Genomic DNA, 57,671 nt, shown 5'->3' on the forward strand with positions numbered 1-57,671 from the left:
ACGATCTCGCTCGTTCAGTAGGGAGGACCGGGGTGTGTTGGGACAACGCCGCGGCTGAATCTTTTTGGGCCACATTGAAAGTCGAGTTCTATGACCGGTACTTGTGGCCGACCAAAGCGGCCGCTAAGCTCGCCGTCGGTAACTGGATCGAACGGGTCTACAACCGCCGCCGACGCCATTCCGCGATCGGCATGATCACCCCGGTGGAATGCGAAAACCGGATCAATCAGACGGCACAAGCCGCCTGATCCCGTGTCCATCGAAAGGGGTCAAGCCCAGGCCCGGGGGTTCGTGCAGTCAGTTTGCTTGACTTTTGCTGACGACATCCACCGAGGAACCGGCCAGACCATCTGCTGCTACGGCGAATAGGAACCGATCGAGAGCTGCTAGCTAAACATAGGACATCACTGGTGCCGACTGCGCGCCCAAGCCTCCGAGCTACCTGGTAAACGACTCAACTCAAAGACCGCAACTCGTGTCGCAAGTGGCCAAGTCCCCCCTCGGACACAGTTTTCTTAGCTACATACAGCAAATACGCTCTACAGTTCGTTTTATGCATTTGCCGCATGGTTAACGCTGGCGACGAATGTCCTCGAATCCGTGTCGCAGATGGCCGAGTCGCCTTCTGGACACCCCCTCGGACACGTCCGGCGACACGGCTGAATCCAGCGGTCGCTGCGACCCGATTACCCCCGCAAGGTCATCATGGGCGCCTCGTTGACACTCGTGTCGACCTGGCCTTATAGCGAAACGTACCCTCACCGGTGATGACGCCCGCCGCGACGCACGGTCACAAAGCGAAACAATCCGCATACACGTACTATTAACTGTAAACAGTTTGTATGCGATTGGAGGTGTCGCCGGCCATGGAAGCACTAACCCCACGCACCGCACAGAAGGTCGGATTGTCGCGCGGCGCCTTCTACCGGGACGCACGCGAAGGCCGCCTCGACCGCATCGCACGAGGCATATATCTTCCCGCCGAGGCCCCAGCGATGGACTGGGATCTGATCGAAGCCTCAACGCGCCGACCTGACGCGACCATCTGCTTGACCTCCGCGCTGGCCCACTACGACCTCACCGACGAGATACCCGCCACCGTGGACGTCGCGATCCCGCGCGGCTCCCGCACACCGGCTGGCCGCGCTGCCATCACCTGGCATCACTTCGATGCGGCCACATTCGACATCGGACGCGACCAGATGACGATCCCCGGCTCGAATCAAACGATCGGGATCTACTCCCCCGAACGTTGCATCGCCGATGCCTTCCGCCTGCGTGGCTCGGTCGGCTACGAGCTCGCTCGTGATGCGCTGCGGCAGTGGCTGCGCGCAGGCGGCAAACCGGCACTACTCATGGACATCGCCGCGCGCCTGCCGCGCGCGAAAACCCCGGTCCTGCAAGCACTAGAGATGTTGACGTGAGCCGCGGCGACGAGGTGTTCCGCCACATCCAGGGCACCGCACGGTCCGCCGCAGCACAGAGCGGAGCCGGTGCACCGACACAGGAATACCTGATACGGCACGTACTCGAATCGTTTCTGGACCGCCTCACCCGAACACCTCACGCCAAGGACTTTGTACTCAAAGGCGGAATCTTGTTGGCCGCCTATGGAGTTCGGCGTCCCACCAAAGACGCCGACGCCAATGCGATCAGTGCCGATGTCGATGCCGAGCACCTCATACAGGTGGTTCGTGACATCGCCGCAGTCACCATAGATGACGGACTGCAGTTCGATCTCGCCACGATCGCCGTCCAGGAGATCCGTGAACAGTCAGAGTATCCCGGTCTGCGCGTACGAATCGCCGCAACCGTTGGGCCGTGGAAAGGGGTAGCGGCGTGGGACGTGTCCACTGGTGATCCGATCGTCCCGCCACCACGGCACGTGACCATCGATCGGATCCTCGGCGAACCGATCACCCTCCTGGGATATGCACCGGAAACGACGATCGCCGAAAAGGGCGTGACCATCCTCGAACGCGGAATCACCAGTACCCGCTGGCGTGATTACGTCGACATCGTGCAACTCGCTCGCGCCGGCATCGATTCGCACGAACTGCTCCGCTCAGCGCGGGCGGTCGCCGTCCATCGCGGAGTAAATCTGGGACCCGTCGCACCGCGACTAGCCGGTTACGGCGCTGCCGCACAAGCGAAATGGGCGGCATGGCGCCGCAAGGAACACCTCGAATCAGCTTGCGAACAAAACCTCGACGACCAAATCGCTCTCGTTGCCGCCCACCTCGATCCAGTCTTTCGCCACGGACCCGAGTGAACTACCGGCATCTACCGGCGCGGGACCGGGTCCGTACCTAGCGGAGGGATATCAATGACGATCACTGGCGGCCGTGAGCGATTTCCCGGCGAGTTGGATGAACTGCGAGCTGACAACGCGCGCCTACGGCACTTACTTGAATTGACCGAGGAACAGGCCCGCGCCGCACGCAGCGACCAGGCCACCCTAACTGGTGCCCCGACGCCACCTGTCTGCATGGAGTCCAGCCCCGCTGACAAGGTCAGGTTCTATTTCGACCTATTCCGTTGCCGCACCGATGTTTACGCCCAGCGATGGGAAAACCGCAAAGACGGCCGATCAGGCTGGATGCCGGCGATCGAAGGCTATTGGCGCAAAGGCATGAACCGTGCCGATGCCCCGTACCTGACATTGACCCCTGAGGTCGTGAGCTCACATCTCCGCGGTGATGTCCACATCGGTTTATATCCGCTGGGCGATGACGACACATGCTGGTGGGTAGCAGCAGACTTCGACAAAGAAGCGGCGATGCTCGACGCCCTCGCGTACACGAAAGCCGCTCGCTCCCATAATATTCCGGCAGCGCTGGAAGTATCCCAGTCCGGCCGCGGCGCCCACGTGTGGATCTTTTTCGCGCACGCGACATCAGCCTCCGTCGCGCGCGGGATCGCCACCAGCCTGCTCGCCGAAGCCTTCCGGCTGCGCGGCAGCATGCGCCTGAGCAGCTACGACCGCTTGTTTCCTTCCCAGGACGTGCACACCGGCCGCGGAGTCGGCAACCTGATCGCGGCACCACTCAACGGCAAACGCCGCCAGCACGGCACCACCGTCTTCCTTGATCCGGCAACCCTTGAACCGTACGAGGACCAGTGGGCATATCTGTCGAGCATCGCGCGACTGTCCGCCAAAGAGACTGCTTCCCTTGCCCGCCAGCTGCCCAGCCCCCAGATCGGGCACAACGTTCGGCGGCTGCAACTGCCCACCTCATCGAAAATCGTCCCCCGCCCCGCGGCGATCGTGCGAGCCGCGTTCGATTCACGAATCACCCTGACGTCCACCGACCTCGGCCCAGCCATGATTTCGGCTGTCAAACACGCCGCCTCCATCCGCAACCCCGAATTCGACGTACGGCAGCGAGCACGGCGAAGCACGTGGGATACCCCGCGCTATCTATATAGCTACGACGAAACCGCCGACGGCAACCTAACCCTGCCACGCGGCCTGCACCAACTGCTCAGCGACCTCGTCAGCTCAGCCGAGAGCACCCTCAAGATCGAGGACCACCGCGTCATCGGTGAGCACCACGAATTCACCTGCGCCACAACACTGCGCGAGACCCAGTCAGATGCTCTGAAGAAGCTCCTCAACCACGACACAGGCGTACTGATCGCACCCCCAGGAACCGGAAAGACGGTCATCGCCTGCGCGACAATCGAAGCACGTGCCACCTCAACGCTCGTTCTTGTCGACCGCAAAGCACTCGCTGACCAATGGCGAGACCGAATCCACCAACACCTCGACTTCAAATGCGGCCAGATCGGCGGCGGACGATCCAAGACCACCGGAGTTCTCGACATCGCACTACTGCCAACCCTGGCGCGTCGCAACAACATCTCCGAATTAGCGGCCGGATACGGCTTCATCATCGTCGACGAATGCCACCACGTCGCAGCAAGCGCCTTCTTCAAAGTCCTCGGCCAGATTCCCGCCCGATTCTGGCTGGGCCTGACCGCGACTCCGGAACGGCGAGATGGACTCGAAGACCTGATCTACCACCAACTCGGTTCACACCACGTACAGATTGAAAGACCCACCGCAGGCCAACTGCCCACCGACAGCGCCGAACTGTCAACACCGCACCCGGTACTGCACCTCCATCCGACACAATTCCGCTACCTCGGCGACGCTGACCCACGAGAACCAGGCGGGATGGCCGACATCTACCGGACGCTGGTCGCCGATGAGCAACGGCTCGACCAAGTCGTCGGCGACGTCCTGACCGCTGCCGATAAAGGCGCCAACATCCTCGTCCTCACCACATGGGTCGACCACCTCAACGCCATCGCTGAACGGCTCACCGCTGCAGGACGATCAGTCACCGTATTGAGCGGAGGCATGAAAGCCGCCGAACGGCGCGGCATCACCGAAATGCTTGCCACAAGGACACCGAATACGGAACCGCTCCTGATCGTCGGCACCAGTTCGTTCATAGGCGAAGGCTTCGACTGCCCAGCCCTCGACACGCTATTTCTGGCAGCACCGATCACGTTCAAGAATCGTCTCGTCCAGTACGTCGGCCGCGTGACACGGCCGTACCCCGGCAAGACCACCGCGACCGTGCACGATTACCACCACGAGCTCACCCCGGTCATCGCCTCATCACTGAAGAAACGAGCGCCCGGCTATATCACGATGGGATTCCCAAACCCGCGGACCCGCAGCTGACGGACGTTTGCAGAAGGGGAAAAGCGCCGCAGCGTTCCCCGACGGAGCCCGTTCTTCTGCGCTTGCCCGCGCCCGTTGCATCGCGTCGACGATTCTCGCAACTACCCTTAGCCACGTCATGACTACCACCAGGACTGTCTAGCGCGTGCCGTCGCCAACCGCAGGAAAACTGCTGGTCAACAACTCAAATCAAAGACCTCAACCCTTGTCGCAGGTGGCCAAGTCCCCCCTCGGACACAGTTTTTTTACATGTGCGGATGGAGAATCGGCTCCCAACTGCATCGGAGCGGATTTCCGTACTTGCTGATGCCCAGGGGCAGTCGCATTCACCGACACACGACTGCGGATTTTTGGTTATCCCGCCACGAACACCGTCCTCGCCGACATACTGACTGGCTGTTCCTCAATGTGTCTTCGCGGTGATCGCCACCGGTCGTGATACCCATCCCCGGCCTCGGCGCTGGTCGATCGAGTGCACCACACCGCCGATTGTCGAGGACAACTACCTGCCACCACGGCGAGCAGACTCGATGGGCAGTGTGGAGGTCAGTCGCCTTTCGGCCATGCCTCGCCTGGGGGCCAAGAGGCCGGGAGGCCGAAGAACTCTCCAGCAGACGGATCTGGAGGGGTGACTGCAAGCTCGCCGTTACGAAGGGTGATGGTATGGGCGGGGATTCCCAGCTCGTCGGGTAGCGCATGAATGGGACTCGGGTGCCGCCACAGCGTGACCTCGGCGCGCTGAAAGTAATACGGCATGAGTTGGTTAACGACTAGAACCCCCGACACATTGCGGTTCTGCCAATCGGGCGGCGTCCCGAAGTAGCCACCGGCTTGCCGAATCGCGCGGGCGGGCGGCTCCCCATCTGAATTCGGGTCAAATTCGAAAGCAAGCGGCCCGTACATCGCATTACTGGCGTGCCACCGGTCGCCATCCACGATGTACGTACCGATCGCGATAACGAATGGCGCTTCCAGATTGCCGTACTCATGATGTTTCGCAGCGAGGGCGGCTTGGATAGCGGGCGCATCATCGACGAAGCTCGCCTCCGACTGGCCGTAGATCCCGATCGCCCGGCTATCGGGTCTCAGGCCTCGGGCTTCGAGCTTCTTCGGGAATGCCTTGAGCCCAGCCTCCCAGCCATCCTCGCGCCAGACATACTTCGGCGCAGCGTCGGCCGTCCATGGTGCGTCAGGATCGAGCAGGCGCAACCACTGGCTCAGTTTGCCTCGAAGGCGCGCCGCCTTGGGTGGCCGCGGCCCGTCCACAAGATGGTCAAGCCAAAGAATGAAATTCGGGTCTTGGAGCCGATTCACCGTATCGAATAGAACCGCCCGACGACCTGCCGCAGCCTTAGCCGCCGCGGTCGAACCAGGAGCAACCGCCTCAACGTAGAGCCGCTCGTCGCCGCGGACAGCCAAGAAGTCGGGGTGACGGGTCGTACCCGGCACCTCCGGGTGAACCACTATTTCGTAGCCAGCGCGCAAAAGCGACTCGTGAAGATAGAGCTCCAAGTAGGCACTGCGGAACTGCTCGTCGTCTCCTGATCGCAAACGTTGGAGCAAGTCATTGCAGGTGATGTCATCGTTGATGCGGTCCATCCACTGCTGCATCATCAACCGCGGCTGGTCCCAATAGTCGCCCGCGATCCTGTTCATGAACGCAAAGGTGGACTCTTGGAAGCCAGCCACCGACGTGTCGTCGCGGTGAGCATCATCGAACAGCGGCTCGCGACTCTTGACCATGCACGTAGCGTGCCAGCAGCCGCCGACAAGTCTGCGCCCCCGGGGTCCGTCAGTATCAACTCACCAACGGCCTCGACCCACCAAGCGGCGATCTACGAGCTCTGTCGGTGGCGTCAGGCAAACTGATCGCGGACATCAGTGAGGTGAGTTTTCGCATGCCAGTTTCAGAAGACACCGGCGCAAGAGACTTGTCTTTGCCGCCGACCAACGAGCTGACGTGGGAGCAATTCGAGGACTTCACCGAGGCCGTGCTGAGCGCACACCGGTTCGCGAACAAGTCAGGGCGACGCATAGCACGCGTCTCGCGATGGGGGCGCCGCGGCGACAAGCAAGACGGAATCGACTTTGAGGGCGAATGGAGTGACGGGACCACCTCCTCCTGGCAGTGCAAGGCATACGAAAAGCTCCAACCGGCGGACGTTCGAAACGCAGTTCAGACATGTAGCTTTCACGCCGATACCCATCACCTCGTGTACTCCGGATTCGCCTCGCCAGCTGTGAGGCAGGAGATCCAGAAGCACGCCGACTGGACATTGATCGACCGACGCGACCTCAATCAGCTACTTGCAGACGTGCCTCTTCACCGTCGACGCGAGATCCTCGACTCAACATGGGACCGCGCCACACGTAAACGGCTCCTCCGCGTGCCGGGAGCCGATGCCTTTGAATCGGTGGACGCGCTCGGTGACACACGTATCTGTCTTCCTGTACTGAATGACGCCGGCGCCATGGTCAATCGGACGGCCGAATTGCAGGCTCTTCATACAGCGGTACGGGGAGACACACGGATCATCCTGATATCGGCACCCGGCGGGATGGGCAAGACTCGGCTCGCCGTCGAGGTGCTTCGTGACCTGCAGAACGAGAATCCAACCGTTCCCGTCCTGAGCCTCATCCCGGCGCACCCGCTAAGTGCCGATAGTCTCGACGAGCTGCCCCACTCCTCTGTGGTCCTTTTTGTGGATGATGGACATGAGCGACCCGAAGCCGTGCATCGGTTGCTTGAATACATGCTGAGGAATGAGCACACCAAACTCGTTGTCGCAGCGCGAAAGAACGGCGTCACCCCCCTTCTCGATACGTTCATGAAGGCCGGCTTCCCGATCAGCGGTGTCGCCACGATCGAGCTGTCACCACTCAGTCATCGCCACGCGTACGAATTGATCGATTCCCTCGCGGACGGGCTCGACATCCAGCTCGCGTACGGAACGAAAGTAAATATCGCACGTCTGGCAGAAGAAGCGCCCTACCTAGGGGTGCTGGCAATCGACGCAATCCGAAACGGCACTCTAACCGGCAGCCTCACACTTAGTACCGACCTTCGTTCGGCTGTGCGGTCGAGTTATCGCCAGTCCATCACCGCCACGGTCAACGAATTCGACCCGGCGCTTGTCGAACGCTTCCTCGCAACGTGTGCCGCTACCGGTGGCGTGATAGACCTGAATAACGCCGAAGCGCGCGCTGCCGTCAACGGGTTCTGCGGGTTATCTGACGACGAGTCGAATCGACTCTTGAGTGCGCTGATCCGAGCTGACGTCATGACGAAGACCGAATCGATTTTGAGGCTGGTCCCCGACCTACTCGCAGACATGATGCTGGAGACCGAGAGCGTCACTGAATCACTAGGTCAGAGAACCAATTTCGTCCCCGAGGTATGGCGATCCCTATACCCATTCTTCGGCGCACAACTACTCAGACGCCTTACTGATCTGGACTGGCGACTCCGCCGGCAAGACCTTCCAGGGGTTGTCGACGGCATCTGGCAGACACTTCGAGACGAAATTGATTCCACCGACGTGATCGGCCTACACGAAGCAGTGCAACGCCTTGCCGCCCTGAGCTACACCCAGCCACACGGGCTCATGCCCCTACTAGCGGAGGTTCGCAACCGCCTCGCCGACCTCGCCAATTTGGATGAAGTGCCGCCTCCTAAAAGGGGCCCGCTGACCGCGACCCATTTCGAGCGGGAGGAGAGAAGGACATGGCGCTTGCACGAACTGAGCGCCGCGGATGTGAAGATCGAGATGGCACCCCTGCTCGCTCAGTGCGCACGTACAGCACCCGAACTACTCGAGCAGGCGCTCGATGGGCTATGGGCACTTCACCGCGAACTCGCACCTATGCCGGCCATGCACCCCGACGCCGCAACAAAAGCCCTAGAAACCCTAGCCGAACTCGGCAGGCTCCCCGACGAGACTGTGCCACAACGAATCATAGACCGCGTCAGAATTTGGCTCTCGACCTACGCACCGACTCCGAAGGCATATCCACTGTTCGCATTGAAGCCGCTCCTCACCAAACAAGGCGAGATCGCCGGCCAAACGGCGCCACGCGTTGTCAGCTTCAATACCTATCTGATCAATGCCGATTGGGCGCGCCCGACGCGAGACGCAATCCGCGAGGTCCTCCTGGAAAGCGCGACAACTGAACACGTCGGACTAGCCGCTGAGGCCGTGCGGATACTCAAGTCCGCATTGAGACCGCCTCAAGCCCTATACGGTTTCAACCCGACCGCGGAAGACCTCGAAGCATGGGACTCAGATGACCTAGCGACAGTCACCACCTTGGCAACAATTGCGGCCAAAGCCACCTCGCCTGTGATCCGCCGTCTGGTTCGCGAATCCGTATCTTGGCAAGCGCAGCATGCACGTTGCCTTCAAATCCGTTGTTTAGCAATCGAAATAGCAACGATTCTCGACAACCATGGCGACGAACTCGCAGACGCATTGATGGGCTCACATCACTTCGGCCTACCGAATCGGTATGGGTACACTGCACCGAGCATCGCAGATCTTGAAAGCGGTCTCGACGTGGGCACGTCACGGCCTGATGACGAGGACATCGTCGATTACATGGACCGTGAGCGCGATGCTTTGCTGGCTCGCTGCTGGGACAGCCTGTGGCGGGTCGGAGACATCAGCGACGTCCTAGATCGCCTTGAGTGCACGGCATTTGAAGTATTGCTGGCGGACAGCAGTCAGTCTCTGCCGTTCCTCTTTCTGGGAAAGTACCTCGCAAACAACTACACATACCAGTGTTCCGCAGTCGTTAAGGACATCGCCGCGCGGCCTCCCGGGCCTCTCGACGATCTTCTCGTCTACGCTCTAGCTGGCTGGAACGCATTCGACACGAACGAGTTTGGTAGCTGGCTGGACGACAGTCCACACCAACGCAACGCGGTCCGATCAGCAATCGGTGACGCGATCAACACAAACTCCTGGACCGACCTTGGCGGCCCTCATCTCGCCGCGTATTCCAGAGGTGTGCTAGACGCTGTTCCGGCAGTGCGCGCGAAGTTTCACGCCGGCGCGCATCGCTTGCTCGCACGAGACCCGGTAAGCACTGCGGAGTCTCTCATCGCGACAGGTATTGATCAGTCAACGTCAACACGCCTGATCGAGTGCGCCTGCACATTTGGTAGAGCGGACTGGATACAGGAGCTGGACGAATCCGACGTGGCGGCGATCCTCGCTCTCGCAAGGCGTTCAGACATCAGCGCCTACGGCGTGCAGGGTGCCCTCGCACGCATCGCGCGAGGCTTCCCACGTGAAGTACTGACTTTCCTACTGTCCTGTTACCGCGAAGATCGCGCAGCCATAGTGGACCTGTGCGGCGACTATCCACAAGCGTTCAGCGGGCAGGCCGAAGCAGTGGTGAGCTGGGTATTCGATCAAATAGCCTGCGAGACAGATGGGATCGGCGATGTTCTAAAGACTGCGGTGGGCGAAACGCTATACAACGAAGTTGGGGAAGCGCTCGCTGTGGAGATCGAACATTGCGACATCGACGAGATCCGGGGCGTCCTTGAGGTATTCGAACCGCTTGACTACTGGCCTCTTTACGCTCCATTGCTGGCGGACAAGTTGATCACTCGGACAAGGGAAGTCGATTCCTCTCATGTCGCGGACGTTCTGGCGGCGACCCGCACTTCGTGTGAAATGCGGCTGATTAGTTGGGTGAACGGCCGTTCCGAAGAGCTCGAGCTTCTGTTCGACCTCGCGACGAAGCTTTCGAATGCAGAATTCTTGGACACCGAATTACGCGCCATCTACAGGTTCTCCGCTGACGAGTTTCGCCGAGAGATCGCAGAAATCGCGGCCCGCTATAACAACGACTACGACTAACAGGACAGATGCCTGAGACTATCGGGGCGTCGTCGTTGTGCGATACCAGTGCAGCATCCCGAACGCTAGGCGCCACGGCAGTCGGCCGCAGGCCGAGCATCTTTGCCGATCCTCCCCAGCTGCATTCTCAGCGCCAACAACGCCCGATTGAAGCGACGATGACGGGTTATTCCCTGACGACTCTCCAGGAAACGCTCACCTCCTTGTCGGCTCCGGTTGAAAAGTGAGCAGGTCGTTCCGGAGCAGGCTGCTCAGGATTCAACCGGAGCCGGCGCAGCTCCCGCGACGCTGGTGACCACTCAGCGGCCGCGCGCCGGTTGCGCCGCGGTCGATCCCGACGACGACGGCAGCGTGGACGGACGATCGATGATCGTCGACGACGAGCCACCGACCCGGTATCGCGCGCCGCGGTGCTCCTGCGGCAGCCGGTCGCCGTTGCCGAGCAGCTTGTGCCGCAACGACCCCGGCTGATAGTCCGCCTGGTAGGCACCCCGTTCGGTCAGCACCGGAACCACGTGCTCGATCACGTCGGCGAAGGAACCGGGGGTGATGGCGTAGGCGAGGTTGAAACCGTCGACGTCGGTCTCGGCGACCCACTCCTGCAAGGTGTCGGCCACCGTGGCGCCCGAGCCGACGATCCGTGGACCCATGCCGCCGATCTCGCCCCACTCGGCGATGTCGCGGACCGTCCACTCCCGGCCATCGGGGTCGGCCGACTGGAACGCCTTGACGGCGGACAGGATGGCATTCGAGTCGACGTTGCCGATCGGCTCGTCCAACCCGTACCGGGCCAGGTCCACACCCATCCACCCGGACATGAACACCAGCGCGCCTTCCGGGTCGCCGTAGGAGAGCAACTCGCGGTGTTTGGCGTGCGCTTCGTCGTCGGTGGCCGCGGTGATCACCGTCGACAGATTGAAGATCTTGGCCGAGTACGGATCCCGGCCGGCCAGTTCCAGCTCCCGGCGAATCGTCGAAACCGTCTCGGCCAGAATGGCTTTGGTCGGCGCCGCGGTGAAGATGGCCTCGGCGTTCTCGGCGGCGAACCGGACCCCGCGCGGGGATGAGCCGGCCTGGTAGATCACCGGGGTCCGCTGCGGCGACGGCTCGGCGAGGTGCACACCCGGCACGCTGAAATGCGTTCCGGAGTGCCCGATGTGGTGCACCTTGTCCGGGTCGGTGAAGACCCCGCGCTCGCGGTCGCGGACCACCGCGTCGTCCTCCCAGGAGCCCTCCCACAGCTTGTAGAGCACCTCGAGATATTCGTCGGCGTGGTCGTAACGGGCGTCGTGGGCCGGCTGGTCGGTCTGCCCCATGTTGCGTGCCGCCGCGGGCAGATACCCGGTGACCACATTCCAGCCGATGCGGCCCTTGGTCAGGTGATCGAGGGTCGATATCCGGCGAGCGAAGGGATACGGGTGCTCGAACCCGGTGCCGGTGGTGATGCCGAAGCCCAGATGCTCGGTGACCAACGCCATCGCCGATACCAACAGCAGCGGGTCGCCCACCGGGATCTGCGCGGCCTGCCGGATGGCGGCCTCGTCGCTGGCTCCGTAGACGTCGTAGGTACCGAGCACATCGGCGATGAACAGGCCGTCAAACCTGCCGCGCTCCAACAACTTCGCCAGTTCGGTCCAGTACTCCAGGTCCTTGTAGCGCCAGGACTGATCCTCTGGATGCCGCCACAGTCCGGGCGACTGATGAGCGACACAGTTCATGTCGAAAGCGTTGAAGCGAATTTGTCGGGTCACTACTCCACCGTGCCCACATCTCGCGCATCAGACACCGATTGCACTCAGCACGAACATTTTTCGCGGCGCCGGCCGGGGTGGCGAGCTGTGTCAACGCAAGCTGTACCCGCCGTCGGGATAGATCGTGGACCCCGTCGTCGCGCCGTTGAGGAACAGATGAACGACGGCGGCCGCGACCTCGTCCTCCCGCGCCAGTTTCCCGGTGGTCGAGGCCTCGACGAAATGGGCGAACGCCGCGTCCCGGACGGCCTGCGGCCGCTGATTCCACAAGTTGCCGTCCACGGTGCCGGGCGAGATCGCGTTCACCCGTACCGGCGCGAGTTCAACGGCCAGCCCGCGGGCCAGTCCCTCGATGGCGGCGTTGGCCGCGACGTAGGCGGGCGCCGCCCCGGCCGGCCGCACACTGGCCGCCCCGGCCATCAGGACGACGGACGCATCGGCGGTCAGCACCGGCAGCGCGGCCTTGACGACGCGGTACTGACCCCAGAACTTCGAGTCGAACGGCGACGCGGCGTCGGTCAGTGAGAGTTCGCGCATCGATCCGGTGACGTAGGTGGCCGCGGTGGTGAAGAGGGCATCGACGGCGTCGAACCGGGCGAACAGGGCGTCTATGGTGCGCTCGTCGGCGGTGTCGACGACCTGCCATGTCGCCGCCGGGCCCAGATCGGCGGCGGCCTTCTCGAGCACACCGGCACGGCGCCCGCCCAGCACCACCGCACCCCCGCCGGACACCACCAATCTGGCGACCGCGAGACCGATTCCGGTGCCGCCGCCGATGAGGACGACCGTCCGATCCGCGAATGCGTCGGCGGCAAGGAAACTCTTCATGGCTCCGACACAATCGTCCGCGCCCGGCGCCGTCAATCGATTGGATCAGTTTGACTCGCTTGGCATGGTTTCGCGATGTGACGGAACCTGTTGCCGCTCAGGGTTGTACGTCAGATGCCGTCGACGTAATCGCCCGTGCAGATGTTGTAGTGCCCCGCCGGGTTGAACGACTCTCCGTAACCGGGGAAGTACCACTTCGCCGCCTGGTACATCAGCTGGCCGTCGCAGTAGCCGAGGTTGTAGGCCACGATCGTCGCCGATTCCTTGACCGACTGCGAGACACTGACGACGCCCGGCGGCATGCCGTACGACGTGCCCGTCCCTGTAGCGCGTTCGCCGCCCCAGGACGACCACGTGATGCCCCAGATATCGCCCGTCGGGTCGCCGCCGTTGAAGACCCGGGCGGGCTGCACCGTGCCGTAGCCGCGCGCACTCGGGTTCCAGGCACGGCCGAGCGTCGGTTGTGGGTCGGCCCGGACAGCGGGCGTGCCGGCCGTCGAGCAAGCGGCCACGGCCATGGTGGTCGCGATGGCGGTCACAGCGATCACGGCCAGCCTCGTCATCGTCGTGGCCTGCCTCTGCTCAGTTGGGTGGGTCATGGTGGTGCCGTTCGGGATTCGCGGTTGTCGTGGTCACGCCCAAGGCTGCGGCCGATGCCTTGGTGATTTCTTGGTGCGCAAGCGCTACCTCCGATCCGCTGCTGTGTGACGAGAGTCTCCGACGTCGCCGTGACGTAGGCCTTGCGGTACCTGCGTACCAATTTAGGCTTGCCTTACCTAATTTAAGGGAGTGCTGAATGCGTGACGTCCGCGTGGCGGTGATCGGGGCAGGTCCGGCCGGAATCTATGCGTCCGACATCTTGGTCGACGAATACCCGCAGGCCAGGGTCGATCTGTTCGATCGCCTGCCGGCCCCGTACGGGCTGGTCCGGTACGGCGTGGCACCCGATCATCCCCGGATCAAGGAGATCATCAAGGCGCTGCGGCGAGTCCTCTCGCGCGACGAGATCCGCTTCATCGGCAACGTGCACTATGGCACCGATCTGAAACTGTCCGATCTGCGTCGCCACTACGACGCCGTTATCTTCGCCACCGGGGCACGCGCGGACCGCCCGCTGGACATCCCCGGCATCGAACTGCCCGGCAGCTACGGCGCCGCCGACTTCGTGTCCTGGTACGACGGCCACCCCGACGTGCCACGAACCTGGCCGCTGGAGGCCAAGAGCGTTGCGGTGCTCGGCGCGGGCAACGTGGCACTCGACATCGCCCGGATGCTGGCCAAGCCCGCCGATGAGCAGTTGAGCACCGAGATCGCCGGCAATGTGTACCAAGGTCTTTCCCTGAATCAAGCCACCGACGTGCATGTGTTCGCCCGGCGCGGTCCGGCCCAGATCAAGTTCTCGCCGATGGAATTCCGCGAGCTGTCGCACTCCCCCAGCGTCGACGTGATCGTGCACCCGGAGGGCTTCGAGATCGACGAGGCCAGCCAGCAGGCCATCAACACCAGCAAGTCCACCAAGCTCGTCGTCAACACCATGATGCGTTACCTCGACGTCGAGCCCACCGGCGCCCCGCACCGCATCCACATTCACCTGTGCCAATCCCCCGTCGCCGTGCTCGGCACCGACCGCGTCGAAGGACTGCGGACCGAACGCACCGAACTGATCGGCGACGGAACCGCCCGGGGCACCGGCGAATTCACCGATTGGCCGGTGCAGGCGGTCTACCGCGCCGTCGGCTATCTGCCGTCACACCTGGCCGATCTGCCGTTCGACCACCACGCCGGTGTGGTTCCCCACGACGCCGGGCGGGTCCTGGACCTCGACGGCGAACTGATCGAGGGCACCTACGTCACCGGCTGGATCAAGCGCGGGCCGATCGGTCTCATCGGGCACACCAAATCCGATGCGTCCGAGACGATTACCAGCCTGTTGGCCGACCTGCCGGGACTGCGCGCACCGGAGATCGGCGAGCCCGATGCCATCCTGGAACACCTGGCCGGCAGCGGCATCGACTACACCACGTGGGCGGAATGGGAACGCCTCGACGCCCACGAGATGGCCCTCGGCGCGCAGCAGGGCCGCGAGCGGGTCAAGGTCGTGCCCCGCGCCGACATGATCAGCGCCGGCCGGCGGTAGGCGGCCGGCTTCGGGCACTTCCTGCCGCGGGTATCGCTAGCCTCACGACATGCCAACTGTGGGGCGATACGCCAAGGGTGAGGCCAAGCGCGCGGAGATCAAGGCCGTCGCGCTCGCGGTGCTGGAACGCGACGGTGAGGCCGGTGCGTCGATGCGGGTGATCGCCAATGAGGCGAACATCAGCCTGGCGGGCCTGATGCACTACTTCCCCACCCGTGACGTTCTCCTGACCGAGTTGCATCGCGACGCCGATGCGAAATTCGAAGAGCGGTACCGCAATTCGGACGTCGACATCGACCCAGGTGAGGCCATGGCACAGGCGATGGTGGACAAGGCCGCCAAGCCCGGATCGGGAACGGTCTATCTGTCCCTGGCTGCGGCCGCCGCCGTCGACCCGTCCCATCCGGCCGCGGATTACCTGCGCCAACGATACGAGAGCATGCGCGCGACCATCAGCGACTACGTCCGCCGCCGGCAGGCTGCCGGCACGGTCCCCGCGCACGTCGACGCCGAGTTCGCCGCCACCGCGCTGATCGCGGCGGCGGACGGGATTCAGATCCAGTGGATGTCCGATCGATCGATCGACATGGGCGCGCACGTGCGCGCGGTGTGGGGCGCATTACTGTCCTGACCAAAACAGTGCAGTGTATGGTTTTTGGTATGAAGTGGAACCGGGTTGTCGTGGCGTCAGCCGTTGCCCTCTCCCTGGGCCTGTCCGCCTGCGGCGCAAAGCAGGACGCAAAGCAGGAGCGGACGGACACCAGTTCGTCCTGGAATCGCAACTTCTACTGGGGCACCGCGACCGCCGGCTACCAGGTGGAAGGCGACGCTCCCGACAGCAACTGGCGCCGCTACGTCGACCGCACGGCGGGCAAGCCCGTCCCGCCCGGCGCCGACGCCTTGAGCGCAGCTCCGGTGGAGCCCTACAAGCAGGCCGACGACTTCCGGCACCGCTACAAGGAGGACATCGCCAACGCGCATGCCATGGGCGTCAACACTTTTCGCTTCGGCGTCGAATGGGCGCGGGTGATGCCGCAGCCCGGCGTGTGGGACGAGAAGGAACTGGCCTACTACGACGACGTGGTCGCGACGCTGCTCGCCAACGGCATGACGCCGATGATCACGCTGATGCACTGGGTCTACCCCGGCTGGATCGCGGACCGCGGCGGCTTCCTCAACAACGTCGCCGCGTTCGACGACTTCGCCACGGCGATCACCAAACGCTACGCGGGGCAGGGCGTGCTGTGGGTGAGCATCAACGAGCCACTGGCCTTCGGCGCGATGGAACTGCGCACCGGCGCCATCAAACCTGACCAGTTCGGCACGTTCCTCGACCGCGTCGCCGACGCCCACCGCGCCGTCTACCGCGCCGCCCACGACGCCGACCCCAAGGCCAAGGTCACCACCAACGAGGCCTACATTCCGCCGGAAGTGTTGGCACAGTTCACCGGATTCGGCGTCACGGGCATCGAAGGCTCGTTCTTCGACCGCGTGCGGGACAGCCTCGACTACCTCGGCTTCGACTACTACACCGGGACGGCAGCGGACAACCCGGCGTCGGCACAGAGCATGGCGGCGCGGTGGAACATCAAATTGCAGCCCGAGGACATCTACTACGTGGCACGTCACTACGCCCAGCGGTATCCCGGCCTACCCATCTATGTCGTCGAGAACGGCATGGTCACCGACAATGCGAAACCGCGCACCGACGGCGTGACGCGATCGCAGTACCTCAGCGACACCGTGTTCTGGCTGCAGCGCGCCAAGGCCGACGGCATCCCGATCATCGGCTACAACTACTGGTCGCTGGTCGACAACTACGAGTGGGGCAGCTACCGTCCTCGCTTCGGCCTGTATTCGGTTGACGCACTCAATGATCCGACACTGCGGCGGGTACCCACCGACGCCGTCCAGACCTACACGCAGATCACCCGCGACGGCGGCACGCCGCCGGCCTACCGGCCCGTGATACCCGCGGCGAAGTGCTCGACGACCGTCGGCAAGGACAGCTGCGCCCCGCTCGACGTGAACGGCCCGACGGTCGCGCTGCGCTGAGTTCGGTCCCAACACGCGGGCCGAATTCCACGCAATGCACCCGAGATCGCCAGGTTTCCAGCAGGATCAGCAGTATGAAACTGACTGCCATGCTCGCGCTCGCCGGGTTCGCCTCGCTCACGATCGCCATCCCCAACGCGACCGCAGCGCCGTGTACCGCCAGCGGACTGGCCAGCACCGCGGGCTCGGTCCTGGCCCAGGCCGGTGCCTACCTCGACGCCCACCCGGGCGCCAACGAAGCCCTGACCAACGCGAGCTCGTCGGGCGACGCGGAAGGCGCCGTCCGGGCGTACTTCACCGCTCACCCCGGCGAGTTCTTCGACCTGAAGAACATCGCGCGGCCCCTGACGACGCTGCGCGGTCAGTGCGGTGGCATGTCGGTCTCACCGGCGCAGATGTCGGCTCTTTTCGACGCGCTGTCGTCGTGAGCCGCGGCGGCCCGGCACGTCAGCGCCAGTAGCCCTGATGCGCCTGTGCCGCTTCGTCTTCCAATAATGGCCCGATGACGGTGATCGGGCGGTAGCCGTGCAGCAGGATGTCGCGGCACGGTAGTGCGTAGCCCGCGTTCTTCGGGTCGTCGCCGGTGAACTGGAAGAGCCGGGTGTTGGACATGCCGTACACCACCCGCCCGATGCCGCTCCAGTAGGCACCGCCCGCACACATCGTGCACGGCTCGGTGCTGGCGTACAGCGTCGCCGACCGCATGCCGTCGTCGCCGAGGACGCGCCAGGCGCTGCGGACGGTGACCATCTCGGCGTGGTCGGTCGGATCACCGCCGCCGACGGACGACGTGTTGCCGTGCGCGGCCACCACGTTGCCGGCGGCATCGGCCACCAGGGCACCGTAGGGGGCGCCGCCCGCCTCGCGCGCTTGCTCGGCCAGCACGAACGTGCGCCGGAGGTGGGCCAGGTCTTGCTCGCCGGGATCGGGCTCGGCGTGGGCCGGGCCCACCGCGCCGACGCCCGCCACCGACGCGCCGAGGACCAGCCCGGCGCCGCGCAGCACGGTCCGCCTGTTCGGGTTCGGCATGGCTACTTGGTGCCGAAGATGCGGTCGCCGGCGTCGCCGAGGCCCGGCACGATGTAGCCGTGCTCGTCGAGTTCGCGGTCCAGCGCCGCGGCGTAGATCGGGACCTCGGGGTGGGCCGCTTGCATCGCCGCGACGCCTTCCGGACAGGTCAGCAGACAGACGAACTTGATGGAGCGCGGCCGATACTCCTTGAGCCGGTCGATCGCGGCCACGGCCGAGTTTCCGGTGGCGAGCATCGGATCGCACACCACGATGTCGCGCTCGTGCAACTCACTCGGCATCTTGAAGTAATACTCCACGGCGACGTGGGTTTTCGGGTCGCGATACAGACCGATATGGCCGATGCGCGCGCCGGGAACGACGCTGAGCATGCCGTCCAGAATGCCGCTGCCCGCCCGCAGGATGGAGGCGAAGACGAGCTTCTTGCCGTCGATGACCATGCCGGTGGTGGATTCCAGCGGCGTCTCGATCTCGATCTCGTGCATGGGGATGTCGCGCAGCACCTCGTAGGTCATCAGCGCGGAAATCTCGTTCAGCAGCGCGCGAAAGCCTTTGGTGGACACATCTTTCTGCCGCATCAGTGTCAGCTTGTGCTGAACCAGCGGATGGTCGACGAGATGCAGGTTACCCATGGCGCCCTCCTAGAAAACCGTGCCGTCACTGCTGATGGACAGCGGCGGGTTCCCGGCCCGCAACTGCTGCGCGAGGGTGCGCCCGGCTGCCCAGGTGCCGCCTTCGAGGACGCACGCCAGCGGCAGTGTCGCGGAGTCGAGGCCGAGCGCGGTGCGTACCAGCGGCGCAAGCTCGTCCAGCAGTGCGACGGTCAGTGCGCGCCACTCGACGACCAATTCGTCGGCCACCGACCAGGTTCGGTCCGCGGCCGCCGGATCCCGCAGGCGCAGTACCCCGGTATCGAGCAGCAGGCCGCCGTTGCGGTATTCGGGCAGGCCGGTGAGCGCATCCAGCCCGGTGACCGGCACGCCCGCCCACTCGAACGGCTCCAGCAGCGAGTAGGTCAGCCACTGCGACAGCTTGTGGAACGGCATCCACCCACGCGACAAGCCGATTCCCGGCACCGCCGGATGCGGCCAGCAGTCACCGAGCGGGATACCGCCGATGTCGTTGTCGGCCAGCCAGACCCCGGACAGGGTGTCCAGGAGCCGCACCAGGATGTCGTGCGCGTGGACTTCCGGGCCGGCCAGCACGTCGAACAGGCCGCCGGGACGCCCCTGCGGGCCGAAGACCTCGGGACGAACCTCGAGCGCAGCACCGAGCCGCCGCAGCAGCTGCACCCGGCCGCTGAGCCCGACCAGCGGATTGTCCGGCGCGGCCTGAAATGCCCGGCCGAGGGCGGCGTCGTCGATGGCGCGCAGTGCCGCGGCGTCGACCTGCCAGGGCTGAGCCGGGTCACTGGAGAACAGCCCGTCGGCGAAGGCATGCCAACTGGCCACCCCGAGTCCCTCGGACCGCGTGAAGCGTTGCCCGGTAATCGGTTCCGCATAGGCCCAGTTGGGACCGGCGCCGGCGTCGAGCAGCACGCTGACCACGGCCAGGTCGATCATCGCGCGGGCCCGGGCGGTGGGTTCCAACCCGGCCAGCTTGGCGCGCAGGTCGGCCGTGCGGTCGATGCCGCCGGCCTCGAAATGGCGCCAGCGGCTGTGATACGGGATCGCCAGATCGGGATAACGCGTGCGGGTGACGCCGCCGACGAGGTCGGCGGCCGGCGTCAGCGCGACATCGTCGACGACGAACCAGCGCGATTCCCCCGCGCGTGCCTGCTGCAGCAGGAACTCGGCGCGTTCGCGGATGGCCGCGGTACTGCGCAGAATGCCGACCGCGACGGCGCTGTCGGTGCCAGTGCCGGTGCCGATCGTCATGACGTGAGTCCGCGGCCCTTGGCGATCTTGAGCTCGTCGGCGTCGGGCACCGGTCCTGGGGTGAAGTAACCGGCGGCCGTCTTGGCGTCGATCTCGACGCGGGCATCGGCCGGGATCAGGTCGTCGGGGATGTTCACGCGTTCGACGACCTCGATTCCCGAGCCGGTGATGGCGTCGTACTTCATGTTGCTCATCGAGACCAGCCGATGGATCGTGCGGATGCCCAGCCAGTGCAGCACGTCGGGCATGAGTTCCTGGAAACGCATATCCTGAACGCCGGCAACGCATTCCGTGCGGGCGAAGTACTGGTCGGCGGTGTCGCCGCCCACCTGACGCTTGCGCGCGTTGTACACCAGGAACTTGGTGACCTCACCCAGCGCGCGACCCTCCTTGCGGGAGTAGGCCACGAGCCCCACCCCACCGCGCTGCGCACCCTGGATGCACTCTTCGATCGCGTGCGTGAGATAGGGCCGGCACGTACAGATGTCGGAGCCGAACACATCCGATCCGTTGCACTCGTCGTGGACACGGGCGGTCAACTCCACGCTCGGGTCGGCGAGGTCGCGGGCCTGGCCGAAGATGTAGAGGGTCTGCCCGCCGATGGGCGGCAGGAAGACCTCGAGGTCGCCGCGTGTGACGAGTTCGGGATACATGCCGCCGGTCTCCTCGAACAGCACGCGGCGCAGTTCCGTTTCGCTGCAACCGAATCGGGCCGCGACCCCGGGCAGGAACCAGACCGGCTCGATGGCCGCCTTGGTCACCAGCGCGGCGCCGTTGTCCAGCAGCACCCGGCCGTCGGGGCGGAGCCGGCCCTTGCCGATCGCCTCGGCGACCTCCGGGAGGATCACGTGGGCCTTGGTGATGGCGATGGTCGGCCGGATGTCGTAGCCGCTCGCCAGTTCGGCGGTGAAGGCGTCCGCGACCATGGCACCCCAGGGGTCCAGACTCACGATCGCGCCGGGATCGGACCATTGGGGGTACGGGCCGATCACGTCGGTGGGTGCGGTGTTGGTCAGATCGGCGCGGTGCGCGGGCGACAGCGCCCCCGCCGCGACCGCCAATGCCCGGTAGACGCTGTAAGACCCGCTGTGGGTGCCGATCACGTTGCGGTGTGCGCGCGTGGTCGTGGTCCCGATCACCGGGCCGCGCTCGGCGGCGGTCGCGGCGCCCCAGTGGATCGGCAGGGCGTCGGCGGCGCCGCTGTGGGACGTCAACCTGATGTGACGGGCGGAACCCCGGGGCGGGACCGCAACGGGCGACCCTGACCCTGCGTCTGACTCGATGACCATCGACATCGCTCCTTCCCGGCAAGCTCCAGTCAACCCTGAAACGGCCGGGCGTGCAGCGGTACCGCCGGACCGCCTGGCCCGGCGGGCAGATCAGTAGACGTCGCGGACGTAACGCTTGTCGGCGATCAGCTCACGTTTGTAGTCGTGTGCTGCCGACTCGGACATGCCGCCGTGGGTCTTGATGATGTTGGTGAGCGTCACGTCGACGTCCTTGGCCATGCGCGCGGCGTCGCCGCACACGTAGAAGTGGGCGCCGTCCTCGAGCCAGCGCCACAGAATCTCGCCGTGCTCGCGCATCCGGTGCTGCACGTACACCCGGCGCGCCTGGTCCCGCGAGAACGCGGTGTCCAGCCGGGTCAGCAGACCGTCAGCGGCGAAGGCCTCCAATTCGTCTTGGTAGTAATAGTTTTCGGCCCGATGCTGGTCGCCGAAGAACAGCCAGTTGCGGCCGGTGTGCCCCAGTGCCCGGCGCTCGTGCAGGAAGCCGCGGAACGGCGCGATGCCGGTGCCGGGCCCAACCATGATCATCGGGGTCAGCGCATCCTCGGGAGGCCGGAAATGCGGCGCCGACTGCAGGAACACCGGCACCGTCTCCGCCCGGTCCGCGAGGTAGGTGGACGCGACGCCGTGCCGAATGCCGCCACGGGCACCCTCGTATCGGACCACCGACACCGTCAGTTGCACCTCGTCGGGGCTCACCAACGGGCTGGACGAGATCGAGTACGAGCGTGGCGCCAGGCGCACCAACGCATCTCGCCACTCCTCGGGTTCGGCGCGGACTCTGAACTCTTCGATGAGGTCCAGGCCGGTGCGGCCGTCCAGCCAGCGGTCACGCTCTTCCCGGGGCGCCCGCAGAATCTTGGCGCGGCTGCGTTCGGCCACGAAGTTGATCAGGGTCGGCGACACCTTGCAGATGTCGTACGACGTGGTCAGGGCCTCGCGCAGAGCGGTTTCGCCGCCGTCGATCTCGATGACCTCGTCGCCCGAGAGCCCGGCCGCCGCCAGCCATGCCGAGACGGTCTCCGGGCAGTTGGCCACCACGACGCCCAGCGCGTCGCCGACGCCGTAGCTGACGTCGTGCCCGGACAGGTCGAAGCCGATCTGGCGGACTTCCTTCGCGCCACCCTTGGTCAGCAGGGTGTTGCGGCACAACGGGACCGGCAGCGGGTTGTTGCGGGTGAACGGCTTGGCAGGTGCCGCAGGTTTGGCGGGTGCGGCGGGTTTTGCGGGCGCCGTCGGCGCCAACGGGGCCGCCGCGGCCAGCTCGACGACAGCGTCGGACCAGTGTGCAAGTGGCTCGTCGTCGTACGCCTCACAGTCGGCACGGTCGAGCAGCGCCGTGGCCCCGAGTTCGGCGAAACGGCTGTCCAGGGCTTTGGCGTAGCCACAGAAGTTCTCGTACGCCCGGTCACCGATTCCGAGTACCGAGTACCGCACCCCGGAAAGGTCCGGCGCGTCGGCGGCGCTCAGGCGAGCCCAGAAGTCCGCCCCGTTGTCGGGTGGCCCGCCGTCCCCGAAAGTGCTTGTCACGACCAGGACTTCGCTCGCGGCAGCGACGTCGTCCAGCGCGGTGTCGTCCAGCGCCTGCAGCCGGGACCCGGCGATCTTGGCGGCCAGTCCGGCGGCGAACTCCTCCGCGGTGCCGGTCTGCGACGCCCACAAGACCAACGGCCCCGGGGACTCCGGCTGCACAGCGCCGGCGACAACGGGACCCGAGACGCTGTGCGCACCGGCCAGCGCCCCGTCGACCCACAGTCGCACCACGGAGCTGACGGGCGCCGCTGCCGGCAGGACGGGGACCCCGGTGGTGTGCTCGATGCCACTGAAAAAGCCTGACAGGTAAATCTTTTCGGTGTCGTTGAGTGCGGGCGGACCGGCCAGACCGAGTGCGGCGGCCAGCGGATGGGTGCCGGCACCCGTGTGTGCGCCGAGTGGCGCGACGACAGGCTCGGTCACGACCGGCGCCAATCGCACCGCGCACACCTTGAATTCGGGCTGCAGCGAGTCGGGGTCCACCGCATCGTTGGTGACGGCGTTGATCGTGAGCCGGTCACCCTGCTGGTCGTTCCAGTGGAACGGCGCGAAGCAGTTCCCCGGCCGCACGCGGTCGGTCAGGACGGCCGGCAGGACCGCCGTGCCGCGACGCGACGAAACTTCGACGGATGCGCCGTCGACAATTCCGAGGTCGCTCGCGTCGGCGGGATGAATCTCGATGAACGGTTTCCCGGTGAGCTTGTTGAGCTTCTCGACCCTGCCGGTCTTGGTCATGGTGTGCCACTGGTGTTGCAGCCGACCGGTGTTCAGCACCAACGGGAATTCGTCGTCGGGCAGTTCCCTGGCGTCCAGGTGCGGGCGGGCGTGGAACACCGCCCGGCGCGAGGGCGTCGGAAACGCCAGTCGCGGCCGGTGCCCGTCCGCGCCGACGAACCGGTCCTGGCTCACGCCGTCGTTGAGATAGCGGATCGGGTTCCGGTCGCCGCTGTCCGGCGGGCACGGCCACTGCAGTGGGGTCTCGCGCAGCCGCTCGTAGGTGACGCCACTGAGGTCGTATCCCGTCCGCCGGTTGGTGAACTGGCGGATTTCGGCGAATACGTCCTCGCTGGACTTGTAGCCGAATTCGTCGCCGAAGCCCATGTGCCGGGCGACATTGCAGATCAGCTCCCAGTCGGGCCGCGCGTCACCGGCGGCGGGGATGCTCTGCTGCAGCAGGGTCAGGTTGCGTTCGGAGTTGATCATGACGCCGTCGGCTTCGGCCCACAGCGTCGCGGGCAGCACGATGTCGGCGTAGGCGTTGGTCGCGGTGTCCTGGTAGGTGTCTTGGGTGATGACCAGCTCGGCGGCCTGCAACCCGTCGATGACGGTCTGCCGATTGGCCACGGAGGCAACGGGATTGGTGCAGATGATCCAGACGGCCTTGATGTCACCGGTGCCCAGCTGCCGGAACATCTCGATCGTGCCGGGGCCGACGTCGGTGCGGATGGTGCCGGGCTCCAGCTCCCACTGCTCTTCGACGAAGGCCCGGTCGTCGGCCGACGTCACCGCACGCTGCCCGGGCAGACCCGGTCCCATGTAACCCATTTCGCGGCCGCCCATGGCGTTGGGCTGCCCCGTCAGGGACATCGGGCCGCTGCCGGTGCGGCAGATGGCGCCGGTGGCCAGGTGCAGGTTGCAGATGGCGTTGGTGTTCCAGGTGCCGTGCGTGCTCTGGTTCAGGCCCATGGTCCAGCACGACATCCACTCCCCTGCCTCGGCGATCATCTGGGCGGCGCGCCAGATGTCGGCTTCGGGGATTCCGGTGATCGCGGCGACCTGCGCCGGCGGATAGTCGGCGAGGAACGCGGGCATGGTCTCCCAGCCCTCGGTGTGCTCGGCGATGAATTCGTGGTCTATGGCACCGTTTTCGACCAGCAGGTGCAGCAGGCCGTTGAGCAGCGCCAGGTCGGTACCGGGTTTGATCTGCAGGAACAGATCGGCCTTGTCGGCGGTGGCGTTGCGGCGCGGGTCGACGACGATCAGCTTGGCGCCCTTGGCAATCCGGTCGGCCATGCGCAGGAACAGGATCGGGTGGCAGTCGGCCATGTTGGCGCCGATCACGAAAAACAGGTCGGCCGAATCGAAATCGGCGTACGACCCGGGTGGGCCGTCGGCGCCGAGCGACTGCTTGAAACCGGTACCTGCGCTCGCCATGCACAGCCGGGAGTTGGATTCGATGTGCACGGTGCGGATGAAGCCCTTGGCCAGTTTGTTCGCCAGGTACTGGGCCTCGAGGGTCATCTGGCCCGAAACGTACAGCGCCACAGCGTCGGGGCCGTGTTCGTCGATGATGGCGCGCAGCCGGCGGCCGGCTTCGGCGGTGGCGTCGTCGGTGGTGACGCTGACCATCTCGCCGTTGCGCCGCACCTGCGCGGTGGTGAGCCGGCCCTCGTCGGCATGCATCAGGTCGGCGTGCGTGGCGCCCTTGGTGCACAACCGCCCGAAGTTGGTGGGGTGCAGGCGGTCCCCGGACACGCGTGCGATGACGGGCAGCCCGGTGCCGGCGTCGGCCCGCGTCTCGACCGAAATGCCGCAACCGACACCGCAGTAGGAGCACGCGGTACGCGTGGTGTGTGCTCCCGGGGCGGTCATGACTCAGTTGTACGGGCCGCCGATGCCGCAACCGTTGCGCGACCATGTACTGCACATCAACCCGAGCTCACCTGGCCGTCCGGGCATGGTGCGCAACATGTTTCACGCCGGAATCACGATGGAAACCTGCCGGAAATCTGTGAGCTGCGTTACGCGCTGTCGGGCGACCAGCCCGGGCCACGGAACGTGTGTCCGAAGCGCTGCTTCCACGTCTTGGTCGCGCGCACATCTTGCCAGATCGCGGTGTATTCGTGGGTGGCAACCCGCAGCGGGTTGAACGTCTTGATGTTCTTGGTCAGACCGTAGACCACACGCTCGCCCTCAGGGCGGAAACTGCCGAACAGCCGGTCCCAGATGATCAGGATGCCACCGTAGTTGGTGTCCAGGTACTGGTCATTGGAACCGTGGTGCACGCGGTGATGCGACGGCGTGTTCATCACGAATTCGATGGGCCGCCACAGCTTTCCGACCCGCTCGGTGTGGATGAAGAACTGGTACAGCAGACTGACCGACTGCTGCAGCAGGATCATCCACGGCGCGAAGCCGAGAAATGCCAACGGCAACCAGAACGGCAGCGCCGTGAACGGCGTCCACGTCTGCCGCAGTGCGGTCGACAGGTTGTAGTGCTCGCTGGAGTGGTGCACGACGTGGCTGGCCCAGAACAGCCGGATCGTGTGGTGCGTCCGGTGATACCAGTAGTAGACGAAGTCGTCGGCGACGAACAGCGCGATCCAGGTCAGCGGATTGTCGGCGGGCAGATGTACCGGCGCCACCAGGTACGCCGCGCTCAGCGCCGCCAGGACCACCAGCTTCCAGCCGATGTTGATGATGACGTTGCCGATGCCCATCGTGAGACTCGTTCGGGAATCCCGGAATTCGTATCCGACCTCGTCGTCGTCCGGCAGGAAGCGGAAGGACAGCGCCTCGAGCACCAGACAGAGCACGAACACCGGCACGGCATGCAAGATCAGATCGAACATGGGCAATGACTCCTACTGCTGAGCGGAAAGGATTTCGACGACCCGGCCCAGCAGGTCGTCGGCCACGCGGTGAGCGGCGTCGGCGTCGCGCGCAACGAGGTGCCCGGCCAGCGTGATGTGGGCGTCGCGGTCGGCCAGTTCGGCGGACGTACCGAGGTCGGCGATCGAGCCGAAGCCGATGTCGGCGAACGCCGCGACCAGCGTGTTGAGCGCCAGCCGGTAGGCCAGGTTGCCGCTGCCGTCGACGATCGCGGTCCAGAACGTCAGGTCAGCGGCGATCGATTCGTCGGTGTGCTGCGCCGGGTAGGCCGCAGCGGCATCGGCGATGACCGCCAGCTGCTCGTCGGAGGCGTTCCTCGCGCACAGCCGGGCCGCGTCGGCTCCGACAGAGCGGCGCATCACCATGATGTCGCAGGCGATCTGCAGCGCCGGCACGGCGCCGGTGGCGGCGAGGGTGCTGAGAACGTCCAGGCCGGCCGTCTGCCGCCAGTCCTGGACCCTGGTCTTGCCGCCGTGACTGATCCGCACCAGCCGGGCCTGCTGTAGCCGTTTGAGTGCTTCCCGGATGGCGTGCCGGTTCACCGCGAAGGCCAGGGCCAGCTCGCGCTCGGACGGCAGTGCGTCGTCGACCGCGACGCGACCGGACAGGATCTCGTCGACGAGGTGCGCGAAGACCGAGTCACTGACCGCGGACCGCGTGACGGGTGCGATGTCCATGGGGTCAATGATCAGGGTCGCCGCGACTACTGGTCAACTGGTTGGACCAGTTATCTGGATCACAAACTTCCCTGCCCCGAACAACGAAATGCCCCGCGGGAAACTCCCGCGGGGCATTTCGGCCAACTGGCCAGAAGCCGGCTACGTTGCCGGAACGAAATCCCGGCCGACGTGCTCGCCCGTCGCCGCACGCAGGTGCGGCTGACGCAGGAACACGAACCAGGTGACGACACCACACACCACGTAGAAGGCGAGGAACACCCAGAATGCGGTGGTCGCGGAGTGCGCTGGCCCGGCGTAGGACGCCCGGAGCACGATGTTGACGAGCACGCCACCGAACGCGCCGACCGCACCGGCGAAGCCGATCAGTGCGCCGGACATGCTGCGCGACCACAGGGTCTTCTCCGCAGCACCCAACTCGTCCTTGCTCTGCGCCTTGGCTTCGAAGATCGACGGGATCATCTTGTAGGTCGACCCGTTGCCGAGGCCGGTCAGGATGAACAGCACCATGAAGGCCGTGATGTAGACAGCCATCTGCGCACCCGTCGCCGGACCCTTGGTGGCGTCGTCCCACATGCCGGCGCTGACCAGGACTGCGGTGATGGCCGTCATCGCCGTGAAGACGTACAGCGTGATCTTGCCGCCACCGATCTTGTCGGCGAGCTTGCCGCCGAACGGACGCGAGATCGAGCCCAGCAGCGGGCCCAGGAAGGCGATCCACGCGGTGTGGATGGAGGCGTCGAAGTTGGCCTTGGCCAGCTCCTTGGCGGCTTCCTTGGGCAGCTTGGCCACCGACGCGACGTGGTACTTCTCCAGCAGCGGCGCGACGTCCTGTGCGGTGAAGTTGATGTTCAGAATCTGGGTGAACGCGAAGCTGAACCCGATGAACGAACCGAACGTACCGATGTAGAGGAAGCACATCACCCACGAGTTGCGGAACTTCATGGCCTCGACCATCGCCGAGAGGTTCGACTTCTGGCCCTGGATGTTGTCCATGAACAACGCGGCACCGAGGGCCGCGGCGGCCAGCAAGACCAGATAGATGGCGCAGACCACCTCGGGACGACGGTTGCCGAGCGTGGCGATGGTGACCAGGCCGATGATCTGGATGACCGGCACACCGATGTTGCCGCCGCCGGCGTTCAGGCCCAGCGCCCAGCCCTTCAACCGCTGCGGGTAGAAGGCGTTGATGTTCGTCATCGACGACGCGAAGTTACCGCCACCGAAACCGGCGACCGCCGCGACGATCAGGAACGTCGTGTACGACGTACCCGGATGCATCATGAAGTACATGGTCAGCCCACACGGGATGGCCAGCATCAGGGCGCTGAAGATCGTGAAGTTACGGCCACCGAACCGGGCCGGTCCGATGGTGTAAGGGATGCGCATGAACGACCCGACCGCGATCGGGACGGCGCCGAGGACGAACTTGCCCAGGGCATCGATGCCGTAGACGGCCTGCGGCATGAACAGCACCATCACCGACCAGATGCTCCACACCGAGAAGCCGACATGCTCGGCGAAGATCGACCAGATCAAGTTCCGCTTGGCGATGTTCTTATTGCCCGCGTCCCACGCAGCAACATCCTCAGCATCCCAGTGCTCGATGTCGCGGTTTCGACTCAACAGACTCACAAAGCCTCCCAGGTAGGAAATTGGTTGGCTACATATGTACGGGCGCGCGATGCCGCGGCTGTTGCCCTTCGGTGTCAGCAAAGTCAATAGGCACTCACTTGGAGGGCCCTGTGGTTCGTGACCGCCATGATTCACAGCCGTCGTATCGACGCAACAAGCACGAAATAAGCGGGGCGCGAGAGTTCGGGCGGGCGCATGCGGCCGACGGCGGTGCCGATCAGGTGGTCGATGCCGGATGCGGGGCCGAGGAGTACGTGACTTCAGTCGTGGTGGCGATCCGCGGCGGTTGTTGAAGTCAGGGACGTCTGACGGCCAGAACTGGTACCTGGCTTCGCGCACAACACCTCACGTGCCTGGCGATTGAAGCCATGTACTTCTCCGGCCGGGTGGAGAAAAAGAGCACCGCCGCGACGGGGAGTCCGTCGCGGCGGTGGCATCAGTATGAAATTGAGAGCGCCGGGGGCTCAGGCCTTCTTGGCCTCGTCTTCGTCTGCCTTGGCTTCTTCGTCTGCCTCGGCTTCCTCGGCGCCCGCTTCCTCAGGCTCGTCGGTTTCCTCGGCAGCGTCAGCGGCCTCGGACTCCGCCGATTCCGTGTCGGTCGTGATGACGGTCGCCGCTTCGGTCTCGGGCTCGTCGGAATCAGAGCTTTCGGCCTCGGCCTCTTGGGGCTCGTCAGACGCCTCGTCTTCTGAAACCTTCTCGGCCACAACCGTTTCGGGCTCGTCGGCCGGGTAGTCCTCGACAGGCTCCGCGGCGGCTTCTTCCTCCGCCGCGGCTTCCTCGCCGGCCTCGGTGGCCAGCGCGTCGTCGACGTCGGGGGCGGACTCGGCCGCCGCACCGCCGCGCGAGCGTTCGCGCAGTGCGTCGACGATGAGCAGCAGCACCCCGATGACGCTGGCGCCGATACACACCCAGGCGATCAGCTCATTGCTCGTGACAATCGCGGTCACCAGCGCGGTCAGCCCGATGAGGGCAAGGACCAGGGCAATGATCAGCATTGGTCAGCCGTCAGCTGTTGCCCCGGTTGAACTGGCCGAAGCCAGCACCCTCGCCACCGGCCGCCGAATCCGCCGGAGCGGCAGAGCCGCGCTGGCCGAGCTCCTCGAGCTGGGACTCCAGGTAGGTCTTGAGACGGGTGCGGTACTCGCGCTCGAACGTGCGCAGCTGCTCGAGGCGGCCTTCCAGCACCGTGCGCTGCTGGTTGATGTTGCCCATGATCTCGGTGTGCTTGCGCTCGGCGTCGGCCTGCAGGGCGTCGGCCTTGTCCTGGGCCTGACGCAGCTGGGCCTCCGAACGGGTCTGCGCGTCCGCCAGCATGGCCTCGGCGCGCGCCTTGGCGTCGGCGACCGTGGTCTCGGCAGTGCGCTTGGCGTCGCTGACCAGGGCATCGGCCTGCGCCCGGGCGTCGGCGAGGGTCTTGTCGGCCTCGGCCTTGGCCGAACTGGTGAGACGGTCGGCGGTGTCCTGGGCCAGGCTCAGCACCTTGGCCGCGCGGACGTGGTGGTCCTCGCCGACCGGCGCGGCGACAGGAGCGGCCGCCGGCGCGGGCGCCGCGACGGGCTCGGGCTCCGGCGCAGGCGGGGTGAAGACCGGAGCCGCCACCGGCTGGCCGGTGCGGGCGGACTGGAGCTCGGCGTCGAGCTCGGCGACCCGCTGCCGCAGATCGCTGTTCTCTTCGATCAGCCGAGTCAGCTCGGTCTCGACGAGATCGAGGAATGCATCGACCTCATCCTCGTTATAACCGCGCTTGCCAATCGGCGGCTTGCTGAATGCGACGTTGTGGACGTCAGCCGGAGTTAGCGGCATCTTCTGCCCCCTTGCAGTCTGGACCGTCAATCGGTGTCAAAGTGTAGAGCGATCAAAGTGTAGAGCGATCGTGGAGTAACTGGCGTCCATCCTGTCACAGCAGACCCGTCGGTTGCAGGCGAGGTCCGGAATTAAGAACGAATTTCAATGTTTCATTGGAATTCGGCAACGCGGCCCGACGCGCGGCGCGAATTGACCAAAACGAAAGAAGCGCATTAATTACATAAATGTAATTAATGCGCTTCTGCAGGTCAGGGGAACGTCGCGCTCAGGCCCCCACCTGATCGAACGACAGCCGCATGCCGATGAACACCACCATGAGCAGCACCACGATGGACAGGTCGACCCGGACCGGCCCGATGGTCAGCGGAGGGATCAAGCGCCGCAACAGCTTCACCGGAGGATCGGTCACCGTCATGATCGCCTCGAGGATCACCACGGTCAGTCCCCTCGGCTGCCAGTCCCGGCTGAATCCGCGGATGAACTCCACCACCACGCGGGCGATCAACAGCAGCCAGAAGACGAACAGCGCAAAACCCAGAATGTCGAAGAACAGGGTCAATGCAACAGACCTCACTAGCGCGGGAAAAGCGCCGACTGCTGTCGGCGCTTGGGAGCGAGCCTACCTAACGCAGACCCCTCCGGCCGGGGGCCGAAGGGGTCTTGCGTGAAGCTGCGCAGGTGTTACTGGTAGCTGTAGAAGCCCGCCTCGGCGATGCGGCGACGCTCCTCGGCGCTGACGTCGACGTCGGCCGGCGACAGCAGGAACACCTTGGTGGCGACCTTGTCGAACGAGCCGCGCAGCGCGAAGGCCAGGCCGGCGGCGAAGTCGACGAGGCGCTTGGCGTCGGCGTTGTCCATCGACACCAGGTCCATGATCACCGGGGTGCCGTCACGGAAGCGCTCACCGATGGTGCGGGCCTCGCTGTAATCCTTGGGACGCAGGGTCGTGATCTTGGCGAGGGCGCTGCCGGCCTCGAACAGCTCGGCCATGCGGCGGGGCTCCATGGCGACGGCACCACGGGTGGCACCACGCAGGGTGTTGAAGCGCGGACGCTCGAACTCGCGCGGGCCGCGCGCCGGCATCTCGTCGTAGCCACCGCGGTAACCCATTGGGGCACTTTCGTATTCGCGGCCCATGCGGTCGTCGTAGCCGCGCGGCTCACCACGGCCGTAGTCGTCGTCCTCGAAACGCTCGTCGCGGGGGCGGCGCGGCGCCTGGTAGGCGCGCGATGGACGGTCTTCGTCGTCGTAGTACTCGTCGTCGTAGTCGTCCATCGGCGCCATACCGAAGTAGGCCTTGACCTTGTGCAGTGTGCTCATCGGATGCCCCTAGCTAAGAATGTGGTGTCTGGTGACTGTGATGTAAGTGTGACTGGAGTGACTACTCATGGTGACGTTAGAGGACGCGGTCCCATTAACGCGGTACCGACACGCACACACGTTGACCCGTGTCGCACCGCGATTTCCAGGTCGTTGGACATGCCCGCGGAGAGCCCCAGCCGGTGGGGGTATTGCGTTTGGACCCTGAGCAATTCAGCCTCCAGCCGCGCAAACTCCGCCTCGGCGTCGCTGGTCAGCGGCGGGATCGCCATCAGGCCCGCCAAACCCAGGCCCGGGGCCGCGTGCGCGGCCGCGCACAGATCGTCCACCAGATCGGGCCGGTCCACCGGGACGCCGCCGCGCGCCGGATCGCCGTCCAGACTGACCTGGATGTAGACCTGCAGGGGCTCGGACCTGCGGCCTTGGTCCAGCGCCTCGACCGCGCCGCGGGACAACGCCGCGATCAACGGCCCGGTATCGACCGAATGCGCCACCGCCGCCCAGCGCGCCACGGCCCGCGCCTTGTTGCGTTGAATTCGGCCGATCATGTGCCATCGAATTGCATTGTTCGACTCTATGTTCGATGACGCATCCAACAATTCGCCCGGCGCTGTGATCAATTTCTTGTCCGACAAGACGCCCGACACCTCATCGACTTTGCCTGAGGCTTCCTGCTCCCGGGATTCACCGAATGCCCGGCAGCCCAATCCGAACAGCGCAACAACATCACTCGCCGGAAAGAATTTGGTCACCGGAAGAAATTCGATGTCGGCCCGATCCCGGCCGGCGGCTGCCGCGGCAGCGTCGATCCGCTCCTGAATCCGGGCCAGCGACGCGGCCAGTTCGGCCTCGCGCGGCGTGCTGGTCATTCCATCCACACCACCGACGCCAGCCGCCCGGTCGGGGCGCCACGTCGGTGGCTGAAGAGATTCGGATCGTCGACCGTGCAGCGCGGGTCGATGTCGATGGCCTCGATACCCAAGCCGGCCAACTGCTTGGCGATGCCGGCCCGCAGGTCCAGACCCACCGTGCCGCGGGCGGTCGTGGTGATGCTGCCCGGCAGCACCGCCTCGACGTCGTCGGCCATCTCGTAGGGCACCTCATAATTGCGGCCGCTGACCGCCGGACCGAGCAGCACCGAGATGTCCTGCACCTGCGCACCGAGTTTCTGCATCGCCTCGACCGTGCGCAGCACCACGCCCTTCTGCGCGCCGACCCGTCCGGCATGCACGGCGCCCACCACACCGGCGCGCGCATCACCCAACAGGACCGGCACACAGTCGGCCGTGATCACCGCGAGCGGAAGCCGCGGTGTCGCGGTGACCAGGGCGTCGGTGTTGTCGTAGGCTCCCCCGGCTCCAGTTCCAGGGCCCTCGACAACTTCGACATGGTCACCGTGCACCTGGTTCATCCACACCAGCGGGCCGTGCCCGATGGCCTCGGCCAGCCGAGTCCGGTTGGCCGCCACGGCCTTTGGATCGTCGCCGACGTGGTCACCCAGGTTGAACGTGTCGAACGGGGCCTTCGAGACCCCGCCCGCACGCGTCGTAGTCACTCTGCGGATACGGAACGTCACGATGACAAATTTATCCGGCGTATCCGCGCCACTCGGTCACCGTCAGTGCTTCATGAACGGCGGCACGTCGACGTCGTCATCGTCGTCGCCGCGGCCGCCGACGCTCACCGTCACACCGTTGGTCGCCGCCGGGACGGTACCCGGGTCGGCGTTGAAGGCACCGACCTTGCCGGCGCTCGCCGTGCCGAAGGTCTGCGCCCGGTGCGCGCCACCGGCAGCAGCCGGCGTCGCCGTCGCACCCGGCACCGCCGAGGTGACGGGCTTACGACTCTGACCCGCGGTGTCGAACCCGGCCGCGATGACCGTGACCCGGACCTCGTCGCCCAGCGAATCGTCGATGACGGTTCCGAAGATGATGTTGGCCTCGGGGTGCGCGGCGTCCTGCACCAGCGACGCGGCCTCGTTGATCTCGAACAGACCGAGGTCGCTACCGCCGGCCACCGACATCAGCACGCCCTGGGCGCCGTCCATCGACGCCTCCAGCAGCGGCGAGTTGATGGCGATCTCGGCGGCCTTGAGCGCACGACCGTCACCGCGGGCCGAACCGATACCCATCAACGCCGTGCCGGCACTGCTCATGACGCCCTTGACGTCGGCGAAGTCGACGTTGATCAGGCCGGGCGTGGTGATCAGGTCGGTGATGCCCTGCACACCGTTGAGCAGCACCTCGTCAGCGCTGCGGAACGCGTCCATCAGCGAGACGGCGGCGTCGCCCATCTGCAGCAGGCGGTCGTTGGGGATGACGATCAGGGTGTCGCAGCTCTCGCGCAGTGCCTGGATGCCCAGCTCGGCCTGGTTCGAGCGGCGCTTGCCCTCGAACGAGAACGGGCGGGTCACCACACCGACGGTCAGCGCGCCGAGCTTGCGGGCGATGCCGGCGACGACGGGCGCGCCACCGGTGCCGGTGCCACCACCCTCGCCGGCGGTGACGAACACCATGTCGGCGCCGCGCAGCAGCTCTTCGATCTCGTCCTTGGCGTCCTCGGCGGCCTTGCGTCCCACCTCGGGGTCGGCGCCGGCACCCAGGCCACGGGTCGAGTCGCGACCGACATCGAGCTTGACGTCTGCCTCACTGAGCAGCAGCGCCTGCGCGTCGGTGTTGATCGCGATGAACTCGACGCCGCGAAGGCCCTGTTCGATCATGCGGTTGACGGCGTTGACGCCGCCGCCGCCGACACCGATCACCTTGATGACGGCGAGGTAGTTATGCGGGGGTGTCATCTGACGTCTTCCTCCCTGGCTCGGTTTGTCCTGAGCAAAACTTCTCGAATCAAAACCCTAAACCTCAACCATAGGGTTAGAGTTATGTCAAGTTGTTCCGCGCAAACAGAACGGTAGGGTGCGGCCGCGCCGCAGCCGTGCAGGCGCGCCGAGAGTTCACGCGATTTTTCTCGGCCCGGACGAGCACAGCGACGGGAAGTCGATGAGCTACTTCACAGTGGGCAGGTCGGGACTGGACACGTCATAGGTGTGCCCCGGCTGCGTGAGCAGCGCGCCCAGCTTGAGCGCCTTCTCCTCCGTGCGGTCGGTGGTCCCCCAGATGACCTCACGACCGTCGTTCAGCGTCAGCGTGACGGCGGCAACCGACGGCGCCCCAACCCGCGCGACCTGGCTGAACACCTCAGGACGCAGCGACAACAAAACCTCGAGGGCCGCCAGCGTCGCCGGATCCTTCGGCCCCGGATTGTCGGCATCGAGGTACGGCAGTCCCTGCGGCGGCGGCTCGGTCGCGAAATCCACCCCGTCGCGGTCGAACAGGTGCGGACCGTCCGGATACTCCTTGGCCGCCACCGGGACCCGCTCGGCCACCGTGATCCGCAGCGTGGACGGGTACTCCCGCTGCACCCTGGCGCTGGCCACCCGCCGGATCGTGGCGACCCGTTCGGCCACCGCGTCGGTGTTGACCTGCAGCAGCGGCGTGTCCGGTTTGACCGCGGCGGCCGCCTTCACCTCGTCTTCGGTGAGGCTCGCCAGACCGGTCACCACGGTGTGCCGGACCGCCATGATCGGCGTGAAGTACAGCACCAGACCCAGCGTGACGGCGACGACGGCCGTCACCGCCGACCACAGCAACATCTTCAGTCCACGGATGACACCGCGCGTGGGCGCCTTCGGCTGCTCGGACAGGCCCGCCGCCCGGCGCCGGGCCTCCTGACGCGCCTGCTCCAGGGCCCTGGCCCGCTCCAGCGCGATGCGGCGTTCCTCCCGCTCCCGCCGGGCACGGCGACGGGGCCCCTCGTAGTCGGGTGACGCGGGATCGGCCGACGCGGCGTCCGGCGCCGCCTCGTCCGCGGGCGCTTCTGCCGCCGCGTCCGGCGCCACCTCCGCCGCGACCTCGCCCGGCACCGTGTCGTCCTGCGCCGCAATAGGTTCGGCAGCCGGCTCCCCCGAGCCGTCCTCCACGGTCACGGCGTGGGCCGTCCCGGAGCTGCGCGGTTTGCCTTGATCTCCAGCGCGGTCAGGATCTCGCGGCCCAGCAGCGTGACATCGCCGGCGCCCATGGTGACGATGACGTCACCGGGACCGGCCTTGGCCGCCACCTGCTCGGCGACCGCGGAGAAGTCCGGCACGTAATGCACCGGGGCCGAGACGTGTTCGACGATGCTCGCGCCGCTGACGCCGGCCAGCGGGGCCTCCCGCGCGGCATACACGTCGAGGACGAACACCTCGTCGGCACGATCCAGCGCCTGGCCGAACTCCTTCGCGAAAGTCTGTGTGCGCGAATACAGGTGGGGCTGGAACACCACGATGGAGCGCGACGTGCCGGCCACCGCCCGCAACGCCTCGAGCGTCGCCCGGACCTCGGTGGGATGGTGCGCGTAGTCGTCGAAAACCCGGACGCCGTAAGCGGTTCCGACCGCCTCGAAGCGGCGCCGCACGCCTTCGAACCCGGTGAGACCGTCGAGCACGGCCTCCGGATCCGCGCCGACCTCGCGGGCCGCCAACAGCGCGGCCAGCGCGTTGAGCGCCATGTGCTTGCCCGGCACCGACAGCCGCATGCCCCGGCGGTGCGGCTCGCCCGCCAGTTGGATGGCGGCCACGCCGCCGGTGCCCTGCTGCTGCCAGGTCAGCAGCGTGGCTTCCAGATCCGTGCGCTGCGCACTACCCATGCCGTACCGCAGCACGCGAACGCCGCGCTCCACCGACCGCTGGGCCAGCGCCTCGGCGCCCGGGTCGTCGGCGCACACCACCAGCGCGCCCCCGGGACGCAGCCGGGCCACGAAGTCGTCGAACACCGCGGTGTAGGCCTCGACGCTGCCGAAGTGGTCCAGGTGGTCGGCCTCGATGTTGGTCACCACCGCCACGTCGGGCGTGTATTCGAGCAGCGAGCCGTCGCTCTCGTCGGCCTCGGCGACAAAACAGTCGCCGCTGCCGTGGTGCGCGTTGGTGCCGGCCTCACCCAGGTCGCCACCGACGGCGAACGACGGGTCAAAACCATTGTGCTGCAACGCCACAATGACCATCGACGTCGTCGTGGTCTTGCCATGCGTGCCGGTCACCAGCACCGAGCGGTAGCCGTCCATGAGCTTGGCGAGCACGACCGGGCGCATGATCACCGGGATGCCGCGCCGGTGGGCCTCCACCAGCTCAGGGTTGTCCCTGGGGATGGCGGCGTGCGTGCTGACCACGACGGTCGGACCACCCGGCAGCATGTCCAGCGACGACGCGTCGTGCCCGATCCGGATCTCGGCCCCGCGGGCCCGCAGCGCCGCGACACCACGGGATTCCTTGGCGTCCGAACCGGACACCTGGCCGCCGCGGTCCAGCAGAATCCGGGCGATGCCGGACATCCCGGCACCGCCGATACCGACCATGTGCACCCGGGCCAGCTCGGGTGGCAGCTCCCGCGCCGTCACCGGGCATCCGATCCGGCCGCGACGCCCGCGACTTCCAGGGCGATCTGCGCCACCCGCCGGGCCGCGTCACGGTGGCCGGCCAGCGCGGCCGCCGTCGTCATCTGATCCAGTGCGGCGGTGTCGCGCATCAAGTTTCCGATCCGTTCGGTGACGAAGTCCGGGGTCAGCTCGGCGTCGTCGACCAGCAGGCCGCCGCCGGCGTCGACCACCGGGAGTGCGTTGAGTCGTTGCTCGCCGTTGCCGATCGGCAGCGGCACGTAGACCGCGGGCAGACCGACGGCACTGACCTCGGCGACGGTCATGGCGCCGGACCGGCAGATGGCCAGATCGGCAGCCGCATAAGCCAAATCCATGCGGTCGAGGTACGGCACCCCGACATACGGCGGCGCGCCCGGCGCCGGCTCCGGCAGCTCGAGGGTGTTCTTGCGGCCGTAGGCGTGCAGGACCGAAACACCTTGCGCGGCGAGGCTTTTCGCCGCACCGGAAACGGCGCGGTTGAGCGACTGCGCGCCCTGGGAGCCGCCGAACACCAGCAGCACGCGGGCGTCGTCGGCGAATCCGAAGAACTCGCGGGCCTGCGCGCGCAACGCGGCCCGGTCGAGCGAGGTGATGGACTCGCGCACCGGGATGCCGACGACCTCGCCGCCCTTGAGACCCGAATCCGGTACCGCGGCCAGCACCCGGCGCGCCGAGCGGGCGCCGACCTTGTTGGCCCAGCCCGCGCTGGCGTTGGCCTCGTGCACCACGACCGGGACGGTGCGGCGCCGGCGCAGTCCCCCACCGCGGGCGGCGAGGTAGGCCGGCAGCGAGACGTAGCCGCCGAAGCCCACGACGACGTCGGCCTGGACGGCGTCGAGGACGTCGCGGGTCTCACGCACCGCGGCGCGAACCCGCAGCGGCAGCCGCGCCAGGTCGGCAGAAGGTTTGCGCGGCAACGGAACCGGCGTGATCAACTCGAGGTCGTAGCCACGTTCGGGAACCAGCCGGGTCTCCAGCCCGCGGGCCGTGCCGAGGGCGGTGATCCGGACATCGGGCCGCAGCGCCACCAGTGCGTCGGCGACCGCCATCGCGGGTTCGATGTGACCTGCGGTGCCGCCTCCGGCCAGAACCACCGAGATGCGGGGCCCTCCCCCGTCGCTCCGGCCCGAACTCACACTCACCCGTACCGCTGACCTTCCAATGTGCGGACCCGCGGGTCCGACCGGCGCGGGTCACGTCTTTGTTGACCCTTGAGGTCACCATTTTGCCTTGCACGCCGTCCGGCACCGTCGGCCGGTACGGGGTTTCGGCGGGCGCGGTCCGACCGCCGGTCCGGTTCCTCGGTGCGTCGCGTGCGCCGCGGGGCGTCGGTCCGGCGCTGCCGGCCCGGCGGCTCCTGCCGGGTGGCCTGCCGGGTGGGGCGGGCAGCCTTGGCGGGCTTTGCCGGCTTGGTGGGTTTGGCCTGCCGGGCGGCAGGCTTGCGGACCGGCTTGTCGCCGCGGCCACGCAGCCGGTCCCGGGCCGAGTCCAGCGTGGTCGGCGAATACGGCACGGGCGGCGGCAACCGCAGGATCCGGTTCATCCGGTCGTCGCGGCCGGCGCGCAACGCGGCCACCGCCTCGGGCTCGTGGCGCGCCGCATTGGCGATCAGGCCGATCAGCAGAAGCGTTGTGGCCGTTGCGGTTCCACCGGCGGAGATGAGCGGCAGCTGGATACCCGTGACCGGCAGCAGGCCGAGCACGTAGCCGACGTTGATGAACACCTGGCCGACCACCCACAGCGTGGTGGTGGCGGTCAGCAGCCGCAGGAACGGGTCGACCGACCGGCGGGCGATGCGCATACCGGTGTAGGCGAACAGGCCGAACAGCGCCAGCAGGCCCGCGGCGCCGATGAAGCCGAGTTCCTCACCGATGATGGCGAAGATGAAGTCGTTGTGCGCGTTCGGCAGGTAGTTGAACTTCGCGGTGCCCTGCCCCAGCCCGTCACCGAACATGCCGCCGTTGGCCAGCGCGTACTTGGCCTGCCGCGACTGATAACCGATGCCCTGCAGGTCGGAGTCGGGGTCCAGCCACGCCCGCACGCGGTCGGAGCGGTAGCCGGCCGAGACCGCCATGATCGCGGCCGCACCGATGCACAGGACCAGGGAGCTCAGGAAGATCCGCAGTGACAGACCGGCGTACCAGAGCAGGCCGAGCAGCACGATGCTCACCGACACCGTCTGCCCGAGGTCGGGCTCGGCCACGATCAGGCCCAGCGCCAGCACCGCCGCGGGGACCAGCGGGAACAGCAGTTCTTTCCAGCCGGCGTGCTGCATGCGGCGGGTCGCCAGCAGGTGCGAACCCCAGATCGCGAAGGCGATCTTGGTCAGCTCGGACGGCTGCATCGAGAAACCGGCGACGACGAACCAGCCGCGGGCGCCGTTGGACAGGTGGCCGATGCCCGGGATCAGCACCAGGGCGATCAGCACGAGGCTGACGATGAACGCCGGCAGCGCCATCCGGCGCATGAACGCGATGGGCAACCGCAGCGCGACGTAGAACGCGATGAGGCCGATGACGGTCCAGAGCACCTGCTTGGCGAAGATCGTCCAGGGCGAGCCGTCCTCGTCGTACGAGTGCACGCCCGAGGCCGAGAGCACCATGGTGAGACCCAGGGTGATCAGCAGTGCCGCACAGGCGATGACCAGGTGGAACGACGTCATCGGCCGGCTCAGCCAGGCCCCGAACCGGGCCCGGGGGCCCTGCCGCTTGGGTTGAGCGGCCTTCGCCGTCGACTCCGCGGCCGCGTCTTTGCCCGCGTCTTTGCCCGCGTCTTTGCCGCCGGCGTCGGAGGCGCTCGGGTTCTTCTCGTCCGGGGCCTGCGGCGTTTCCGGGCCGGCTTTGCCCCGGCGCAGCTTTGCAAGGATGTCCGGCATGTGACTACCCGACCTCGTCGTTCACATTGGTCACAGAAACCACAACTGTCCCTTGCATCCCAAAATCCTCCCCTGTCGCACCCGCAGGGCGTGGCACATCCGGCGCGTGTCGCCGGAATGGGGCGATTTGCCAGGAGTCCCTCATCACACGGCCCGCGAGGCCCCCGTGGCTCCTTGACACTGCGCCGCGGGCGCACGGTCAGCGGCGCGCCGTCACGAATGCGACGTCACGGCGAGATTCGGCGCGTTCTGCCGCCGCCTGGTTACATTCGCGGCGGCCGCGGCGTCGGAGAAATCAGCTCTTGATCGCCGCGACCGCCTTGACGAGCAACTCCTTGGCGACCTGCGGATCGACGTCGGCCTGGACGACGGCCACCGTCTTGTCCCCCAGGACGGCGGTGTAGGTGGTCTCCTCGATGGCCTTGCCATTGGCGGCGATGTGCGCCTGTACGCCCATGGTCTTGGCGCCCGCGATGTCGGGGCCGGGAACGCGGTCGACCGTTGCGGTGACGCCGTCGGTCGAGTCGACGGTGAACTGATCGCAGCCCGCGTGGCCGAGTTCGCCGACGGTGCCGGCCGCTTCCGCCGCCATCACGATGACGGTGTGGCCCTCCTGGTTGCTGCCGATGAAGCCCGCGGTCTTGGCGCCGACGCCGGCGGGCGCGAGCGGCTTGAGCAGCGACGCGCACTCGGCGGGAGTGACGATCGACGGCGGAGTTGTGGTGAGCGCGCCGACACCAGGTGCGTCCAGCTTCTCCTGCGTGACGGTGTCGGCCTCCAGATCCATCGGGTCGTAACCCGGCGGCAGGCTGCTCTTGGCACCGCCGACCTTCGAGATGTCGTACTTCGCCGCGGCCTGGCCACCACTCCCGGACTTGCCGTCCGAACCGCCGCAACCGGCGATCAGCGCCGCGCCCGCCAGCACGACAACCGGCCCGACCAGGTATTTCTCGACACTCATGGCGCGAACCCTAACAGCGGCCTCGGGCACCACCGCGCAAATGCTGAATGTCGGCTGGGAGCCGCGTGTCTAGCGGCCACCCGCCGACAGCCATTCGCTGTAGAACAGCGCCACCCCGAGCCCGCAGGCGATGGCAGTGAGCAACCAGAACCTGATGATCACCGTGGTCTCGGCCCAGCCGGCCAGCTCGAAATGATGGTGGAACGGCGCCATGCGGAACACCCGCCGTCCCGTGGTGCGGAAGGCCAGGATCTGGACCACGACCGAGGTCACCTCGGCGACGAACAGGGCGCCGAGCACGATGGCCAGCGTCTCGGTCCGGCTGGTCACCGACAGGCCGGCGATGATGCCGCCCAGTGCCAGCGAGCCGGTGTCACCCATGAAGATCTTCGCCGGTGCGGCGTTCCACCACAGGAAGCCGATGCATGCGCCCGCTGTCGCGGCGGCGACGAGCGCCAGGTCCAGCGGGTCACGAACGTTGTAGCAGCCCGGTCCCGGGCTGGTGGCGCACGCGTTGCGGTACTGCCAGAACGTGATCAGCACATACGCCGCGCTGACCATCGCCATCGCGCCGGCCGCCAGCCCGTCCAGACCGTCGGTGAAGTTGACGGCGTTGGACCACGCGCTGACCAGGATCACGATGAACAGCACGAACAGCAGCGGGCCCAGGGTGACGGTCGCGATCTCGCGCACGTAGGACAGGCCGGCGCTGGCGGGCGTCAGCCCGTAGCCGTTGCGGAACTGCAGCACCAGGACGCCGAACAGCACGGCCGACACCAGCTGGCCGACGGTCTTGGCGGTCTTGTTCAGACCCAGGTTGCGGGCCCGGCGGAGCTTGATCAGATCGTCGATGAAGCCGACGGCACCCAGCGACGTGGCCAGACCGAGCACGAGCAGGCCCGAGGCCGACGGCCCCTCGCCGTCGACCAGCAAGCCGACAAGGTGGGTACCGAGATACCCGCACCAGATGCCGGCGATGATCGCCACGCCACCCATCGACGGTGTCCCGCGCTTCTTCTGGTGGCTGGCCGGACCGTCCTCGCGGATCTCGTGACCGAAGCCGCGGCGGGTGAACAGCCGGATCAGCACGGGCGTCAGCACGATCGACACCGCGAGCGCGATACCGACGGCGAACAGGATCTGGATCATGCCTGCCCCTCCCGTGCCAGCTCCTCGGCCAGCGCGCCGAGCCCCGCGGAGTTCGAGGCCTTGACCAGCACGACGTCGCCGGGCTCCAGCTCGGCGCGCAGCAAATCAAGCGCGGCTTCGGCATCGGGGACGGGCGATACCTCGCTGCCCCACGAACCTTCCATCACCGCGCCGTGTTGCATGGCGCCCATAGTCCTCCCGGTTCCGACGACGACCAGTCGTGACACATCTAAACGCACGGCCAGTCGACCGATGCTGTCATGTTCGGCAATCGCGTCGTCACCCAGTTCGGCCATCTCGCCGAGCACCGCCCAGCTACGCACCGGCGCGCCGGATTCGGCGCGCGCCGACTTGGCCATCCAGGCCAGTGCCTTGAGGCCCGCGCGCATCGAGTCGGGGTTGGCGTTGTAGGCGTCGTTCACCACGACCACGCCGTCGGCCCGGGTGGTGACCTGCATGCGGTGCTTCGAGACGGGGCCGGCGCCGGCGAGCGCGTCGGCCACCTGCGGCAGCGTCGCGCCGCATTCCAGCGCGACGGCGGCGGCGCTGAGCGCGTTGGACACCTGGTGGTCGCCGTGCACGGCCAGAGCGACGTCAACCTGCTGCTCCCCCGCGTGCAGGGTGAAGCGCGGGCGGGCCAACTCGTCGAGGGTGACGTCACCGGCCCACAGGTCGGCGCCCGGCGAGCGGGATACCCGCACGACCCGGGCCCGGGTGACGTCCGCCATGGCGGACACGGCACCATCGTCGGCATTGAGGATGACGACACCGGATGCCGGGACAGCCTGCGGCAGTTCGGATTTCGTCGCGGCGATGACGTCGCGTGAACCGAATTCGCCGAGATGCGCGGTGCCGACGTTGAGCACCACACCGATCGACGGCGGCGCGATCTCGGCGAGCGCGGCGATGTTGCCGGGGTGCCGCGCGGACATCTCCAGCACCAGGAAGTCGGTGTCGCCGGTGGCGCGCAGCACGGTCCACGGATGGCCGAGCTCGTTGTTGAACGATCCGGGCGGCGCGATCACCTCACCCAGCGGCGCCAGTACCGCGGCCAGCAGGTCCTTGGTCGACGTCTTGCCCGACGAGCCGGTGACGCCGATGATCCGCAGACCGCCGGCGGTCAGCCGGTCGGCCACGGCACGGGCCAGCTTGCCCAGGGCCGCCAGCACCGCGGCACCCGAGCCGTCGGTGTCGTGCTCCAGCGCGCCCGAGGCCGAATCGACCTGTCCGGCAACCGGTTTCACGACGATGGCCGGCACGCCGACCGGCCGGGCCGCCAGCACCGCGACGGCACCTGCCGCCACCGCACCCGCGGCGAAGTCGTGTCCGTCGGTCCGGGCGCCCGGCAACGCCAGGAACAGCCCGCCTGCGGTGACAGCCCGCGAGTCGAATTCGACGGTGCCCGTCACACGCGTGGCGGCGGCAGCCTCCGGCGTGATGTCGGACAGTTCGCCGCCGACGATGTCGGCGATCTCTGCCAGGGTCAGGTCGATCATGCGGGTGACTCCCCAGCTTTCCCGGCCGCCGCATCGAGCGAGGCGGCCAACTCATCACGATCATCGAAGGGCCGGGTCTGGCCGGCGCGGGTCTGGCCCGACTCGTGGCCCTTGCCCGCCACCAGGACGGTGTCGCCCGCGCGCGCCCAGGCGACGGCGTGGTCGATGGCGGCCCGGCGGTCACCGATCACCACCACCTCGGCCGAACCGTCGGCGGCGCCCGCGGCGATGGTGGCCCGGATGAGGTCGGGATCCTCGTCACGCGGGTTGTCGTCGGTGATCACGACCAGGTCGGCGAGTTCCGCGGCGATGCGTCCCATCGGTTCGCGCTTTCCGGCATCCCGGTTGCCGCCGGCGCCGAACACCACCGCCAGGCGGCCCTGGGTCTGCGGGCGCAGCGTCTGCAGCACCGCCTCCAGGGCGCCGGGCTTGTGCGCGTAGTCGACGAGGGCCAGGAAGTCCTGGCCGCGGTCGATGGGCTGCAGGCGGCCGGGCACGGTGGCGGTCGCCAGTCCGGGTGCCGCCTGCTCAGGCGTGACACCGACGGCGTCGAGCAGTGCCACCGCGAGCAGCGCGTTGGCGACGTTGTAGCCGCCGGGCAGGCCGATCCGCAGCGCGTGCCGGGCGCCGTCGGGCCCGACGGCGGTGAACTGCTGGCCGCCGCGGTCCGCCTCGATGTCGGTGACGGTCCAGTCGGCGTCGCCGGTGGTGCTGACGGTCACCGGATCGGCGGCCCGCGCCGCCATCTTGCGGCCCCAGTCGTCGTCCACGCAGACGACCGACACTTCGGCATGGTTGGGCGAATCAGGTTGGAACAGCCGGGCTTTGGCGTCCAGGTAGGCGTCCATGGTGGGGTGGAAATCGAGGTGGTCGCGCGACAGGTTTGTGAAACCGCCGGCGGCGAAGCGCAGCGCGTCCACCCGGCCCAGCGACAGCGCGTGGCTCGACACCTCCATCACGACGGTGTCGACACCGCGTTCGACCATGGTGGCCAGCAGCGCCTGCAGCGCCGGCGCTTCGGGGGTGGTCAGGGAGCTCGGCAGGTCGCGCCCGTCGATCCGGATGCCGACGGTGCCGATGAGCCCGGCCACCCGTCCCGCGGCGCGCAGCCCCGCCTCCACCAGATAGGTGGTCGTGGTCTTGCCGGACGTTCCGGTGATGCCGATGACGCGCAGCCGCTCCGAGGGCCGGCCGTAAATTTCGGCGGCAACTTCCCCTAGGACCGCCCGCGGGTCGGGGTGCACGAGGACGGGCACATCCACGTCCAGGAGCTCCCGCCCCTCCGGGTCGGTCAGCACCGCGGCGGCGCCGGCCGCGACGGCGTCGGCGGCGAACCGCGCGCCGTGGGCGGCCGATCCCGGCAGCGCCGCGAACAGGTCACCGGCGACGACGTCGCGACTGCTCAGCGTGACACCGGTGACGCGCAGCTCACCGGCCTGGGCCTCGGACGGCAGCGCGGCGCCGACGTGGTCGGCCAACGAGCCCAGCGCGGCCCCGACAGGGTCAGCGGGGCGCAAGGTAGGCGAAGACATGGCCATGACACAGTACCGGGCCGGAGACGGGCGCCCCGCCCGTCAGGTCGCCTGCAGGACCAGCGGCGGACCGGGGTCCGGCGACAGCGGCACGTTCTCGCGCTGCATCAGCCAGGCCGCGATGTTGTGGAACAGCTGCGCCATCGAGTGGCCCGGCGTGCCGTCGGCATTGCGCTGCGGGTTGTTGGCCATGATCCCGACGACGTAACGCGGGTCGTCCGACGGCGCCATGCCGGCGAAGGTGATCCAGTAGTGGTCGTCGTCGTAGTAGCAGCCGCACGCCGGGTTGATCTGCTGGGCGGTACCGGTCTTGCCGGCCATCTGGTAACCCTCGACAGCGCCCGGCCAGCCGGTGCCCTGCTGGGTGCCGCGCGGGTCACGCTGGAGGGTCGCGCGGAACATGTTGCGCAGTGTCGCCGCGGTCTGCGGCGACACGACCTGCACGCCCTCGGGAGCCGCCTGGTCCTGGTGCGTGCCGTCGGCCGAGACGATCGACTTGACGATGCGCGGCGGGATGCGCAGGCCGTCGTTGGCGATGGCCTGGTACATGCCGGTCATCTGCAGCAGGGTCATCGAAAGGCCCTGTCCGATGGGCAGGTTCGCGAACGAGCTGCCCGACCACTGGTCGATCGGCGGGACCAGACCCGCGCTCTCCCCGGGCAGGCCCGAACCCGTGCGCTGGCCGAGGCCGAACTTCGTCAGCATGTCGGCGAAGCGCTCCGGGCCGACCCGCTGGGCCAGCATCAGGGTGCCGATGTTCGAGGACTTCCCGAAGATGCCGGTGGTGGTGTACGGGTCGGTGCCGTGGCCCCAGGCGTCGCGGATGGTGACACCACCCATGTTGTAGCTGCCCGGAACCTGAAGCACCTCATCGGGATTCGACAGCCCGAACTCGATGACCGACGCCGCGGTGACGATCTTGTTCACCGAGCCCGGCTCGAACGGCGACGTCGCAGGCAGGTTTCCCATCTGCTTGTCGTCCTGCCGGCTCAGCTCCTGGGCCGGATCGAAGGTGTTGTCGTTGGTCATGGCGAGGATCTCGCCGGTCTTCGAATCCAAAACCACCGCGGACACGTCGTGCGCGCCGGACATGTCCTTGGCCTGCTGCACCTGCTGCTGGACGTAGTACTGGATGTCGTTGTCGAGCGTGAGCTGGATGGTGGCGCCGTTGATCGCGTCGTGCCGGTCCCGGTAGCTGCCGGGGATCACCACGCCGTCCGAGCCGCGGTCGTAGGTGACCGAGCCGTCGGTGCCGGAAAGCTTTGCGTCGAAGGAATCTTCGAGGCCGAGCAGGCCGTGGCCGTCCCAGCCGATGTCGCCGACGACGTTCGCGGCCAGCGAGCCACCGGGGTACTGCCGGATGTCCTGCCGCTCCGCGCCGACCTCTGGGTACTTCTTGGTGATGGCGTCGGAGATCGCCGGGTCGACGGCCCGCGCCAGGTAGACGAACGAGTCGCGGCCGGTGATCTTCTTGGCCAGGGTCGCGGCATCGGGCTTGTTGTTCAGCAGGCCGGCCACGCCGACGGCGATCTCGTTGAGCCGCTTGTCGGGGTCCGGCGCCGCCGGGGTCTTGGCCTTGGCCTCGGTCAGCTGCTGACGGATCCGGTTCGGCTGGAAGGTCAGCGCGCGGGCCTCGATGGTGAACGCCAGCTTGGCGTTGTTGCGGTCGATGATGCTGCCGCGCACCGCCTTCTGCACGTCGGTGACCTTGAGCTGGCTGGCGGCCTCGGCGCGCAGACCGGCCGCCCGCGGGCCCTGCAGGAAGAACAACTGGACGGCCGCGGCCAGCAGCACCACCGCGATAACGATGTTGCCGGCCTTGTGCCGGAACCCGAACGAGCCGGTCCGCCCCTCGGGCACGACGGCCTCACGGGTCCGCCGGTCGTGCGCCGAATGCGGTTGCGCGGGACGCGGTTTGGCGGCCGGCCGCTTGCGGGGCGCGCCCGTCCGCGCGGCAGCGGTCTTGCGCGGTCGCGTGCCGCTCATGCGGGCAGACCGGGGGCGGGCTGCGCCGGCGCCGGGGCCGGGGCGACCGGGGCCGGGACCTGTGCCGGGGCCGGAACCTGCGCGACCGGGGCTGGTGCGACGGACGCCGGCAGCGCGGCCTCAGGCTGCAACGCCGGGCCGGGCAGAGTGCCCTGCCCAGGCACCGGGAGCGCCGGAGCCGCGGGCACGGGCGCCGCGAGGGCGGGCGCCGGGAGTACCGGAGCCGCAGGCGCCGGTGCGTGCACGACCTGCTCGCGCGGGTCGACCACGACGGGCGCCGGAGCGGCGGCCGGGGCCGGAACACCGGCGGGAGCCGGAGCGGCACCCGGGACCGGAACAGCTGCGGGAGCCGGAACAGCTGGGACACCCGCCGGAGCAGGGACGGGAGCGGCAGCAGGTGCCGGCTGCGGGGCGGGCGCGGCAGCCGGGGCCGGGCGCGGGGCCGCGGCCGGGGCGGGCGGGGCCGCTTCGGGCAGTGGCGTGTTCAGCGGTGGTGGCGGCACCCCCTGCGCCGGCTTCGGGCTGCCGACCAGCAGCCAGTTGCCGGTGGGGTCCTGCACCAGGTGCGCGGTGTCGCGCGACGGGATCATGCCGAGGTTGCGCGCCGCATCGGCCAGGGCCGGCGCCGCCTGCGCGACCAGCACATCCCGCTCGAGCGCCTCTTTCTGTTGCTGCAGAGCCTGATTGATCTCCTTGGCGCGGCCCAGCTCGTACGACCGTTCGGCCGCGGAGGTCGACAGCCACAGCGTGACGCCCAGACCCATGCCCAGTGCCCCGATGATCAGCACGACGAACGGCACCCGCGCGATCAGATGCCGCGGGTTGAGGTCCATCTCGGCGATGCGGATGAGCAGCCGCTCCCGCAGCGGGGTGCGAACAACCTTGGGCGCCTTGGCCTTCCGCGCCTTGGCGCGGGCCTTGGCCTGTGAGGCGCTCTTGGGTCGCGACGGCGCCGCCGTCGGCCGGGCGAACGGTGTGGTCTGTGGGCCGGCGCCGGTGGGCTTGGACCGCTGCGGCCGGACGTCGCGCTTGCCGCGCTTGACGCGCGCGTCAGTCTTGTTGTCGCGCTTGGCTTCCCCCTTGCCACCCTCGCGACGCGATGCCGGGTCGCCGCCGCGGCGCGTGGTGCGGCGGCGCGGATCGGGGTCGGAGTCCCGTCGAGCATTGCCGCCGCGTACCGGTGCTGGCCGCTTTGCCATCACAGACCTCCCCTTGTGACAACTTTTTCCAGTGCGCGCAGGCGGACGGACGCGCTGCGCGGGTTCAATTCGAGTTCGTGTTCGTCGGCCCGCTCGGCGCCCCGGGTCAACGCGGTGAAGAGCGGCTCGTAGCCGGGCAGCTCCATGGGCAGGCCCTCCGGGGTACGCGATGCGATGGCATCGGTGAAGTAGCCCTTGACGATTCGGTCCTCCAGCGACTGATACGCCTCGACCGCGATCCGGCCGCCGGGACGCAGCGCGTCCAGCGCGGCGGGGATCGCCGCCCGCAGACAGTCGAGCTCGCCGTTGACCTCGGTGCGCAGCGCCTGGAACGTCCGCTTGGCCGGATGCCCGCCGGTACGACGGGCCGGGGCCGGGATCACCGCGTAGAGCAGCTCGACCAGCTCGGTCGTCGTGGTGAACGGGCGGCGGGCGCGCTCCCGGACGATCGCGCCCGCGATGCGCGAGGCGAACTTCTCCTCGCCGTACTCGCGCAGCACGCGGGTCAGTGCCTTGGCGTCGTAGGTGTTCAGGATGTCGGCCGCCGTCAGGCCCGAGGACTGGTCCATGCGCATGTCCAGCGGCGCGTCCTGCGCGTACGCGAAACCGCGCTCGGCCTGGTCGAGCTGCATCGAGGACACCCCGAGGTCGAACAGGATGGCGTCCAATTCGCCTGGCCGGTAACCGGATTGGGTCAGCGCCTCGTCGATGCCGTCGTACGGGGTGTGGACCAGGTGCACGCGGTCACCGAACGGCGCCAGGCGCTCCCCCGCGAGCCGCAGCGCGGTCTGGTCGCGGTCCAGGCCGATGAGCGTCACAGCGGGGAACCGCGTGAGGAAGGCTTCGGAGTGGCCACCGGCGCCGAGCGTCGCGTCGATCATGACGGCGCCGGCACCATCGGCGCTGACCCGGGTGAGGGCCGGGGCCAGCAGCTCGACGCAGCGGTCCAGCAGCACCGGAATGTGCGGCCGACGATCGGTCAACGCAACACCCCCAAAAGGCTTCAGCTGGTGGATTTGTGCGGCCCCTGCAGCGAGGTCTCTGTCCGAGTTCGCGAACCTGACGTTGGGGAAGTACGCCAGGGCCGGTTCGGGCAGAGGCCACGCTGCACGGGCCTGCAGGTCAAAGGGTGCTGCCGAGCGCTTCATCGCTTGCCGCGGAGAAGTTCTCTTCGTGAGTTTCTTGGTAGGTCTGCCAGGCCGCGGCATCCCAGATTTCGAGGTAGTCCACCGCACCGATCACGACGCATTCCTTGGTCAGGCTCGCGTAGCGACGGTGGTCGGCCGACAGGGTGATGCGGCCCTGAGCGTCGGGGTGCTGCTCATCGGCGCCCGCGGCGAAAACGCGCAGGTCGGCACGAGCGGCGGGGTCGTTCCGGGGAGTGCTCGCCACGCGGCGGGCGATCTCGGCTTCGAACTCGGCCCTCGGGTACACGGCGAGGCTGTGATCTGGACTTTTGGCGACCATCAACCCTCCTGCCAGTGCATCGCGGAACTTGGCGGGCAACGTCAGTCGCCCCTTGTCATCGAGCTTCGGCGTGTAGGTACCCAGGAACATCAGGCACCTCCCACCGCTCCGGAGTCCGGTCTCTCCGATGTCCGCCACATTACCCCACAATCCCCCACTTCTCTCCATCTCAAGTCTAAAAATCGCCTTATCTGCCCCACCTGACGCAGCAATCACGAGAGAGCGGGAGTGGAGAACGGCCTCAAACGGCCAGGCTGACCGCCAAAATCCCAGTTGGCGGCCCGTGCGGGAGATTGGTGGGGCATTGTGGGGAGCCGCGGAGCACAGCCCCTGAAAAATCGCGGCGCACGTCGCCGCCGGCAAATTTCGCTACGGATCCGGCGTGTCGGGTGTCACACCACCCGGAACAGGCAAGAGCGCGCCGAAAACAAACCAGGCCGAGCGAAAAACAAAACAGGGGCAGCCGAATCGGCTACCCCTGCGTCACGCGTCCGCGTCTAGTCGTCGAACCTGCGACGGAATCGGTCTTCCATGCGATTGGTGAACGAGTTGCCCGCACGGGCCCGCTTGGACTTGCCACCCGCCGGGGACGACTTCTCCTTGGACAGCACCCGGGGCCCGGTCACCGCGAACACGGCACCGGCAAACATCACCACGAAACCGATGACACTCAGGATCGGCAGCTGGTTGATCCACAGAATCCGAAAGGCCACACCCAGCACCAGCAACGCCAGACCCAGGACGAACAGCCCTGCGCCCTGCAGTCGCCGCCGCGCCGACGGCGCGTGCAGCGTGCCGCCCCGGACGCTCGAAGCGAACTTCGGGTCCTCGGCGTACAGCGCACTCTCGATCTGGTCGAGCATGCGCTGCTCATGATCGGAGAGTGGCATCCGCGCCTCCCAACTCACACCGCTGCCGGCAGCGGCTCCTGACGTCTGCACCCGTGGTCACGGATACCTAACAGTCATGATACGAGGTCACACAGACACGTACCACATACTTCAGACTCCCGAATTGTAAGACTGGGACGTCGGCCGGGCGACAGCGCCTGTTCAGCAACCCGACACCCGACTTCCCTGCCGCACCGAAAGGCTCACACCGTGGCGACGCTCCTGACCGATCTGTCGCCGGCTGACATGCAGCACCGCCTCGACGACGCGCTGTCCATCTACGTCGACGCGATGCGCTACCCACGGGGCACCGAACGCCAGCGGGCCGCCATGTGGCTGGAGCACACCCGCCGCGAAGGCTGGACGGGCGTCGCGGCGTTCGACGTCCCCACAGCCGACGAGGCGCCGGAGGCGGCACTGCGATCCGCCCCCATGCTCGGGGTCGCCTACGGGTACCGCGGCGCGCCCGATCAGTGGTGGTACCAACAGGTCGCGACCGGCCTGCGCCACGTCGGCACCCCCAGCGAACGCATCGACCAATTGATGAACGGCTATTTCGAACTCACCGAACTGCACATCCACCCGCGGGCCCAGGGGCAGGGACTCGGCGAGGCGCTCACTCGCCGGCTGCTCGCCGGCGCCACGGAATCCCACGTCCTGCTGTCCACCCCGGAGATCCACGGCGAGGACAACCGGGCCTGGAAGCTGTACCGCCGGCTCGATTTCCACGACGTCATGCGCAGCTACTTCTTCCCGGGCGATCCCCGGCCGTTCGCCATTCTCGGCCGCGCCCTGCCACTGTGATCCATCCGGTGTGCCGCTGTCCCTGACGCGATCTGGCACGATAACGGCGTGAACCGCCGCCGCCACCTGCGTGCCTTGCTGCTGTTTCTGATGCTCCTCCCCCTGGCGGTCGGCTGCGTGCGCGTCCACACCTCACTCACCATCTCGCCCGACGACCGGGTCTCCGGTCAGATCGTGGCCGCCGCGAAGGCCAAGAACTCGGACGACAAGGGTCCGCAGCTGACAAACAACCTGCCGTTCGCCCAGAAGGTCGTGGTCTCGGACTACCGCAAGGACGACTACGTCGGCTCCGAGGCGGTGTTCTCGGACCTGAACTTCTCCGAGGTGCCGCAGCTGGCCAATCTGAGCCGCGACTCGGCGGGTGCCGACATCTCCCTGCGCCGCGCCGGTGACCTGGTGATCCTCGAAGGCCGCGTCGACCTGACGACGCTGAGCGACCCGGAGTCCGACGTCACGCTGTCGGTGGCGTTTCCGGGCGATGTCACCTCGACCAACGGCGAGCGGGTGGCCAGCGACATCGTGCAGTGGAAGCTCAAGCCCGGCGTCGTGACCACCATGAAGGCCCAGGCCCGCTACACCGACCCGAGCGCGCGCTCGTTCACCACGGCCGCCATCTGGATGGCCGTCCTGGCCTTCGCGGTCGCCGGCGTCATCGGCGGTCTCGCCTACTGGAGCCGCGACCGCTCACCCAAGTTCGCCGCCGTGTCCGATGAGTGACTTCGCCGCAGTGTCAGATGAGCGACTTCGCCGCAGTGTCAGACCGCCGGCCCGGCACCCTCTAATCTGAATGCACGATTTCGGGGTCACGAGAGGGGACGCGCGCTGAGCGTCGATGCCGCAGGTCCGTCGGCTGGCGAGCTGGCGAATGCCATCACAGATCAACTGCGCGACTATCTCGCCGAGCGCCGGCGGGACAGCGCCTACATCGGCGACGCCTACGCCGATGTGACGGGGGCACTCGAAGAGTTCGTCCTGCGTGGCGGCAAGCGCGTCCGCCCGGCCTTCGCGTACTGGGGCTGGCGCGCCGTCGCCCCCGATCCCGGCCACCCGGCCGACCCGGCGGTGCTGCGCCTGTTCTCCGCGCTGGAACTGCTGCAGGCCTGTGCCCTGGTCCACGACGACGTCATCGACTGTTCGGCCACGCGGCGCGGCCTGCCGACAGTGCACCGGCTGTTCGCCGACCGGCACCGCCAGCAGGGCTGGCGCGGGTCGTCCGAGCAGTTCGGGCTGTCCGCGGCGATCCTGCTCGGCGACCTGGCCCTGTCCTGGGCCGACGACATCATCGCGAACGCCGACCTGTCGGCCGACGCACGCCGCCGCGTCAACGAGGTGTGGGCGCACATCCGCACCGAGGTCCTCGGCGGGCAGTACCTCGACATCGTCGCCGAATCCAGTGGCGCCGACACCGTGGCCTCGGCCATGAACGTGAACCTCTACAAGACCGCGTCCTACACCGTCACCCGGCCGTTGCAGCTGGGCGCCGCGGCCGCCGCCGACCGGCCCGACGTGCAGAAGATCTTCCACGCGGTCGGCACCGACCTGGGCATCGCGTTCCAGCTGCGTGACGACGTGCTCGGGGTGTTCGGCGACCCGGCCGTCACGGGCAAGCCGTCGGGTGACGACCTGCGCTCGGGCAAGCGCACCGTGCTGCTGGCCGAGGCCGTGGAACTGGCCGAGACGTCCGACCCGGCCGCGGCGGCCCTGTTGCGGGACTTGATCGGCACCGATCTGACGGACGGCCAGGTCGGCGAACTCTGCGGCGTGATCGAGGCCGTGGGTGCGCTGAGCGCCGTCGAGCAGCGCATCGCGCTGCTCACCCAACGTGGACTGGACGCCCTCGCCGCCGCCCCCATCGACGAGGGCGCCAAGGCCGGCCTCACCGAGCTCGCCCGGCGGGCGTCCAACCGGTCCGCGTAGGCCACGATGTCGACCTCGACCACTGCTCCAGGGGCGCTGGCCCGGCTCACCGCCTTCGGGCGATCCGACGAGGGCCGCCCCGCGCTGCTCGGGTTCGCCGGCGCCATCCTGATCGCCCTGGGCGGCTTGGGCGCCGGCAGCACCCGGCAGCACGATCCCCTGCTGGAATCGATGCACCTGTCGTGGTTCCGGTTCGGCCACGGGCTGGTGCTGTCGTCGATCCTGCTGTGGACCGGCGTGGCCCTGATGCTGATCGCCTGGCTGGCACTGGGCCGGCGCGTCGTGGACCGCACCGCCACCGACTACACCATGATCGCGACGACCGGCTTCTGGCTGGCGCCACTGCTGCTGAGCGTGCCGGTGTTCAGCCGTGACACCTACTCCTACCTGGCGCAGGGTGCGCTGCTGCGCGACGGGCTCGATCCCTACCTCGTCGGCCCGGTGGACAACCCGAACTCGTTGCTGGACAACGTGAGTCCCATCTGGACCACCACCACCGCGCCCTATGGACCGGCCTTCATCCTGGTGGCCAAGTTCGTCACCATGATCGTCGGCGACCACGTCGTCGAGGGCACCATGCTGCTGCGGCTGTGCATGCTGCCCGGCCTGGTCATGCTGATCTGGGCGGCGCCCCGCGTCGCTCGCCACGTCGGCGCCAACAGCGCTGCCGCCCTGTGGATTTGCGTCCTCAACCCGCTGGTGATCATCCATCTCATGGGCGGCGTCCACAACGAGATGCTGATGGTCGGCCTGATGATGGCCGCCATCGCGCTGACCTTCGAACGGCATCCCATCGCCGGCGTCAGCGTGATCGCCCTCGCGGTGGCGGTGAAAGCGACCGCGGGACTGGCACTTCCGTTCATGGTGTGGGTCTGGATGCGCCAGTTGCGCGAACGGCACCCGTGGGGCCAGGTCCGCGCGTGGCTGGCGGCCACTGCGGCGTCGGGCGCGATCTTCACCGTCGTGTTCGCCGTGGTGACGGTGGCGGCCGGCGTCGGGCTCGGCTGGCTGACGGCACTGGCCGGTTCGGTCAAGATCGTCAACTGGCTGACCATCCCGACGGCGGTGGCCAACCTGATCCACGCCATCGGCGGACTGTTCACCACCGTCAGCTTCTACGCGGTGCTGGACGTCACCCGCATCATCGGCATCGCGATCATCGCGATCTCACTGCCCTTGCTGTGGTGGCGATTCCGGCACACCGACCGGGAAGCGCTGATCGGCATCGCGCTGGTGATGGCCGTCGTGGTGCTGTTCGTGCCCGCCGCGCTGCCCTGGTACTACACCTGGCCGCTGGCGATCGTCTCGGCGCTGGCGCAGAGCCGCTCGGCCGTCGCCGCGATCGCCGGGTTCTCCACCTGGATCATGGTGATCTTCAAACCCGACGGATCGCACGGCATGTACTCGTGGCTGCACGTCATCCTGGCGACGGGATGCGCTGTGGCGGCGTGGTACTCACTGGCGCACGCGCCGGAGCCGAAGACGACGGCGGCCGAGCCGGCTAGTACGCCATAGCCTGGGCGCGCCGCAGCACTTCCCTGGCCTGGTGCGAATGCAGCGCGTCGACCGGACGCGCGTTGACGGTGCGCTCGGTGGTGCCGTCGCGCGTCAGCGTCAGCGACTCGTCGGCGGTGAACAGCCACCGCACGATGTCGGTTTCGTGGTAGCCACCGTCGCGCAGCACCACGAGCAGGCCCGGCAGCTGCTTGACCACGTGCCCTTTGGCGTCGAAGAAGATCTTGGGCACCACGATGGCACCGTTCCGGCGCACTCCGAGGAGGTGTCCGTCCCGCAGCTGCTGGTGCACCTTGGTCACCGGGATACCCAGCATCGATGCCACTGTGGGAAGGTCGTAGACCGCTTCATCGGGATCGATAACGTCCTCGGCGGCCGGAATGCTGCTCACCCAGGAGATTCTAGGGCCGTACGATTGCCAGGTGCAGCCATCCCGACAACCGGACCCACTTATCGGTGCGGTGCTGGACGGGCGATACCGCGTGGATGCACCGATCGCCAGTGGCGGCATGTCCACGGTGTACCGCGGCCTGGACACCCGGCTCGACCGCCTGGTGGCACTCAAGGTCATGGATTCGCGGTACTCCGGCGATCAGCAGTTCCTGACGCGCTTCCAGCGCGAGGCCCGCGCCGCCGCCGGCCTGAAAAGCCCTGGGCTGGTAGCGGTTTACGACCAGGGGTTCGACGGCCGGCACCCGTTCCTGGTCATGGAACTCGTCGAGGGCGGAACGCTGCGCGAGTTGCTGCGCGAGCGTGGCCCGATGCCGCCGCACGCCGTGGCGGCCGTGCTGGCTCCGATGCTCGACGGCCTGGCGGTGGCTCACGAGGCGGGCCTGGTGCACCGCGACATCAAGCCAGAGAACGTCCTGATCTCCGACAGCGGTGAGGTCAAGATCGCCGACTTCGGGCTCGTGCGCGCCGTCGCTGAGGCCAAGATCACGTCGACGAGCGTCATCCTCGGCACCGCGGCGTACCTCTCCCCCGAACAGGTCAGCACCGGCGACGCCGATCCGCGCAGCGACGTCTACTCCGTCGGCATCCTGGCCTACGAGCTGCTGACCGGCACCACGCCGTTCACCGGCGACAATCCGCTCAGCGTCGCCTATCAGCGGCTGGACCAGGACGTGCCGCCGCCGAGTTCGGCAATCGCCGGTGTGCCAAAGCAATTCGACGACCTGGTGGCCTGCGCGACGGCGCGCCTGGCCGACGACCGCTACCTGGATGCCGGCGACATGGCGGCCGAACTCGCCGCGATCGTCACCGACCTCGGTCTGCCCGAATTCCGGGTGCCGGCACCGACGAACTCGGCGCAACACACCGCGGCGGCCGCACAGCGCGGCCGCGCCGAGCGCACCACGGTCGCGACGGGCCGGGCAGCAGCCCCGAAGCCGGCACCGCAGCACACCCTGCAGTTCACCATGGACCCCGCGATGGACCCCGCACTGCTCGAATCACCGGTGGTGACAAAACAATTCGCCGGGATCGACCTCGACGACTTCGCCTGGGCGCGGCAGCGGTCGCGGCGCGCCGTGCTGTTCTGGCTCATCGCGGTGCTGACGCTGACCGCGTTGGTCGCCGCCGGCGCCTGGACCCTCGGCACCAACATCGACGGGCTGTTCTAGAAACGCCGAATGGCCACCTGCCGCACGGGTTTCGGGTGAAAACCATGCGCCGGGTGGCCATTCGGCGGGGTGAAGCTAGTCGCGCAGCATCTCCGCGACGAGGAACGCCAACTCCAGGCTCTGCTGGGTGTTCAGGCGCGGGTCGCAGGCCGTCTCGTAGCGGCCGGCGAGGTCGTCGTCGGAGATATCCTGCGCGCCACCAAGACATTCGGTGACGTTCTCGCCGGTGATCTCGACGTGAATGCCGCCCGGGTGGGTGCCCAGCGCGCGGTGCACCTCGAAGAAGCCCTGCACCTCGTCGACGATGCGGTCGAAGTGCCGGGTCTTGTAACCCGTCGAGCTCTCGTGGGTGTTGCCGTGCATCGGGTCGCACTGCCAGATGACCTGGTGGCCCGAGGCCTCCACCTTCTGGATGATGCCCGGCAGCACGTCGCGCACCTTGCCGTTGCCCATCCGGCTGACCAGCGTGAGCCGGCCCGGAATGTTGTGCGGGTCAAGGCGTTCCACGTACTCGACGGCCATCTCGGGCGTCGTCGTCGGACCGATCTTGATGCCGATCGGGTTGGCGATGGTCTCGACGAACGCGATGTGCGCGTGGTCGAGCTGACGGGTGCGCTCGCCGATCCAGACGTAGTGCGCCGACAGGTCGTACAGGCGCGGCTCGTCGAATTCGGTGGACAGCCGCAGCATCG

Annotated in this window: 47 protein-coding genes and 1 pseudogene (1 of these 48 running past the window's edge); 14 read left to right on the forward strand and 34 right to left on the reverse strand. The window is 67.2% G+C overall.

What is annotated here, in order from left to right:
- The 4 genes from VXD91_RS03130 to VXD91_RS03145 form a co-directional block, all read left to right on the forward strand.
- On the forward strand, positions 1–248 hold a 248-nt coding region (locus VXD91_RS03130), incomplete at its 5' end, for an integrase core domain-containing protein (RefSeq protein WP_346414635.1).
- 606 nt (positions 249–854) lie between these two features.
- A complete protein-coding gene (locus VXD91_RS03135; RefSeq protein WP_346414636.1) occupies positions 855–1,424 on the forward strand; it encodes a type IV toxin-antitoxin system AbiEi family antitoxin domain-containing protein in 570 nt (189 codons plus the stop codon).
- Positions 1,421–2,272, forward strand: a complete 852-nt coding sequence (locus tag VXD91_RS03140) for a nucleotidyl transferase AbiEii/AbiGii toxin family protein (protein ID WP_212812038.1) — start codon at positions 1,421–1,423, stop codon at positions 2,270–2,272. Before VXD91_RS03135 ends, VXD91_RS03140 begins: the two co-directional genes overlap by 4 nt.
- A gap of 54 nt (positions 2,273–2,326) precedes the next feature.
- Positions 2,327–4,696, forward strand: coding sequence for a DEAD/DEAH box helicase (locus tag VXD91_RS03145; RefSeq protein ID WP_212812039.1), 2,370 nt, complete (start codon positions 2,327–2,329; stop codon positions 4,694–4,696).
- A 546-nt stretch (positions 4,697–5,242) separates the two neighbouring features.
- Here the strand turns inward: VXD91_RS03145 and VXD91_RS03150 are convergent.
- Positions 5,243–6,439: a hypothetical protein gene (locus VXD91_RS03150; protein WP_212812040.1), complete on the reverse strand. Its 1,197-nt coding sequence runs from the start codon at positions 6,437–6,439 to the stop codon at positions 5,243–5,245.
- Between the two features lie 107 nt (positions 6,440–6,546).
- On the opposite strand from VXD91_RS03150, the gene VXD91_RS03155 reads away from it, so the two are divergent.
- Complete coding sequence (locus VXD91_RS03155; RefSeq protein WP_346414637.1) at positions 6,547–10,563, forward strand: hypothetical protein; 4,017 nt, start codon at positions 6,547–6,549, stop codon at positions 10,561–10,563.
- A 299-nt stretch (positions 10,564–10,862) separates the two neighbouring features.
- Here the strand turns inward: VXD91_RS03155 and VXD91_RS03160 are convergent, their stop codons facing one another.
- The 3 genes from VXD91_RS03160 to VXD91_RS03170 all read right to left on the reverse strand — a co-directional run bounded on the left by VXD91_RS03160 (position 10,863) and on the right by VXD91_RS03170 (position 13,690).
- On the reverse strand, positions 10,863–12,314 hold the full coding sequence (locus VXD91_RS03160; RefSeq protein WP_212812046.1) for an LLM class flavin-dependent oxidoreductase: 1,452 nt from the start codon (positions 12,312–12,314) through the stop codon (positions 10,863–10,865).
- A 90-nt stretch (positions 12,315–12,404) separates the two neighbouring features.
- Positions 12,405–13,142: an SDR family oxidoreductase gene (locus VXD91_RS03165; protein ID WP_212812047.1), complete on the reverse strand. Its 738-nt coding sequence runs from the start codon at positions 13,140–13,142 to the stop codon at positions 12,405–12,407.
- 110 nt (positions 13,143–13,252) lie between these two features.
- The gene (locus VXD91_RS03170; RefSeq protein WP_213020309.1) at positions 13,253–13,690 is read right to left on the reverse strand and encodes a hypothetical protein; all 438 of its coding nucleotides are present in this window, start codon (positions 13,688–13,690) and stop codon (positions 13,253–13,255) included.
- Between the two features lie 248 nt (positions 13,691–13,938).
- Between VXD91_RS03170 and VXD91_RS03175 the strand changes: the two genes are divergently transcribed.
- The 4 genes from VXD91_RS03175 to VXD91_RS03190 all read left to right on the forward strand — a co-directional run bounded on the left by VXD91_RS03175 (position 13,939) and on the right by VXD91_RS03190 (position 17,762).
- Complete coding sequence (locus VXD91_RS03175) at positions 13,939–15,279, forward strand: FAD-dependent oxidoreductase (protein ID WP_346414638.1); 1,341 nt, start codon at positions 13,939–13,941, stop codon at positions 15,277–15,279.
- A gap of 49 nt (positions 15,280–15,328) precedes the next feature.
- Positions 15,329–15,910, forward strand: coding sequence for a TetR family transcriptional regulator C-terminal domain-containing protein (locus tag VXD91_RS03180; protein WP_212812050.1), 582 nt, complete (start codon positions 15,329–15,331; stop codon positions 15,908–15,910).
- Between the two features lie 29 nt (positions 15,911–15,939).
- Positions 15,940–17,334 carry a family 1 glycosylhydrolase gene (locus VXD91_RS03185; protein WP_346414639.1) on the forward strand — a complete coding sequence of 465 codons (1,395 nt, stop codon included), beginning with the start codon at positions 15,940–15,942 and terminating at the stop codon, positions 17,332–17,334.
- Between the two features lie 74 nt (positions 17,335–17,408).
- Positions 17,409–17,762: a heme-binding protein gene (locus VXD91_RS03190; protein ID WP_020103641.1), complete on the forward strand. Its 354-nt coding sequence runs from the start codon at positions 17,409–17,411 to the stop codon at positions 17,760–17,762.
- Positions 17,763–17,781: 19 nt separating this feature from the next.
- Here the strand turns inward: VXD91_RS03190 and VXD91_RS03195 are convergent, their stop codons facing one another.
- The 28 genes and pseudogenes from VXD91_RS03195 to VXD91_RS03330 all read right to left on the reverse strand — a co-directional run bounded on the left by VXD91_RS03195 (position 17,782) and on the right by VXD91_RS03330 (position 51,121).
- The gene (locus VXD91_RS03195) at positions 17,782–18,363 is read right to left on the reverse strand and encodes a nucleoside deaminase (protein WP_346414640.1); all 582 of its coding nucleotides are present in this window, start codon (positions 18,361–18,363) and stop codon (positions 17,782–17,784) included.
- A 2-nt stretch (positions 18,364–18,365) separates the two neighbouring features.
- On the reverse strand, positions 18,366–18,995 hold the full coding sequence (gene upp, locus VXD91_RS03200; RefSeq protein WP_212812053.1) for a uracil phosphoribosyltransferase: 630 nt from the start codon (positions 18,993–18,995) through the stop codon (positions 18,366–18,368).
- 9 nt (positions 18,996–19,004) lie between these two features.
- The gene (locus VXD91_RS03205; protein WP_346414641.1) at positions 19,005–20,240 is read right to left on the reverse strand and encodes a URC4/urg3 family protein; all 1,236 of its coding nucleotides are present in this window, start codon (positions 20,238–20,240) and stop codon (positions 19,005–19,007) included.
- Positions 20,237–21,529, reverse strand: a complete 1,293-nt coding sequence (locus VXD91_RS03210) for a GTP cyclohydrolase II (RefSeq protein ID WP_346414642.1) — start codon at positions 21,527–21,529, stop codon at positions 20,237–20,239. The genes VXD91_RS03205 and VXD91_RS03210 overlap by 4 nt, the downstream gene beginning before the upstream one ends.
- Positions 21,530–21,619: 90 nt before the next feature.
- Positions 21,620–25,654, reverse strand: a complete 4,035-nt coding sequence (locus VXD91_RS03215) for a bifunctional nitrate reductase/sulfite reductase flavoprotein subunit alpha (RefSeq protein ID WP_346414643.1) — start codon at positions 25,652–25,654, stop codon at positions 21,620–21,622.
- Positions 25,655–25,803: 149 nt separating this feature from the next.
- Positions 25,804–26,634: a sterol desaturase family protein gene (locus tag VXD91_RS03220; protein ID WP_212812057.1), complete on the reverse strand. Its 831-nt coding sequence runs from the start codon at positions 26,632–26,634 to the stop codon at positions 25,804–25,806.
- A gap of 12 nt (positions 26,635–26,646) precedes the next feature.
- Positions 26,647–27,351 carry a GntR family transcriptional regulator gene (locus VXD91_RS03225; protein WP_212812058.1) on the reverse strand — a complete coding sequence of 235 codons (705 nt, stop codon included), beginning with the start codon at positions 27,349–27,351 and terminating at the stop codon, positions 26,647–26,649.
- A 141-nt stretch (positions 27,352–27,492) separates the two neighbouring features.
- Positions 27,493–28,986: a nitrate/nitrite transporter gene (locus tag VXD91_RS03230; protein WP_212812059.1), complete on the reverse strand. Its 1,494-nt coding sequence runs from the start codon at positions 28,984–28,986 to the stop codon at positions 27,493–27,495.
- Positions 28,987–29,597: 611 nt separating this feature from the next.
- Positions 29,598–29,984 (reverse strand): annotated as a pseudogene (locus VXD91_RS03235) (hypothetical protein); the annotation flags it as partial.
- A 10-nt stretch (positions 29,985–29,994) separates the two neighbouring features.
- Positions 29,995–30,792, reverse strand: coding sequence for a DivIVA domain-containing protein (locus VXD91_RS03240; RefSeq protein ID WP_212812061.1), 798 nt, complete (start codon positions 30,790–30,792; stop codon positions 29,995–29,997).
- A gap of 268 nt (positions 30,793–31,060) precedes the next feature.
- The gene (locus VXD91_RS03245) at positions 31,061–31,354 is read right to left on the reverse strand and encodes a YggT family protein (protein WP_020103629.1); all 294 of its coding nucleotides are present in this window, start codon (positions 31,352–31,354) and stop codon (positions 31,061–31,063) included.
- A gap of 122 nt (positions 31,355–31,476) precedes the next feature.
- Complete coding sequence (locus VXD91_RS03250) at positions 31,477–32,115, reverse strand: cell division protein SepF (RefSeq protein ID WP_212812062.1); 639 nt, start codon at positions 32,113–32,115, stop codon at positions 31,477–31,479.
- 65 nt (positions 32,116–32,180) lie between these two features.
- Positions 32,181–32,984, reverse strand: coding sequence for an alanine racemase (locus tag VXD91_RS03255; protein ID WP_212812063.1), 804 nt, complete (start codon positions 32,982–32,984; stop codon positions 32,181–32,183).
- Positions 32,981–33,691 (reverse strand): peptidoglycan editing factor PgeF, encoded by a 711-nt coding sequence (gene pgeF, locus VXD91_RS03260; protein ID WP_082371024.1) that lies wholly within the window; start codon positions 33,689–33,691, stop codon positions 32,981–32,983. The genes VXD91_RS03255 and pgeF overlap by 4 nt, the downstream gene beginning before the upstream one ends.
- A gap of 42 nt (positions 33,692–33,733) precedes the next feature.
- On the reverse strand, positions 33,734–34,912 hold the full coding sequence (gene ftsZ / locus VXD91_RS03265; protein ID WP_212812064.1) for a cell division protein FtsZ: 1,179 nt from the start codon (positions 34,910–34,912) through the stop codon (positions 33,734–33,736).
- A gap of 207 nt (positions 34,913–35,119) precedes the next feature.
- On the reverse strand, positions 35,120–36,100 hold the full coding sequence (locus tag VXD91_RS03270) for a cell division protein FtsQ/DivIB (RefSeq protein ID WP_305798713.1): 981 nt from the start codon (positions 36,098–36,100) through the stop codon (positions 35,120–35,122).
- Positions 36,097–37,548, reverse strand: coding sequence for a UDP-N-acetylmuramate--L-alanine ligase (murC, locus tag VXD91_RS03275; protein ID WP_212812065.1), 1,452 nt, complete (start codon positions 37,546–37,548; stop codon positions 36,097–36,099). The genes VXD91_RS03270 and murC overlap by 4 nt, the downstream gene beginning before the upstream one ends.
- On the reverse strand, positions 37,545–38,708 hold the full coding sequence (gene murG, locus VXD91_RS03280) for an undecaprenyldiphospho-muramoylpentapeptide beta-N-acetylglucosaminyltransferase (RefSeq protein ID WP_256445356.1): 1,164 nt from the start codon (positions 38,706–38,708) through the stop codon (positions 37,545–37,547). Before murG ends, murC begins: the two co-directional genes overlap by 4 nt.
- Positions 38,705–40,441 carry a putative lipid II flippase FtsW gene (gene ftsW / locus VXD91_RS03285; protein ID WP_212812066.1) on the reverse strand — a complete coding sequence of 579 codons (1,737 nt, stop codon included), beginning with the start codon at positions 40,439–40,441 and terminating at the stop codon, positions 38,705–38,707. The genes murG and ftsW overlap by 4 nt, the downstream gene beginning before the upstream one ends.
- A gap of 295 nt (positions 40,442–40,736) precedes the next feature.
- Complete coding sequence (locus VXD91_RS03290; RefSeq protein WP_212812067.1) at positions 40,737–41,402, reverse strand: DUF5642 family protein; 666 nt, start codon at positions 41,400–41,402, stop codon at positions 40,737–40,739.
- A 69-nt stretch (positions 41,403–41,471) separates the two neighbouring features.
- Positions 41,472–42,551, reverse strand: a complete 1,080-nt coding sequence (gene mraY, locus VXD91_RS03295; RefSeq protein ID WP_212812068.1) for a phospho-N-acetylmuramoyl-pentapeptide-transferase — start codon at positions 42,549–42,551, stop codon at positions 41,472–41,474.
- Positions 42,548–44,047, reverse strand: a complete 1,500-nt coding sequence (gene murF, locus VXD91_RS03300) for a UDP-N-acetylmuramoyl-tripeptide--D-alanyl-D-alanine ligase (RefSeq protein WP_212812069.1) — start codon at positions 44,045–44,047, stop codon at positions 42,548–42,550. Before murF ends, mraY begins: the two co-directional genes overlap by 4 nt.
- Positions 44,044–45,585, reverse strand: a complete 1,542-nt coding sequence (locus VXD91_RS03305) for a UDP-N-acetylmuramoyl-L-alanyl-D-glutamate--2,6-diaminopimelate ligase (protein WP_212812070.1) — start codon at positions 45,583–45,585, stop codon at positions 44,044–44,046. Before VXD91_RS03305 ends, murF begins: the two co-directional genes overlap by 4 nt.
- A 36-nt stretch (positions 45,586–45,621) precedes the next feature.
- A complete protein-coding gene (locus VXD91_RS03310) occupies positions 45,622–47,565 on the reverse strand; it encodes a penicillin-binding protein 2 (RefSeq protein WP_212812071.1) in 1,944 nt (647 codons plus the stop codon).
- Positions 47,562–48,764 carry a hypothetical protein gene (locus VXD91_RS03315; protein WP_346414644.1) on the reverse strand — a complete coding sequence of 401 codons (1,203 nt, stop codon included), beginning with the start codon at positions 48,762–48,764 and terminating at the stop codon, positions 47,562–47,564. The genes VXD91_RS03310 and VXD91_RS03315 overlap by 4 nt, the downstream gene beginning before the upstream one ends.
- On the reverse strand, positions 48,764–49,912 hold the full coding sequence (gene rsmH / locus VXD91_RS03320; RefSeq protein ID WP_346414645.1) for a 16S rRNA (cytosine(1402)-N(4))-methyltransferase RsmH: 1,149 nt from the start codon (positions 49,910–49,912) through the stop codon (positions 48,764–48,766). Before rsmH ends, VXD91_RS03315 begins: the two co-directional genes overlap by 1 nt.
- Positions 49,887–50,321 (reverse strand): division/cell wall cluster transcriptional repressor MraZ, encoded by a 435-nt coding sequence (gene mraZ, locus VXD91_RS03325; protein ID WP_020103613.1) that lies wholly within the window; start codon positions 50,319–50,321, stop codon positions 49,887–49,889. Before mraZ ends, rsmH begins: the two co-directional genes overlap by 26 nt.
- 407 nt (positions 50,322–50,728) lie before the next feature.
- Entirely contained in the window at positions 50,729–51,121 is a 393-nt protein-coding gene (locus VXD91_RS03330) for a DUF3040 domain-containing protein (RefSeq protein WP_212812073.1), read from the reverse strand.
- A 210-nt stretch (positions 51,122–51,331) separates the two neighbouring features.
- Here VXD91_RS03330 and VXD91_RS03335 point away from each other — a divergent pair, with 210 nt between their 5' ends.
- From VXD91_RS03335 to VXD91_RS03350, 4 genes are all read left to right on the forward strand, one after another.
- Positions 51,332–51,925, forward strand: a complete 594-nt coding sequence (locus VXD91_RS03335; protein WP_346414646.1) for an N-acetyltransferase — start codon at positions 51,332–51,334, stop codon at positions 51,923–51,925.
- A 90-nt stretch (positions 51,926–52,015) separates the two neighbouring features.
- Positions 52,016–52,642, forward strand: a complete 627-nt coding sequence (locus tag VXD91_RS03340; protein WP_346414667.1) for a DUF3153 domain-containing protein — start codon at positions 52,016–52,018, stop codon at positions 52,640–52,642.
- Between the two features lie 141 nt (positions 52,643–52,783).
- On the forward strand, positions 52,784–53,842 hold the full coding sequence (idsA2, locus tag VXD91_RS03345; RefSeq protein ID WP_346414668.1) for a bifunctional (2E,6E)-farnesyl/geranyl diphosphate synthase: 1,059 nt from the start codon (positions 52,784–52,786) through the stop codon (positions 53,840–53,842).
- Positions 53,843–53,848: 6 nt separating this feature from the next.
- Positions 53,849–55,357 carry an alpha-(1->6)-mannopyranosyltransferase A gene (locus VXD91_RS03350; protein WP_346414647.1) on the forward strand — a complete coding sequence of 503 codons (1,509 nt, stop codon included), beginning with the start codon at positions 53,849–53,851 and terminating at the stop codon, positions 55,355–55,357.
- Here VXD91_RS03350 and VXD91_RS03355 read toward each other — a convergent pair.
- Positions 55,344–55,748 carry an Rv2175c family DNA-binding protein gene (locus VXD91_RS03355; protein ID WP_318985156.1) on the reverse strand — a complete coding sequence of 135 codons (405 nt, stop codon included), beginning with the start codon at positions 55,746–55,748 and terminating at the stop codon, positions 55,344–55,346. The two genes, VXD91_RS03350 and VXD91_RS03355, sit on opposite strands and share 14 nt — an antisense overlap.
- Between VXD91_RS03355 and VXD91_RS03360 the strand changes: the two genes are divergently transcribed.
- Positions 55,738–56,979 carry a protein kinase gene (locus VXD91_RS03360; RefSeq protein WP_346414648.1) on the forward strand — a complete coding sequence of 414 codons (1,242 nt, stop codon included), beginning with the start codon at positions 55,738–55,740 and terminating at the stop codon, positions 56,977–56,979. The two genes, VXD91_RS03355 and VXD91_RS03360, sit on opposite strands and share 11 nt — an antisense overlap.
- Before the next feature lie 75 nt (positions 56,980–57,054).
- On the opposite strand, the gene VXD91_RS03365 is transcribed toward VXD91_RS03360, so the two are convergent.
- Positions 57,055–57,671 carry the end of a 3-deoxy-7-phosphoheptulonate synthase class II gene (locus VXD91_RS03365; RefSeq protein WP_020103604.1) on the reverse strand. 769 nt of this gene lie beyond the right edge of the window, so 617 of the gene's 1,386 nt are visible here — the last part of the coding sequence; its start codon lies beyond the right edge, outside the window; its stop codon occupies positions 57,055–57,057.

Source organism: Mycobacterium sp. SM3041, assembly GCF_039668335.1.
Taxonomy (GTDB): Bacteria; Actinomycetota; Actinomycetes; order Mycobacteriales; family Mycobacteriaceae; genus Mycobacterium.

Bases quoted from the DNA above. Each gene is read 5' to 3' on its own strand.
- VXD91_RS03250 (WP_212812062.1), bottom strand. From the start codon at position 32,115: ATGAGCACACTGCACAAGGTCAAGGCCTACTTCGGTATGGCGCCGATG.
- VXD91_RS03330 (WP_212812073.1), bottom strand. From the start codon at position 51,121: ATGCCACTCTCCGATCATGAGCAGCGCATGCTCGACCAGATCGAGAGT.
- VXD91_RS03210 (WP_346414642.1), bottom strand. From the start codon at position 21,529: ATGGTCATCGAGTCAGACGCAGGGTCAGGGTCGCCCGTTGCGGTCCCG.
- VXD91_RS03175 (WP_346414638.1), top strand. From the start codon at position 13,939: ATGCGTGACGTCCGCGTGGCGGTGATCGGGGCAGGTCCGGCCGGAATC.
- VXD91_RS03145 (WP_212812039.1), top strand. From the start codon at position 2,327: ATGACGATCACTGGCGGCCGTGAGCGATTTCCCGGCGAGTTGGATGAA.
- mraY (WP_212812068.1), bottom strand. From the start codon at position 42,551: ATGATCCAGATCCTGTTCGCCGTCGGTATCGCGCTCGCGGTGTCGATC.
- VXD91_RS03255 (WP_212812063.1), bottom strand. From the start codon at position 32,984: ATGACCAGCACGCCGCGCGAGGCCGAACTGGCCGCGTCGCTGGCCCGG.
- ftsW (WP_212812066.1), bottom strand. From the start codon at position 40,441: ATGCCGGACATCCTTGCAAAGCTGCGCCGGGGCAAAGCCGGCCCGGAA.
- VXD91_RS03190 (WP_020103641.1), top strand. From the start codon at position 17,409: ATGAAACTGACTGCCATGCTCGCGCTCGCCGGGTTCGCCTCGCTCACG.
- upp (WP_212812053.1), bottom strand. From the start codon at position 18,995: ATGGGTAACCTGCATCTCGTCGACCATCCGCTGGTTCAGCACAAGCTG.
- VXD91_RS03195 (WP_346414640.1), bottom strand. From the start codon at position 18,363: ATGCCGAACCCGAACAGGCGGACCGTGCTGCGCGGCGCCGGGCTGGTC.
- VXD91_RS03315 (WP_346414644.1), bottom strand. From the start codon at position 48,764: ATGGCAAAGCGGCCAGCACCGGTACGCGGCGGCAATGCTCGACGGGAC.
- VXD91_RS03185 (WP_346414639.1), top strand. From the start codon at position 15,940: ATGAAGTGGAACCGGGTTGTCGTGGCGTCAGCCGTTGCCCTCTCCCTG.
- VXD91_RS03240 (WP_212812061.1), bottom strand. From the start codon at position 30,792: ATGCCGCTAACTCCGGCTGACGTCCACAACGTCGCATTCAGCAAGCCG.
- VXD91_RS03305 (WP_212812070.1), bottom strand. From the start codon at position 45,585: ATGGCCATGTCTTCGCCTACCTTGCGCCCCGCTGACCCTGTCGGGGCC.
- ftsZ (WP_212812064.1), bottom strand. From the start codon at position 34,912: ATGACACCCCCGCATAACTACCTCGCCGTCATCAAGGTGATCGGTGTC.
- VXD91_RS03220 (WP_212812057.1), bottom strand. From the start codon at position 26,634: ATGTTCGATCTGATCTTGCATGCCGTGCCGGTGTTCGTGCTCTGTCTG.
- VXD91_RS03310 (WP_212812071.1), bottom strand. From the start codon at position 47,565: ATGAGCGGCACGCGACCGCGCAAGACCGCTGCCGCGCGGACGGGCGCG.
- VXD91_RS03150 (WP_212812040.1), bottom strand. From the start codon at position 6,439: ATGGTCAAGAGTCGCGAGCCGCTGTTCGATGATGCTCACCGCGACGAC.
- mraZ (WP_020103613.1), bottom strand. From the start codon at position 50,321: ATGTTCCTGGGTACCTACACGCCGAAGCTCGATGACAAGGGGCGACTG.
- VXD91_RS03215 (WP_346414643.1), bottom strand. From the start codon at position 25,654: ATGACCGCCCCGGGAGCACACACCACGCGTACCGCGTGCTCCTACTGC.
- VXD91_RS03290 (WP_212812067.1), bottom strand. From the start codon at position 41,402: ATGAGTGTCGAGAAATACCTGGTCGGGCCGGTTGTCGTGCTGGCGGGC.
- VXD91_RS03165 (WP_212812047.1), bottom strand. From the start codon at position 13,142: ATGAAGAGTTTCCTTGCCGCCGACGCATTCGCGGATCGGACGGTCGTC.
- VXD91_RS03340 (WP_346414667.1), top strand. From the start codon at position 52,016: ATGCTCCTCCCCCTGGCGGTCGGCTGCGTGCGCGTCCACACCTCACTC.
- VXD91_RS03180 (WP_212812050.1), top strand. From the start codon at position 15,329: ATGCCAACTGTGGGGCGATACGCCAAGGGTGAGGCCAAGCGCGCGGAG.
- rsmH (WP_346414645.1), bottom strand. From the start codon at position 49,912: ATGAAGCGCTCGGCAGCACCCTTTGACCTGCAGGCCCGTGCAGCGTGG.
- VXD91_RS03360 (WP_346414648.1), top strand. From the start codon at position 55,738: ATGCTGCTCACCCAGGAGATTCTAGGGCCGTACGATTGCCAGGTGCAG.
- murF (WP_212812069.1), bottom strand. From the start codon at position 44,047: ATGATCGACCTGACCCTGGCAGAGATCGCCGACATCGTCGGCGGCGAA.
- VXD91_RS03225 (WP_212812058.1), bottom strand. From the start codon at position 27,351: ATGGACATCGCACCCGTCACGCGGTCCGCGGTCAGTGACTCGGTCTTC.
- VXD91_RS03205 (WP_346414641.1), bottom strand. From the start codon at position 20,240: ATGACGATCGGCACCGGCACTGGCACCGACAGCGCCGTCGCGGTCGGC.
- VXD91_RS03350 (WP_346414647.1), top strand. From the start codon at position 53,849: ATGTCGACCTCGACCACTGCTCCAGGGGCGCTGGCCCGGCTCACCGCC.